Source organism: Candidatus Benthicola sp. (genome assembly GCF_058719085.1).
This window is the reverse complement of record NZ_JBZQEK010000198.1, coordinates 1-53,116: the sequence shown is the minus strand read 5'-3', so window position 1 is coordinate 53,116 and position 53,116 is coordinate 1. Positions and strand designations below refer to the sequence as shown.

At 65.8% G+C, this 53,116-nt stretch carries 45 protein-coding genes and 1 pseudogene; 25 read left to right on the top strand and 21 right to left on the bottom strand.

What is annotated here, in order from left to right; translation table 11 throughout:
- The 17 genes and pseudogenes from AC36XV_RS14180 to AC36XV_RS14100 all read left to right on the top strand — a co-directional run.
- Positions 1-306, top strand: a pseudogene (locus tag AC36XV_RS14180) (hypothetical protein); the annotation flags it as partial.
- On the top strand, positions 303-479 hold the full coding sequence (locus tag AC36XV_RS14175; RefSeq protein ID WP_492204340.1) for a hypothetical protein: 177 nt from the start codon (positions 303-305) through the stop codon (positions 477-479). The pseudogene AC36XV_RS14180 and the gene AC36XV_RS14175, both read left to right, overlap by 4 nt.
- A gap of 91 nt (positions 480-570) precedes the next feature.
- Positions 571-1,020, top strand: coding sequence for a hypothetical protein (locus AC36XV_RS14170; RefSeq protein WP_492204339.1), 450 nt, complete (start codon positions 571-573; stop codon positions 1,018-1,020).
- A 561-nt stretch (positions 1,021-1,581) separates the two neighbouring features.
- On the top strand, positions 1,582-1,755 hold the full coding sequence (locus AC36XV_RS14165; RefSeq protein WP_492204338.1) for a Flp family type IVb pilin: 174 nt from the start codon (positions 1,582-1,584) through the stop codon (positions 1,753-1,755).
- A gap of 75 nt (positions 1,756-1,830) precedes the next feature.
- Positions 1,831-2,001 (top strand): Flp family type IVb pilin, encoded by a 171-nt coding sequence (locus AC36XV_RS14160; RefSeq protein ID WP_492204337.1) that lies wholly within the window; start codon positions 1,831-1,833, stop codon positions 1,999-2,001.
- A gap of 82 nt (positions 2,002-2,083) precedes the next feature.
- Positions 2,084-2,602 carry an A24 family peptidase gene (locus AC36XV_RS14155; RefSeq protein WP_492204336.1) on the top strand — a complete coding sequence of 173 codons (519 nt, stop codon included), beginning with the start codon at positions 2,084-2,086 and terminating at the stop codon, positions 2,600-2,602.
- A gap of 51 nt (positions 2,603-2,653) precedes the next feature.
- Positions 2,654-3,496 carry a Flp pilus assembly protein CpaB gene (cpaB, locus tag AC36XV_RS14150; protein WP_492204335.1) on the top strand — a complete coding sequence of 281 codons (843 nt, stop codon included), beginning with the start codon at positions 2,654-2,656 and terminating at the stop codon, positions 3,494-3,496.
- Positions 3,496-4,887 carry a type II and III secretion system protein family protein gene (locus AC36XV_RS14145; RefSeq protein ID WP_492204334.1) on the top strand — a complete coding sequence of 464 codons (1,392 nt, stop codon included), beginning with the start codon at positions 3,496-3,498 and terminating at the stop codon, positions 4,885-4,887. The genes cpaB and AC36XV_RS14145 overlap by 1 nt, the downstream gene beginning before the upstream one ends.
- A 46-nt stretch (positions 4,888-4,933) precedes the next feature.
- Positions 4,934-6,175: a CpaE/TadZ family protein gene (locus AC36XV_RS14140; protein WP_492204333.1), complete on the top strand. Its 1,242-nt coding sequence runs from the start codon at positions 4,934-4,936 to the stop codon at positions 6,173-6,175.
- Complete coding sequence (locus AC36XV_RS14135) at positions 6,175-7,584, top strand: TadA family conjugal transfer-associated ATPase (RefSeq protein ID WP_492204332.1); 1,410 nt, start codon at positions 6,175-6,177, stop codon at positions 7,582-7,584. The genes AC36XV_RS14140 and AC36XV_RS14135 overlap by 1 nt, the downstream gene beginning before the upstream one ends.
- Positions 7,585-7,594: 10 nt before the next feature.
- On the top strand, positions 7,595-8,584 hold the full coding sequence (locus AC36XV_RS14130; RefSeq protein ID WP_492204331.1) for a type II secretion system F family protein: 990 nt from the start codon (positions 7,595-7,597) through the stop codon (positions 8,582-8,584).
- Entirely contained in the window at positions 8,584-9,504 is a 921-nt protein-coding gene (locus AC36XV_RS14125; RefSeq protein ID WP_492204330.1) for a type II secretion system F family protein, read from the top strand. The genes AC36XV_RS14130 and AC36XV_RS14125 overlap by 1 nt, the downstream gene beginning before the upstream one ends.
- A gap of 11 nt (positions 9,505-9,515) precedes the next feature.
- Positions 9,516-9,899 (top strand): DUF192 domain-containing protein, encoded by a 384-nt coding sequence (locus AC36XV_RS14120; RefSeq protein WP_492204329.1) that lies wholly within the window; start codon positions 9,516-9,518, stop codon positions 9,897-9,899.
- Positions 9,896-11,284: a DUF8689 domain-containing protein gene (locus AC36XV_RS14115; protein WP_492204328.1), complete on the top strand. Its 1,389-nt coding sequence runs from the start codon at positions 9,896-9,898 to the stop codon at positions 11,282-11,284. The genes AC36XV_RS14120 and AC36XV_RS14115 overlap by 4 nt, the downstream gene beginning before the upstream one ends.
- Before the next feature lie 16 nt (positions 11,285-11,300).
- A complete protein-coding gene (locus AC36XV_RS14110; RefSeq protein WP_492204327.1) occupies positions 11,301-12,827 on the top strand; it encodes a hypothetical protein in 1,527 nt (508 codons plus the stop codon).
- A complete protein-coding gene (locus AC36XV_RS14105) occupies positions 12,824-14,680 on the top strand; it encodes a glycosyltransferase family 39 protein (protein WP_492204326.1) in 1,857 nt (618 codons plus the stop codon). The genes AC36XV_RS14110 and AC36XV_RS14105 overlap by 4 nt, the downstream gene beginning before the upstream one ends.
- Positions 14,681-14,682: 2 nt before the next feature.
- Positions 14,683-15,390 carry a DUF4159 domain-containing protein gene (locus tag AC36XV_RS14100; protein WP_492204325.1) on the top strand — a complete coding sequence of 236 codons (708 nt, stop codon included), beginning with the start codon at positions 14,683-14,685 and terminating at the stop codon, positions 15,388-15,390.
- A 15-nt stretch (positions 15,391-15,405) separates the two neighbouring features.
- Here the strand turns inward: AC36XV_RS14100 and AC36XV_RS14095 are convergent, their stop codons facing one another.
- The 5 genes from AC36XV_RS14095 to coxB form a co-directional block, all read right to left on the bottom strand.
- The gene (locus AC36XV_RS14095) at positions 15,406-17,556 is read right to left on the bottom strand and encodes a heavy metal translocating P-type ATPase (protein ID WP_492204324.1); all 2,151 of its coding nucleotides are present in this window, start codon (positions 17,554-17,556) and stop codon (positions 15,406-15,408) included.
- Positions 17,557-17,757: 201 nt separating this feature from the next.
- A complete protein-coding gene (locus tag AC36XV_RS14090; protein ID WP_492204323.1) occupies positions 17,758-18,063 on the bottom strand; it encodes a cytochrome C oxidase subunit IV family protein in 306 nt (101 codons plus the stop codon).
- Between the two features lie 18 nt (positions 18,064-18,081).
- Entirely contained in the window at positions 18,082-18,675 is a 594-nt protein-coding gene (locus tag AC36XV_RS14085) for a cytochrome c oxidase subunit 3 (protein WP_492204322.1), read from the bottom strand.
- A 16-nt stretch (positions 18,676-18,691) separates the two neighbouring features.
- A complete protein-coding gene (ctaD, locus tag AC36XV_RS14080) occupies positions 18,692-20,521 on the bottom strand; it encodes a cytochrome c oxidase subunit I (RefSeq protein ID WP_492204321.1) in 1,830 nt (609 codons plus the stop codon).
- 50 nt (positions 20,522-20,571) lie between these two features.
- Positions 20,572-21,549: a cytochrome c oxidase subunit II gene (gene coxB, locus AC36XV_RS14075; RefSeq protein WP_492204342.1), complete on the bottom strand. Its 978-nt coding sequence runs from the start codon at positions 21,547-21,549 to the stop codon at positions 20,572-20,574.
- 235 nt (positions 21,550-21,784) lie between these two features.
- On the opposite strand from coxB, the gene AC36XV_RS14070 reads away from it, so the two are divergent.
- The 3 genes from AC36XV_RS14070 to AC36XV_RS14060 are packed head-to-tail and all read left to right on the top strand — an operon-like array spanning position 21,785 to position 25,357.
- Complete coding sequence (locus AC36XV_RS14070) at positions 21,785-23,020, top strand: glycosyltransferase family 2 protein (protein WP_492204320.1); 1,236 nt, start codon at positions 21,785-21,787, stop codon at positions 23,018-23,020.
- Between the two features lie 41 nt (positions 23,021-23,061).
- Positions 23,062-23,718: a class I SAM-dependent methyltransferase gene (locus AC36XV_RS14065; RefSeq protein ID WP_492204341.1), complete on the top strand. Its 657-nt coding sequence runs from the start codon at positions 23,062-23,064 to the stop codon at positions 23,716-23,718.
- A gap of 10 nt (positions 23,719-23,728) precedes the next feature.
- On the top strand, positions 23,729-25,357 hold the full coding sequence (locus AC36XV_RS14060) for a hypothetical protein (RefSeq protein WP_492204319.1): 1,629 nt from the start codon (positions 23,729-23,731) through the stop codon (positions 25,355-25,357).
- Here AC36XV_RS14060 and purH read toward each other — a convergent pair.
- The 13 genes from purH to trxA all read right to left on the bottom strand — a co-directional run bounded on the left by purH (position 25,351) and on the right by trxA (position 43,375).
- A complete protein-coding gene (purH, locus tag AC36XV_RS14055) occupies positions 25,351-26,943 on the bottom strand; it encodes a bifunctional phosphoribosylaminoimidazolecarboxamide formyltransferase/IMP cyclohydrolase (RefSeq protein WP_492204318.1) in 1,593 nt (530 codons plus the stop codon). The two genes, AC36XV_RS14060 and purH, sit on opposite strands and share 7 nt — an antisense overlap.
- Before the next feature lie 10 nt (positions 26,944-26,953).
- Positions 26,954-27,622: a phosphoribosylglycinamide formyltransferase gene (gene purN, locus AC36XV_RS14050; RefSeq protein ID WP_492204317.1), complete on the bottom strand. Its 669-nt coding sequence runs from the start codon at positions 27,620-27,622 to the stop codon at positions 26,954-26,956.
- Between the two features lie 24 nt (positions 27,623-27,646).
- Positions 27,647-28,198, bottom strand: coding sequence for a D-glycero-alpha-D-manno-heptose-1,7-bisphosphate 7-phosphatase (locus AC36XV_RS14045; protein WP_492204316.1), 552 nt, complete (start codon positions 28,196-28,198; stop codon positions 27,647-27,649).
- A gap of 8 nt (positions 28,199-28,206) precedes the next feature.
- Positions 28,207-29,595, bottom strand: coding sequence for an L-seryl-tRNA(Sec) selenium transferase (gene selA, locus AC36XV_RS14040; protein ID WP_492204315.1), 1,389 nt, complete (start codon positions 29,593-29,595; stop codon positions 28,207-28,209).
- On the bottom strand, positions 29,592-30,884 hold the full coding sequence (locus AC36XV_RS14035; RefSeq protein WP_492204314.1) for an Ig-like domain-containing domain: 1,293 nt from the start codon (positions 30,882-30,884) through the stop codon (positions 29,592-29,594). The genes selA and AC36XV_RS14035 overlap by 4 nt, the downstream gene beginning before the upstream one ends.
- A 1-nt stretch (position 30,885) precedes the next feature.
- Positions 30,886-33,573, bottom strand: a complete 2,688-nt coding sequence (locus tag AC36XV_RS14030; RefSeq protein ID WP_492204313.1) for a valine--tRNA ligase — start codon at positions 33,571-33,573, stop codon at positions 30,886-30,888.
- A 72-nt stretch (positions 33,574-33,645) separates the two neighbouring features.
- Entirely contained in the window at positions 33,646-34,530 is an 885-nt protein-coding gene (locus AC36XV_RS14025) for a hypothetical protein (RefSeq protein ID WP_492204312.1), read from the bottom strand.
- Complete coding sequence (locus AC36XV_RS14020; RefSeq protein ID WP_492204311.1) at positions 34,527-35,720, bottom strand: aminotransferase class I/II-fold pyridoxal phosphate-dependent enzyme; 1,194 nt, start codon at positions 35,718-35,720, stop codon at positions 34,527-34,529. Before AC36XV_RS14020 ends, AC36XV_RS14025 begins: the two co-directional genes overlap by 4 nt.
- A gap of 20 nt (positions 35,721-35,740) precedes the next feature.
- Complete coding sequence (locus AC36XV_RS14015) at positions 35,741-37,003, bottom strand: asparagine synthetase B (RefSeq protein WP_492204310.1); 1,263 nt, start codon at positions 37,001-37,003, stop codon at positions 35,741-35,743.
- On the bottom strand, positions 37,000-38,799 hold the full coding sequence (locus AC36XV_RS14010; protein WP_492204309.1) for a hypothetical protein: 1,800 nt from the start codon (positions 38,797-38,799) through the stop codon (positions 37,000-37,002). Before AC36XV_RS14010 ends, AC36XV_RS14015 begins: the two co-directional genes overlap by 4 nt.
- Positions 38,796-42,131: a coiled-coil domain-containing protein gene (locus AC36XV_RS14005; protein ID WP_492204308.1), complete on the bottom strand. Its 3,336-nt coding sequence runs from the start codon at positions 42,129-42,131 to the stop codon at positions 38,796-38,798. Before AC36XV_RS14005 ends, AC36XV_RS14010 begins: the two co-directional genes overlap by 4 nt.
- A complete protein-coding gene (gene rsmI, locus AC36XV_RS14000) occupies positions 42,128-42,976 on the bottom strand; it encodes a 16S rRNA (cytidine(1402)-2'-O)-methyltransferase (RefSeq protein WP_492204307.1) in 849 nt (282 codons plus the stop codon). Before rsmI ends, AC36XV_RS14005 begins: the two co-directional genes overlap by 4 nt.
- 69 nt (positions 42,977-43,045) lie before the next feature.
- Positions 43,046-43,375, bottom strand: coding sequence for a thioredoxin (gene trxA, locus AC36XV_RS13995; protein WP_492204306.1), 330 nt, complete (start codon positions 43,373-43,375; stop codon positions 43,046-43,048).
- A gap of 101 nt (positions 43,376-43,476) precedes the next feature.
- Here trxA and mce point away from each other — a divergent pair, with 101 nt between their 5' ends.
- On the top strand, positions 43,477-43,899 hold the full coding sequence (gene mce, locus AC36XV_RS13990) for a methylmalonyl-CoA epimerase (protein WP_492204305.1): 423 nt from the start codon (positions 43,477-43,479) through the stop codon (positions 43,897-43,899).
- Here mce and AC36XV_RS13985 read toward each other — a convergent pair.
- The 3 genes from AC36XV_RS13985 to AC36XV_RS13975 all read right to left on the bottom strand — a co-directional run bounded on the left by AC36XV_RS13985 (position 43,896) and on the right by AC36XV_RS13975 (position 49,787).
- On the bottom strand, positions 43,896-44,372 hold the full coding sequence (locus AC36XV_RS13985) for a hypothetical protein (RefSeq protein ID WP_492204304.1): 477 nt from the start codon (positions 44,370-44,372) through the stop codon (positions 43,896-43,898). The genes mce and AC36XV_RS13985 overlap by 4 nt on opposite strands.
- A 92-nt stretch (positions 44,373-44,464) precedes the next feature.
- Positions 44,465-47,065, bottom strand: coding sequence for an ATP-dependent chaperone ClpB (gene clpB, locus AC36XV_RS13980; protein ID WP_492204303.1), 2,601 nt, complete (start codon positions 47,063-47,065; stop codon positions 44,465-44,467).
- Positions 47,066-47,258: 193 nt separating this feature from the next.
- Positions 47,259-49,787, bottom strand: a complete 2,529-nt coding sequence (locus AC36XV_RS13975) for a M14 family metallopeptidase (protein ID WP_492204302.1) — start codon at positions 49,785-49,787, stop codon at positions 47,259-47,261.
- Positions 49,788-49,945: 158 nt separating this feature from the next.
- On the opposite strand from AC36XV_RS13975, the gene AC36XV_RS13970 reads away from it, so the two are divergent.
- The 4 genes from AC36XV_RS13970 to AC36XV_RS13955 form a co-directional block, all read left to right on the top strand.
- A complete protein-coding gene (locus tag AC36XV_RS13970; RefSeq protein WP_492204301.1) occupies positions 49,946-50,533 on the top strand; it encodes a hypothetical protein in 588 nt (195 codons plus the stop codon).
- A 105-nt stretch (positions 50,534-50,638) separates the two neighbouring features.
- Positions 50,639-51,448: an MlaE family ABC transporter permease gene (locus AC36XV_RS13965; RefSeq protein ID WP_492204300.1), complete on the top strand. Its 810-nt coding sequence runs from the start codon at positions 50,639-50,641 to the stop codon at positions 51,446-51,448.
- A complete protein-coding gene (locus tag AC36XV_RS13960) occupies positions 51,445-52,182 on the top strand; it encodes an ABC transporter ATP-binding protein (RefSeq protein WP_492204299.1) in 738 nt (245 codons plus the stop codon). The genes AC36XV_RS13965 and AC36XV_RS13960 overlap by 4 nt, the downstream gene beginning before the upstream one ends.
- Before the next feature lie 9 nt (positions 52,183-52,191).
- A partial coding sequence (locus AC36XV_RS13955; RefSeq protein WP_492204298.1) for an MlaD family protein occupies positions 52,192-53,116 on the top strand: 925 nt, incomplete at its 3' end.

Sequence of the window (53,116 nt, the reverse complement as noted above, 5' to 3'; positions counted from 1 at the left end):
CTCAGGGGTTTCGGAGTGATGGCGGAGTTCTGGGACGTGGTCACCCTTCACATCCTGCTGCAGTTCCTCCTCTACTTCATGCCGACACCGAGCGGCAGCGGAGTGGGTGAGATGCTGGCTCCGGCGCTGATGAGCCCCTTCCTGGCGGACAACCTCCTGGTCGCGTACACGGCGGTATGGCGCTTCTTCCTCAACTACATCACCATACTCGTGGGAGGGTCCTTCCTGGTCCGCTGGATCAGCGCGGACGCCGCTGGAGTATCTTCAGAAGAGGAAGCTGTCGACCCGGGGAAAGGGGTCTCATGAAGCAGTGCAACAAGTGCGAGGCGGTCATTCCGGATGACGCGCGTCTTTGCCCGCACTGCCGGGAAGCGCAGCGGCACGGGGATCGGCTGCCACAGGTGTTTCTCGTGGGAGTCAGCCTCGCGGCGGCCCTCGCGGTTCTGCTCGAGAGCTGCCCGGGGCTCGGATCGGGATGAACGCTGGCGTGCGACGGCGCATCGGCACATCTTCGTTCGGGAATGTCCGAGCAGAAGAGCCTGTCGTGAACGACCGGGAGCGTGCACAGCCATGAGAGACCTGAGACCGTTATTCGCAGGCCTCGCCCTGGCCGCCCTCTCCACCCAGGCCTGCGCCGGAAGGGCCTATCTGCCTGGCGAGCCCGGCGGCGCGAAGTCCGACCTCAGCGGCACGGACGTGCGCGAAGAATGGCTCACGGCTCATCCGGATACGCCGACGGACATCGCGGATGCCATCCGTGAAGGCGTCTTCATACCCGGAATGACGATCGAGGAGCGCGACATCCTCACCAATCCGAAGCGGAAGGGAGCCACCGGGAACGGCTTCTGGCGGTCGCGCACGACCGGGGACGAGACGCGGTACCAGTGGTTCGTGTCCGGTCAGAGGGAACCCTTCGTGGACGGGCGTGCCCGGGCGATCTGTGAGCTCGTCTTCGTCGGCGCCAACCTGAAGGAGGTGCGATATTGCAGTCCGCCAACCGAAGGTGACACCTCCGGCTGACGATGACCTCGTATCCGTGAATCCCGTCGTAACGTAGCCCTCCTCGATCCACGCTTTTCCTCCCCCCTTGCGCCGGCCACCCCCCGTGGGGTGATATTTGGTGTGGCGCGCGTGCAACAATCATCCGTTGTGGGTACGACCTTGAGAACAGGCAACCTGGCCCGCGACGAGAATCCGGAGGCGACACTGGCTTGCATGGACGTCAAAAGTTGCGGTCCGGCGCCGACCCGGGCCACAGACTCTCCGGATCCGGCAAGACAGTGCAGATTGCACGTTCTCGCAGCCACTGGCCGCCGACTTCGGCCCCGCCGGCAGCCCGCATGTCGATCGCTATATACCGTCATGTCAATGATTTATGGTCACAGGTATATGTTACGTCGGAATCAGGTACGGGGATTGCCCACCAGGTAGCGGAACGCCTTGCCTCCCATTCTCGAGTGGGACGGGGGCAGGACCGTGGCACGATTCGTTCAACGGATCGGCGTCGCGCTGAGTCCGCGGGGGAGCCACACCGGGTGGAGTCCCATGGATTCGAGGCCGCACGAACACGAGGAGAAACGGATGAGTCAGCAGCTTCGGCGTCTTTGGGTAGACGAGTCCGGCCAGGACCTGGTCGAGTACGCGCTGCTGCTCGTTCTTCTGACTCTCGTGGTCATCGCGGCTCTTCGGCTCCTGGGACCGACCATCTCGGGCTTCTTCAACGATGTGTCCGACAACCTGAACTCCGTCACCTGAACGGTCCGACGGAACTGATCGCGCGCGGGCGAGTCCGCGTACACGTGAACGGCAAACACTGCCGGGAGGATTGAAATGCTTGCACCCTTCAAAGCTCTGTGGGCGGACGAGTCTGGTCAGGATCTCGTCGAGTATGCGCTCCTCGTGGCTCTGATCGCGATTATCGTGATTGCGGCCCTTCGCATCCTCGGTCCGATCATCGCCGGTGTCTTCAACGACATCAGCGACAACCTGAACACGGTCTGACGGAAGCCTTCAGCCGGGCGGCCTCCTCGGAGGTCGCCCGGCCCACAAACCGAATTCAGTCGTTACAGACAGGGGACCACCCGTGGATCTCAGCGCAATCGGTCTGGTCCTGACCGTCGCACTCGGTGCGACCTTTGATGTCGGGACCCGACGCATACCCAACTTCATCACGGTGGGCGGCATCGCCGTCGCCCTCGTGCTGCGCCTTTCCATGGGCGGAGCCGGCAGCCTCGTGGATGGCCTGCTCGGCGCCCTTCTCGCGTTCCTGGTCACGTTTCCGCTGTTCATGCTGCGCAGCATGGGGGGCGGCGACGTCAAGCTTCTGACGGCCGTGGGTGCCTTTCTCGGGCCCTACGGAACGTTCATCGCGCTGCTCGCCACCGCTCTGGTCGGAGGCGTGCTCGCGATCCTGGTGTCACTTCGCCACCGCCGCCTCCGGACCAGCGTGACGGGCACGTGGACGGTGGTTCGAGGCCTCACGCTCAAAGCCATCAGTGGCGGCGAAATCGATGCCGTACCGACGCTCGAGACGGAAGGGGCCGTCACGGTTCCCTATGGTGTGGCGATTGCGGCGGGCGCCGTGATCGGACTTCTCTGGTAAGCCGCTCGAAAGTGAGCCTGACGATCATGACGAGAAACAGGAATAGTGGCCATGCGTAGTCGACGGTTGTTCATCGTGATGGCGCTGGCTCTCTTGTCGGGGCTGGCCGCCGCCTGGCTGGCTCTCAACTACCTGCGCCAGCCGGAGAGCCCGATCCGTACGGCCGAGCCCGTGGTGACCGAAGTCGTCGTGGCCGCCCGGGATCTTCCCTTGGGAACGGTCCTGACCGCTGAGGATGTCAAGCTCGTGGACTGGCCCGGCGGCGTGCTTCCGGAGGGATACTCCGCCTCGGTGGAGGAGGTTCTGGGACGCGGTGTGATCTCTAACGTCGCCCTCAACGAACCCCTCATCTCGAGGAAGATCGCGGTCAAGGAGGCCGGCGGCGGTCTTCCGATCGTGATCCCCGAAGGTATGCGCGGGGTCAGCGTGCGAGTCGACGACGTCATCAGCATCGCGGGATTCGTTCTTCCGGGTACCCGCGTCGACGTCCTCGTCACTCTGGACCAGGGGAACCAGCAGAACAACCCGGTTACGAAGCTGATCCTGCAGAATATCCCCGTCCTCACATCGGGCCAGGTGGTCGAACAGAATGTGAACGGGGAGCCCATACAGGTCACGGTCATTACCCTGCTCGTGGACCCCGAGCAGGCCGAGGAGCTGGTCCTGGCGGCCACGCGCGGGCGAATTCAGCTGGCCCTCCGAAACACGCTGGACATCGATTCGGTGACCACGGAGGGGGCGCGATTGAACAGCCTGGTTCCGGCCCAGCGGGTCGTGCAGCGATCGACCGCCCCGCGGCGTGCTGCACCGCCTCCGGCGACCCCCACCCGGCAGATCGAAGTCTGGCGGGGCAACCAGGTAGAAACAGAAACACTTGACGAGGGTGGCTCCTGATGAACGCTGTCAGCATACGGACCCGATTGCAGAGCCGCAGCGCGCGGGTCGGCGGACTTGCATTGGTCATTCTGGCCAGCCTCGCCATCGCTCGCACGGCTACGGGGCAGGAAGTGGTTTCGAGCAGTGTGACCCCCAGCGGCACCATCAACGTGCCTCTGGGCAACTCGCACGTGGTCTCACATCCCGTCGTGATCCGGCGCGTTTCGATTGCCGATCCGGAGGTCGCGGATGCCGTACCGATCTCGTCGCAGGAGATCGTGATCAACGGCAAGGCTCCCGGAACGACCACCTTCATTCTGTGGGACAACGCCGGCGGACGGCGGATGTACGCCGTGCGGGTCACCCCCGACGCGACCAGTCTGGAAGCCGACCTTCGGGAGCTGTTCCCGGAGGATAGCATTTCCGTCACGGCGACGGGAGGATCCGTGATCCTCTCGGGCCATGTCTCGCAGCAACTCACGGCCGACAGAGTGGTAGCGATTACAGCGGGCTTCCTGGGAGTGGAGGCCGAGGATCCCAGCATTGTCAATCACCTCAGTGTTCCGGACCCCGGTCAGGTGCTTCTGCAGGTCCGATTCGCCGAAGTCAGTCGCACCGCGCTTGAGAGAGCGGGCATCAACATCCTGCGAGTCGGAGACGACATCTCGGGCGGAGTGGGAACCGGTCGACCGACTCCGCCTTCCGGGGAGCTTGGGTTGACGGGAGACGCCGCCCAGGGAGTGACCCAGACGTTCTCGGACGCGCTCAACATCTTCCTGATCGATCACCGGAACGGCGTCGGGGCCTTCATCCAGGCGCTCAAGTCGAACGGGCTGTTCCGGAGCCTGGCCGAACCGAACCTGCTCGCCGTGCATGGTCAGGAAGCCTCTTTCCTCGCGGGCGGTGAGTTTCCGTATCCCGTCGTTCAGGGTGGAGCCGCGGCTGGAGCCGTCACGATCCAGTTCAGAGAGTATGGCGTACGTCTGAACTTCACACCGACGATCCAGCCCAGTGGGAATGTGCGCCTGCATGTGGCTCCCGAGGTGTCCACCCTCGACTTCGCGAACGGCCTTACGCTGCAGGGATTCAATATTCCGTCGATCCTGACCCGCAAGGCGGAGACGGAGATCGAGCTGGGGGACGGACAGACGTTCGCCATCGCGGGACTGATCGACAACTCGATCATCGAGGACGTCGACAAGATTCCCGTTCTCGGCGATATCCCGGTCCTGGGCAGCCTCTTCCGTTCGAAGGAGATGCGGCAGAACCGGAGCGAATTGCTCGTTCTGGTCACGCCTCGGCTCGTGCAGCCGATGGATCAGTCGCCGCCCGTGCCGACCGGGGAGCCGGACGCCTGGAATTGGGATGACAGTCTGATGGAGCCTCTGCCCGCGCTGGACGGCCAGTGAGCCGTCGAGCAGCGGCCGTGAACGTGAACCCACTCAGCGTCGAGCCATGAACGGAATCGAGATCAGAACCGCGGTCATCTCCACGGACGGAGACGTCCGAACCCTCCTCCGACAGGTTGTCGATGGGGACTCGGAAGCGTCCGGGATCCGGATCGGGCTCGAAATCCCGGTGCCGTTCACCGAGATCGACGACTCCCGGCTGGAGCAGCTCCGCCAGCTGAACCCGGAGCTCATCTTCCTCGACCTGGACGATGATCCGGTCATGGGCCTCAAGTTCGCGCAGTTCCTCGGAGAGGGAGCCCCCGGCCGGAAGATCATCGCCGTGGGGCCGACCCTGACGCCCGAGCAACTCCTTCAGGCAATGCAGGCGGGGGTTTCGGAATACCTGCAGAAGCCCCTGACGGAGGCCTCCGTACAGGAGGCGATCGACCGGTTGAGTCGAAAACTCGGCCGCAAGGTAGAAGATCGACGGAAGGAACCGGCCAAGCTTCTCGCCTTCTTCAGTCCGAAGGGAGGCACCGGATCGACGTGCGTCGCCACCAACGTGGCCGTGGCCCTGCACCTCACGACCCGAAAGAAGGTCCTTCTCGTCGACCTCGATCTCGAGCTGGGTGAGACGGCGCTGCTGCTCGGCGTCGAGCCCCGGTTCAGCTTCGTGGATCTCGTACGGAACTTCCACCGGGTCGACGCGGGCCTCCTGGCCTCCTACATCGAGCGCCACGAGTCCGGCGTCGAGCTTCTCTCCGCGCCGTTTCATCCCGCCAAGGCGGAGACGGTCACGGGAGACCAGATTCGGCAGATCCTGCATTTTCTCAAGCAGCACTACGACTACGTCATCGTGGACACGTCCAAGTCCTTCTCGCCGCCGACGCTGGCGACGTTCGAGCAGGCGGATCAGGTCTTCCTCATCACCAACGTCGATTTGCCTTCGCTGCGCAACATCACCCGCTGCCTACCGCTTCTCGAGCGCATGGGCGCGGTCAAAGGCGACGAGTGGCTGCGTCTGGTGGTCAACCGATACCAGACCAGCGACCCGATCTCGCTCAAGGAGATCGAGAAGACGCTCGGACTGTCGGTATACTGGACCCTCGGAAACGATTTCGAGGCGGTCATGAACTCGATCAACTCCGGCAAGCCCGTCGTGCTGACGGACAAATCGGCCTTCGCTCGGGACATGAAGGCGCTGGTGGCGAGCATGACGGGGGTGACCATGGATAGTCAGGACGGAGACGGTCTGCTCGGAGGCCTTCGAAAAATGTTCGGCGGTAGCAAGAGGAGCCAGGTCTGATGAACGAACCCAACCGCCCGGACACGGAAGCCACCGGGACCGGCGAGACTGCACAGGCGGGAGTGCCCCTCCCCTGGGGTGACGGCCAGGGCGCGCCCCAGCAGGCGACTCCGGCCCGTGCACAGGGCGAGGAACAGGATGCGGGCCTGATGCAGGAGATCAAGGTCCGGGTCCACCGGCAGCTGCTGGAGCGTCTCAATCTCTCCAACATCGACGCCCTGGACAAAGCCCAGGTCGTCGAGGAGATCCGGAAGGTCGTCCACGACCTTCTGGCGCGGGAAACCACCCCTCTGAATTACGACGAGAGGGAGGACCTGGTCACCCAGATCCTGGATGAGATCTTCGGGCTCGGTCCGATCGAACCGCTGCTCCAGGATCCCACCGTATCGGACATTCTCGTCAACACGTATCGGCGGGTGTACATCGAGCGAAACGGTCGCCTCGAAAAGACCGACGTGCGTTTCAAGGACGATCGCCATCTACTGCAGATCATCGATCGCATCGTCTCGGCCGTGGGGCGGCGAATCGACGACAGCTCCCCTATGGTCGATGCCCGGCTGGCCGATGGATCCCGGGTCAACGCCATCATTCAGCCGCTGGCACTGGATGGGCCGCATCTGTCGATCCGGAAGTTCAAGAAGGATGTGCTGTCTGCCCCTGACCTGCTGAGGACGCAGACCCTCACCCCGGCGATGCTCGAGCTATGCCAGGGGATCGTCAAGGCGCGTTTGAACATTCTGATTTCCGGAGGGACCGGCGCGGGTAAGACGACGCTGCTGAATATGCTTTCGGAGTCGATTCCGGCCTCGGAGCGAATCGTCACGATCGAGGACTCGGCGGAGCTTCAGCTGCGTCAGCCTCATGTCGTCCGCCTCGAGACGCGCACGGCCAACGTGGAGGGCGCCGGAGAGGTATCCCAGCGGATGCTCCTCATCAACGCTCTCCGGATGCGGCCCGATCGGATCATCATGGGTGAGGTACGAGGATCCGAGGCCGTAGACATGCTCCAGGCCATGAACACCGGTCACGATGGCTCGCTCACGACTCTCCACGCGAACAATGCCCGGGACGCACTGGCGCGACTGGAGACGATGATCTCGATGGCAGGCCTGAATCTTCCCGAAAAGGGAATGCGGCAGCAGATCGCCAGCGCGATCAACGTGCTGATTCAGGTCGGCCGTCTCTCCGACGGTCAACGCAAGATCGTATCGATCTCGGAGATCACGGGGATGGAGGGAGACATCATCACGATGCAGGACATCTTCATGTTCGAGCGGGAAGGTGTGGACGAAGCCGGCAACGTGGTAGGCAAGTTCCGCGCAACCGGCATCCGCCCGCGTTTCACGGACCGGATGCTGGCATACGGAATCGAGCTTCCGGTTTCCCTGTTCTCCAACATCGACGCCTGACGAGGTTCCCATGTTGGATTTCCTGCCCCCGAACTGGTTGCCGGCTCTCGTCGTCTTTCTCGCGGTGGGAATGGGCGTCGTGTCGCTGGCCTTCCTCGGGGAGAGTCTTCGAGAGGTCCGCCGCAGGCGCGATTTTCGGCGTCAGCTGGAATCCGTAACGGGCAAGGAGGGACCGGCGTCTTCTCCCCTGACGGCCTCGGTCCTGCGGGAAGATGAGTCCTCCTCCGCCCTCGACTCCCTGCTCACCTCCCTGCCCCAGGTGCGCGATCTCAAGGTGCTGCTGGAGCAGGCGGACCTGAACTGGACGCCGGGCACGTTCCTGACCATTTCCGCCGGACTCGCGGCTGCCCTCGCCGCCAGCGCGTACATCCTCTCGCAGAGCGCCATCCCGACCCTTCTCTCTGCGCTGGCCGGCCTGGTGTTCCCGCTGATGTACGCCAAGCGTCTGAAGAAGAGGCGCATTCGCAGGTTCGAGGAGCAGTTTCCCGAGGCGATCGATCTGCTGGGCCGGTCGATCAGGGCGGGACATGCGTTTCCCACGGGGCTCAAGGTCGTGGCCGAGGAATCGGAAGACCCGGTCGGGGCGGAGTTCCAGCAGATCTTCGACGAACAGAAGTTTGGACTTCCGCTCGAGGATTCCCTGCTCGGACTGGCCGACCGTATCGATCTCGTGGACGTGAGGATCTTCGTCACTGCGATCCTGATTCAGCGCGAGGTCGGTGGAAACCTGGCGGAGATTCTGGACAAGATCTCCTATACGATACGAGAGCGTTTCACTCTGCAGCGTCAGATCCGGGTCTTTACGGCCCAGGGACGCCTCACGGGATATATCCTCGCGGGGCTCCCGATCCTCCTGGGTCTGGCCATCACGGCACTCAATCCGGTGTACATGGCGATCCTGTTCGAGGAACCGATCGGAAAGGTGCTGCTTGCGGCGGCCGCCGTTCTGCAGTTCCTCGGCTTCATACTCATCCGCCGCATCATCGACATCGAGATCTGATGCTAGCCATCGTCGCGGTTCTGATTGCTGTCACGGCCATTCTCGGGGTCATCGCGATCGCCGAGCTCGTCCCCGCGCGCGACCGCTCCGTCGGAAGACGCCTTCAGGAGTTGCAGGACATCGCGTCCAACCGTGGAGTCGTTCAGCGACGTCGACGACAGGCCAACCGGGAACAGCTCGAGGTGTGGCTGCAGAACTTCGGGGAGCGCGTAGCCTCAGGCCGGAAGGATCTGTTCGAGACGCGCCAGAAGCTGATTCGAGCCGGTTACCGCAGTCAGGATGCCGTGCCGATCTTCTACGCCCTGCGCGTCCTCTCGCTGGTCGTCGGAGCCATCGTCATCCTCGCGCTGCTTCCGACGCTCCAGGGTCGTGACATGGTCCTCTGGGTCGTAGCGGGGGGTGCCGTCTTCTGGATGCTGCCGTCGGGATTCCTCCGGCGTAAGATCCGGCTCCGGCAGAAGGAGATCCAGAAGGCGCTGCCGGACGCGCTCGACATGCTGGTCATCTGCGTGGAGGCCGGGTTGGGCCTGAACCAGGCCCTGACCCGCGTCTCTGAAGAGGTCGAGACGATGAGCCCGGTTCTCGCCGAAGAGCTCCAGATCGTCAACCTCGAGATGCGAGCCGGGACGGCGAGAGAAGACGCTCTGCGCAATCTGGGCGAGCGCACGGATGTGGCCGACCTTCGTTCTCTCGCCACCATGCTGATCCAGACCGACCGGTTCGGGACCTCCATCGCTCAGGCGCTTCGCGTCCATTCCGACACGCTGCGCACGAAGCGCCGCCAGCGGGCCGAGGAAGCCGCGGCCAAGACGACAATCAAGCTCGTGCCCCCTCTCGTCTTCTTCATCTTTCCGGCGATCTTCGTCGTCGTCCTCGGGCCGGCGATGCTGCACCTGATCAACGAGCTCGGGGGCGTCTAGTGGAGCAGGTCGTGGTTCGCAACGCCTCCCGTGAGGATGTCACGCTCGGGAGCCGGATCCGTGTGGCTGACACGTTCTGGACCCGCCTCAAGGGCCTGCTCGGTGCCCCTGCGCTCGAGCCCGGTCAGGGCCTTCTGCTCCGGGACTGTCAGGCCGTGCACATGTTCGGCATGAAGCAGTCCCTCGACGTGGCCTTCCTGAGCGCCGAACAAAAGGTGATCGCCCTGTATCACGGCCTGCGCCCGGGGCAGCGATCCGGCTTTCACGCCAGGGCGCGAGGCGCTCTCGAGCTGCCACCCGGCACTCTTCAGAGAACAGAAACGAGCATTGGAGACCGACTTACCGTCCAGTCGAACGGCAGTGAGAGCCCATCGGGCGACGGAGACCGATCATGACTGACCAAGCGCTACAGGACGCCGCCCAGGCCTCACCCGGGCGACGGGAACAGCCGACGCCGCCCGTGCCCGTAACGACCGCCGATACGGGGCTCACACCCGGCCTGATTTCGGAGTTGATCCTCAAGGCGCTCTACAACCTGGGGGCCCGGACGGGCGAGCAGTTGAGGGCATTCGTTCGCCTGCCGTTCGGAATCCTCGACGAGCAGCTGGTCGATCTCCAGCAGCGACGTCTCATCGAGGTTCGTGAAGGGGGTCAGAGCCGGGTCACCTACACCTTCGACCTGACCGGAGAGGGTCGGAATCGGGCCCGAGACGCGCTCGAGGCGAATGGCTATGTCGGTCCGGCCCCGGTGCCGCTCGTACAGTACGGTCGTTGGGTCGAATCCCAGTCCGTCCGTGGGGTTCACGTCACCGAGGAGACGATTCGCAAGGGCTTCTCGCACCTCGTTTTCGAAGACTCGTTCCTCGATCAGCTCGGACCGGCCATCAACTCGGGGCTGTCCCTGTTCCTGTATGGGCATGCCGGGAACGGTAAGACCACGATCGCCGAGGCGATTTCTCACATGCTCGGCGGACACGTGTATCTCCCCTGGGCCCTCGAGGTCGAAGGCCAGATCATCGTTCTCTTTGACCCCGTGTATCACGACCTGGTCGAGGCGGAGGTCGACTCCTCCGCGGATCCGCTGGCGGACAGCCCACTCTTCCACGAGGGTCAGGCGCACGACGATCGATATGCGGTGATTCGCAGGCCGGTCGTGTTCGTGGGCGGTGAGCTCACCCTCGAACTGCTGGAGCTGCAGTACGATCCTCACACACGGGTTTATCAGGCGCCACCGCATGTGAAGGCCAGCGGTGGGGTCTTCATCATCGATGACTTCGGCCGACAGCTCGTCCGCCCCAGAGACCTGTTGAACCGGTGGATGGTGCCTCTGGAGAAGCGGGTCGACTACCTGGCGCTGAGAAACGGGTACAAGTTCCCGGTTCCGTTCGACTGCCTCGTGATCTTCTCGACGAACCTGAATCCGCTGGAGCTGGTGGACGAGGCCTTCCTGCGGCGCATTCGTTACAAGATCATGGTCGAGAGCCCCAATCGGGACCAGTACAACGAGATCTTCCGAAGGTGCTGCGAAGCCAACGGCATCCTCTATGAACCGAGCCGCGTCGACCACATCTACCGAACCTTCTACGAACGGTTGCGGATGGCTCCGAGAGGCTGCCATCCACGGGATATCGTGGACACCGTGTGCAACGTCGCGAAGTACGAAGATGTGCAACCGTCGCTGTCGATCGAGTTGCTCGACCGTGCCTGCCGCTCGTACTTCCTCGACATCCCGGGCGCGGGCTCCGTGGTAGGCCAGTACGCGCTCGGGGATGAGGAATAGCCGCGGGGCCTCAGAGGTGCAGCGAACTTCGGATCGCATTCTCCGTTGGCTTCTGCCGACCCTCGGTGGCCTGCTCTTCCTGCTCGCCTACGGATTCACCCTCTTCATCCGCGGTGGATCTCTCTTCGCCGGCGATGGCGATCCGGGCCGGCACATCGCTCTTGGGCGATACATCATCGAGCACCGCGCCATACCGCGCGTCGATCTGTTCTCGCATACGATGCAGGGGCAGCCCTTCATACCATTCGAGTGGCTGTCCGAGGTGGTCTTCGCGGCCGCGGATGCCTGGGCGGGACTGACCGGCGTGTCGATCCTGACCGGCCTGCTGTTCGCGGCCGCCGTGGGGTTGACGTACGTCGCGGTACATCGCTCGCGAATCGCTGCCCCGTTGGCCTTCGCATTCGGTGTTGCGGGACTTCTCCTGCAAGCCATACACCTTCATCCACGACCGCACATGTTCACCACGCTGTTTGCGGCCGTGTTCAGTCTCGTGTTGCTGGAAGTCCGCCGCGGGACGACCACGCGCTGGCTGCTGGCCCTTCCGGTGATCATGGCCGTGTGGGTCAACGTGCACGGTGGGTTCCTGATCGGTTTCATTGTCCTCGGCCTGTTCACGGCCGACGCATTCCTGTCCTGGACTCGCGATTCCGGCTCGGCAGAGGCACGAAGAAGCTTGACGTGGCTCGCCTCCATCCTGGGCGCCTGCCTCCTGGTTTCCCTCGCCAATCCGGCCGGTTGGGAGCTGTGGCCACACACGACAGGCTACCTGCGCGAGACCTATCTGGTGAACTTCACCCAGGAGTACAAGTCACCGAACTTCCATGACACGCTCGTCAAGTCGTTCATGATCGTGCTCCTGTTCGGCACGGCCGTCCTCGGCCTGCTTCGGGCAAGGGTCGAGTGGCTGGGGCTGGGACTGTGGCTCGTGTTCGCCGGCTTCGCCCTCCACTCGACGAGGAACATCCCGCTCTTCGCCGTGATCTGCATGCCGTGGCTCGCTCGATGGACCGATGCCCTCTTGAGGCAAGCCGAGCCGTCCGTGGCCCGAGTCCGAAGGTTCGTACGGTGGTCTGAGCGACTCGAACGCATCGACGCCATCCTGCCAGGGTGGGCCGTCACCGCGGTTGCGATCATCGGGCTGACGGCGGCCGGCCTGAATCGAGGAGATGGTGAGTTCGGGTTTGATCCGGATGTATTTCCCGTCCGTGCGGTCGCGGAGCTGAGGAGCAACGGATTCGTCCCGCCCGGTCCGATCTATAACGAATTCATCTGGGGCGGCTATCTGCTGTATGCCTGGCCCGACGTCCCCGTGTTCATCGATGGGCAGACGGACTTCTATGGAGAGGAGCTCACACGCGAGTATCGGGGTATTCGCTTCATCCAGCCCGGCTGGGAGGAGGATCTCCGTGGGAGAGGGATCGCCTGGATCATGGTACCGCCGGACGCGCCCGTCGCCACCGCTCTCCGACTCCTCGGAGGCTGGGAATCCGTCTACTCGGACGACACCGCCACCGTTCTCGTCGCCAGCCGGGAGCGAATGTGACCCCCACCTTCGGAGGCGCTCACGATCCGCCTCCGGATTCGGCCGCTCCCGCCGGAAGGCGATCGCCGGTTCCCCCACTACTGCCCACCGGCCTCTTCATCGGACTTTCGGTCGCGAGCTGGCGAAGAACCGGCGACATCCTGCGTGACTGGGGACGCGAGCTGTTCACCGCCTGGCGACTGTCCGAATCCGACTCACTCTACCGAGATGTGGAAAGCCTGTTTGGACCTCTGTCGCAGTCCCTCAACGGAGCGCTTTTCACGGCTTTCGGTCCCGGTCACTCGACGTTGGCGCTTGCGAATCTGGTGCTGGCCGCCGTCACGGCGTGGCTGCTGTGGGACATCTGCCTCAAGCTGACAGACCGTACGACCGCCACCGTGGCGACGACCGTATTCCTCACGGTCTTCGCATTCGGACATCTGACGCCCTTGGGCAACTACAACTTCGTCACTCCGTATTCTCACGAAGCCACGCACGGAACTCTCCTCTGCGTGGCTTCGGCCTGGGGCCTGGTGCGTTGGTTGCGCACCGGATCCTCCGTGGCACTGGCGATCAGCGGGGTGGCGACTGGAGCCGCGTGGTTCACGAAACCGGAGATCGCGTTGGCTGCCAGTGCAGCCCTCCTGACGGGCACCCTGCTCGGAGTACGGAGCGGACAGTGCGGAGGCAGGACGCTCCTGTACCGCCTGGCACCGGGCTTCGTCCTCCCGGCCTTGATCATCGGTGTCTCGGTCGCACTGAGCCAGGGCCCCGCATCGGTCCCGGAGGTCTTCGTCCACCCCTTCGCGTCGGCCGCCAGGTCAAACCCGCTGACGGAGACGTTCTACCGCGAAGGAATGGGTCTAGACCACCCCTACCAGAACGCCTCTTGGATCCTCCTCGCGGGAACGCTGTGCGTGGGCGCCTATGGAGGCCTGGCGGCGGCCGCCCGACGGATCGCGCCTGGTCTCAACTGGTGGCCAGCGGCCGTCGCTCTGGGACCGGTGGCAGGCTTGATCTCCGTGTTGTCCGGACAGTGGCGCGTCTGGCTGTGGTTCGGGTGGGCACTGCCCGGCGCTTGCCTGCTGGGACTCAGCTGGCTGTGGACGGACCGATCGTCCGGACCGGATGCCGTGGCCCGACGTTCGGGGCTCGCGGTGTGGATCGTCCTGTCCGTGGGATTCCTGCTCAAGCTCGGAATGCGACCCCGACTCTATCAGTACGGTTTCTATCTGGCTCTTCCTGCGACCATCCTCCTCGTGATGCTTGCCTTGCACCACGGACCTCGTCGGCTTGAGCAAGTCAGAGCGAGTCCGGTCTTCGGGCGGGGACTGGCCCTGGGGTTTGCCTACACGCTGTCCGCGGTTCTGGGCCTCGCCTCCCTGCAAGCCATGCATCGCCGCACGGCAGATCTCATGGCAGGACGCGACCTTCTGCGCGTTCGTCCGGCCGAAGTGGACCCTCGCACTGGCACCGTGCTCGAACTGCTGTCGGACCTTCGACGGAGAATCGCTGCTGACTCGAACCTGACTCTGACGGTTCTTCCCGAAGGCGCATCTCTGAACTACTGGATGCGTCTCGAGTCAGGAAGCCGCTATCCCGTCCTCTTGCCACCGGAGCTGAAGGTGTTTGGGGAGGAGACGGTCCTCGATGCCCTCCAGGATCGCCCGCCCGGGATCATCGTCGCGGTGAGACGGGACATGAGCGAGTACGGTCTCTTCGGCTCCGGACCGGTGCCCGGAGCCGCAAAGCTGTCCCGTTGGATCGAGCGTTCGTACTGTGAGGCCACTTCGATACAGACCGTATCGGCAGGGACGCGGCCCCACGGGGCCACCATTCTGACGAAGAGGATCGAGTCGTCTTGTCCCGATTAGTCATGGGTATCGCCCTTTGCGTCCTTGTGTCCGCCGCGTTCGGCGAAGGACTTCGAGAAGAAGGACACGGCAAGGGGACCGCCCTGACGATCGTTGCTCCTGTCCCCCTCCCCACCATCGCGAGGGTACACTACGACGGCGGCGGCGACTGGTACGCGGACCCGTCCAGCCTCCCCAACCTGCTGAGGGAAATCGCCCGGCGGACCGCACTGCCCGTCTCGGAGCGACCCGCCGAAGTACGCTTGACCGACCCGGAACTCGCGGACTACCCGTACCTGTACCTGACCGGTCACGGCAACGTCAGCCTGTCCGATCGCGAGGTCGAAGCCTTGCGAGAGCATCTGCAGAGAGGCGCGTTTCTGCACGTCGATGACAACTACGGACTCGACGCCTCCTTCCGACGCGAGATCGCCCGGGCCTTCCCCGAGGCACAACTCGTGGACGTGCCTCTCGATCACCCCGTGTACCACGTCATGTACGATTTCCCCGAGGGCCTGCCGAAGATCCACGAACACGATGGCCTTCCCGCCCGGGGGCTGGGGATCTTTCTGGACGGCCGGTTGGCCGTGTTCTACAGCTACCAGAGCGACCTGGGTGACGGCTGGGAAGACCCTGGAGTCCACGGCGATCCGCCCGAACTGCGCGAACAGGCGTTCCGGATGGGGGTGAACCTGTTCCTCTATGCGCTCGCTACTGGCCCCGTGATGTAGCGACCGGAGAAGCGCTCACCGAAGCGTCTGCTCGTCGACCCGGGCGAGCCGGAGCGCGTTCAGGGTCACCACGAGCGAGGCCCCCATGTCGCCCACCAGAACGGCCACGATCAGAGAGACCCAGCCCAATGGCACGCCGATGGCCAGCACCAGCTTCACCGCTAGCGCGGTCACGATGTTCTCCCGGATGACCCGTCGGCTGCGCCGGGAAAGCTGATACAGGTACGGCAGGCGCCTCAGGTCATCTCCCATCACGGCGATGTCGGCCGTTTCCAGCGCCACGTCCGAGGCCGCCGCTCCCATGGCGATGCCGACCGATGCCGCGGCGAGGGCCGGTGCGTCGTTCACCCCGTCGCCGACCATGGCCACGCGCCCGGAGACCCTCTCCAGCCTCTCGATCGCGTCGACCTTTTCCTCCGGCTTGAGCCGGGCCAGCACCTCGTCCGCTCCCGCCTCCCGGGCCGCCTCGGTCACCGCCTCCCTGAGGTCCCCACTCAAGACCACGAACCGACCGATGCCGAGTTGACGCAGTCGACGAATGACGACCGGAACGGCCGGCCGTAGGGGATCCCGCAGGCCGAGGACCCCGATCACGATCTGCTCGCCTTCCGTTCCCTCCTCGACCACCACCACCAGAGTCCTGCCCGTTTCGGCCAGCGCTCGAAGCCGATCCCCGGCCTCGCCGTCGGACAGCCGGCCCGGTCGGCCGACGGCGTACATCGTGCCGTCCACCCGGGCGCGGGCGCCCTGGCCCGGAAAGGACTCGAAGTCCTGAACGTCCCGCCCGGTCACGTCCGATCCGGCCGCTCGAACGATCGCCCGGGCGATCGGGTGCTCGGAGCGCGCCTCGACGGAGGCGGCGATGGAGAGCACGTCCGTCGGATCCCAACCGGCGAAGGACTCGATATCCGTCACCTCGGCACGCCCGTGCGTGAGGGTACCCGTCTTGTCGAACGCCAGGACACGAACCTCAGCCATCTGCTCGAGGCTCGCCCCTCCCTTGATCAGGACCCCATGTCGAGCCGCGCTCGTGATCGCGCTGACGACGGACACCGGCGTGGATATGACCAGCGCACAGGGACAGGCAATCACGAGCAGCGTGAGGCCACGCAGGAGCCACGTCTCGAAGGCGCCCCCGAAGAGGAGGACCGGAAGCACGACCACAAGGATGGCTCCGACCGTGACGACAGGTGTGTAATATCGGGCGAACCGCTCGACGAAGCGCTCGCTCGGGGACCGGCGGCGCTCGGCCTCCTCCACGAGACGGATCATCCGGGCGAGCGTGGTGTCGCCCGCGTCTCGATCGCTCCGCACTACGAGGTAGCCATCGTGAACGATCGAACCGGCGAAGACCGCGTCGCGCGGTGCCTTGTCGGCCGGCATCGACTCACCGGTGATCGCGGCCTCGTTGACCGCGGATCCCCCTTCGATCACTTCGCCGTCCACCGGGATGCGCTCGCCCGGGCGGACCACGACGAGGTCTCCCTCCATCACGTCCGCCGACCGGACGGTCACTTCCCGACCGTCGCGCCTCACCCGGGCCACGTCCGGCGACAGTTCCATGAGAGATCGCACCGATGCTTCGGCACGCTCCGATGCGAATCCTTCGAGCAGCTCGGCCACCGAGAACAGGAAGGCGATCGCGCCCGCCTCCATGAACTCCCCGATGGCCGCGGCCCCGATCACCGCGAGAAGCATCAGTACGTGCATGTCGAGCACGCGTCCCCGAAGGGCGCCGACGGCTCGCGGAACGAAGTTGACCGCGCCCACCGCGGCGGCGCCGAGGAACAGCAGGTCCTCCACTCCGGGCCATGCGAAAGCACCATGGGAGTCGACGATCGTTCCGTGCAGGACGAGCCGCAGGATCAGGCCTCCGAAGAACAGGGCGCCGGAGACATACGTGCGAAACGCCCTCGGGCTCGACCACACTCCGATGGGACCCGTGACTTCCGGGGACGGAACGAGTGCCTGATAGCCCAGGTCGGAGATTTCCCTGCGAATCGTCTCGGCACTGATCTGCGCCGGAACGAAATCGACTTCCAGGCGGCGCGTCACCGGGCTCCCCTCTACCTGGAGGATACCCTTGTGCTTGCCGATGCCCCGCCGGATCGTATCGAGGCAGCTGGCACAGTCCATGTTCTCGATTCGGAACTCTACCCGCTCCATGGGCGCCGAAACCGGGTCAACGGCCGGATCCTCCGGCCGCCCAACCGACGAGGAACTCGTTCCCGCATCGAGAGCGCGGTGGCGTCTCAGCGAATCGTTCATGTCGTCAGGATAGGGGCGAGCGCTGGGACGCGTAAAGACGCCGGGATCCTGCAGGCTGCGGAAGACGGGGACCAACGGGGACGCCGGGGGCGCCTCCGATCAGCGGCTGAACACCCCATACAGCAGGAACATCGCCACGACCACGGCGATGGCGACGAGGAGCGGTCCGACGAACAGCGCTCGATACAGCCGGGCGTCGAACTTGAGGTGCATGAAGAACCCGACCACCAGCACGAACTTTGCCGCGGACAGCGTGAGCAGGATCGGAACGAGCACGGGGTGGAGGATCTCGATGTAGAAGACGGCCACCTCGACCGCCGTGATGACCCCGAGGATCGCAGCCACGAGGACATACGTGCGGTTTCCCGGGTGAGCGTGCTGGGCCGGATCGTGCGACTGCGTCATTCCGGTCGGCTCCTTATCTCAGACCAGGAGGTAGATGAGCGTGAACAGGACGATCCACACCACGTCGACGAAATGCCAGTAGAGGCCGGCGATCTCCACCGTCTCCGCGTTCGCCCCGGTGAGTCTGCCGCGGAGCGCCATGAAGAACAGGCTGAGAAGCCAGATGACGCCGACCGCGACATGGGCACCGTGTGTACCGGTCAGGAGGAAGAAGCTACCCCCGAACAGATTGGTCTTCAGCGTCAGCCCTTCGTGAACGAAATGATTGAACTCGTAGACCTGGCCGCCGAGGAAGACCAGGCCGAGCAGGGCGGTCATGAACAGCCAGACCTTTCCCCATTTCATGTCTCCACGCTGCACCGCGGACAGGGCCAGCACCATCATCAGGCTGCTCATCAGAAGGACGAACGTCGTCACCGTGATGAAGGGAATGTTCAGCAGCTCCTCGGGGTACGGCCCGACCAGGCTCCTCCCCCGGTACACCATGTAGGTGATGATCAGCGACCCGAACAGCATGCACTCGGATCCGATGAACGCCCACATCAGGATCTTGCGACTCGACTGTCCCGTGGACGAATGCAGCTCCAGCGCTGCGGCCTCCGAATGACTCACACCCGCTCCTCGTCTCTCAATGCTCCAGGGGCTGGAATGCCCAGCCGTAGATACCGAACAGGATTCCTGCCACTCCGAGTCCGGTGATGGGCAGGCTGCCGATCAGCCCTCCCGTCGCCAGCACCACGATGCCCACCGCGGTGACGAACGGGAAGAACGAAGGTCCGGGCATGTGAGGCTCCGGCACGCTCGGATCATCCCCCGGCGCTGCGGCCCGCGTGTCCTCTGCCCACAGAGGATCCCGCCCGTGAACCTCGGGGAGGACGCGGAAGTTGTAATGCGGCGGCGGCGACGACATGGCCCACTCGAGCGTGGCGCCCTCCCATGGATTCGGACCGGCCGGCTCGCCCTTTCGGAGCATCCGGATCACGTTCCACAGGAAGATCAGCATGGAGGCACCGAGAAGTAGCGACCCGATGGTCGACATCAGGTTCATCGTCTCGAAACCGAGCCCCGATTCGTACGTGAACGTGCGGCGCGGCATTCCATGCAGGCCGAGGAAGTGCTGCGGGAAGAAGGTGACGTTGAACGCGATCAGCATGACCCAGAAGTGCAGCTTCCCGAGGCCTTCGCTCAGCATGCGTCCGGTAATCTTCGGAATCCAGTAGTACATGCCGGCGAACAGAGCGAACATCACGCCGCCGAACAGCACGTAGTGAATGTGGGCCACGACGAAGTACGTGTCCGTCTGCTGCAGGTCGGAAGGAGCGGAGGCATGCATCACTCCGCTGAGCCCGCCGATGATGAACATCGCGATGAAGCCGAGGGAGAAGTAGAGAGGCGTCTTCATCCGAAGGGAGCCCCCCCACAGCGTGGCGATCCAGTTGAAGATCTTCACCCCCGTCGGAATGGCGATCAGCATCGTGGTAGCCGCGAACACCGTGTTCGCCACCGGACCCAGACCGACTGCAAACATGTGGTGGGCCCACACACCGAAGCCGAGAAAGGCGATCAGAATGCCGGAGTAGACGACGAAGGCGTACCCGAAGAGCGGTTTCCTCGAGAATACGGGGATCACCTCGGAGATCATTCCCAGCGCCGGAAGGAGCAGGATGTAGACCTCGGGGTGACCGAAGATCCAGAAGAGGTGCTGCCACAAAAGCACGTCGCCGCCGGCCAGCGGGTTGAAGAACACCGTCCCGAACATGCGGTCGAACATCAGGAGGACCAGGCCCACCGTGATCGCCGGAAACGCCATGACGAGCAGAAACGACGTGATTAGCGTCATCCACGTGAAGAGCGGCATGCGCATGAACGTCATGCCTTCGCAACGCAGATTGATGATCGTCACGATGAAGTTCAGAGCCGCGGCGATCGAGGACACGCCCAGCACGAGAAGGCCGAGAACCCAGAAGTCCAGCCGCATGCCTGGCGAGTACTGGGTCGACGTCAGGTTCGCGTAGCCGAACCAACCCGCGTCGGGCGCCCCGCCGAACAGGAAGCTGGCGTTCATGAACAGGGCCCCGAGGAAGAACACCCAGAAGCTGAACGCGTTCAGGCGGGGAAATGCGACGTCTCTGGCCCCGATCTGGAGCGGTACGATGTAGTTGAAGAAGGCGGCGCTGAGCGGCATGATGGCGAGGAACACCATCGTCGTGCCGTGCATCGTGAAGAGCTGGTTGTACAGATCGGGGTCGATCAGCGTGTTCTCCGGCGACCCCAGCTGCAGCCGGATGAGCAGAGCCTCGAGGCCACCCACGAGGAAGAAGAAGAACGCGCTGACCCCGTACATGATGCCGATCCGCTTGTGATCGACAGTCGTGATCCAGCTCAGGATGCCACCCGAATAGGTGCCCTCGTGCGAGTGGGCCCCGCTCTCGAGAGTGCTGGCTTCCGTGACGGCCATGTATTCCCCTGTCCTCGTTCGTCCGCTGCTTATGCTCTGGTGCCCGAGCGCTACTTCAGGCTCTGGAGATACTCCACGATCAGGCGCACGGTCTCATCATCCATCTCCGGCACCACCATGAGCGCGCCGGGCTTGACCTGCTGCGGGTAGCGGATCCATCGCTCCATGTTCTCGGGCGTGTTGTCCAGAATTCCGGCCGCGATACGCCTGCGACTGCCCACGTGAGTGAGGTCCGGCCCGATCATCCCCTGCGCAATCGTTCCACGCACCGCGTGGCAGGCGATACATCCGCTCTGCATGAAGGCCTGGCTGCCGCGGGCGAAGGCGGCCGAATCGGCGACCACGGCCTCCGCCTTCTGCTGCTCGACCCATCGCTCGAAGTCCTCGGGCGCCTCGGCGACGAGCTCCATCTTCATCAGCGCGTGCGAGAGTCCGCAGAATTCCGCGCACTGGCCCAGGTAGATTCCCGCGGAATCGGCAGTGAACCATATCTGGTTCTCGTGTCCGGGGATCACGTCCCGCTTACCCCCCAGCCTCGGGAACCAGAAGCTGTGAATCACATCGTCCGAGGTGAGGCGCACGTCGATCTGTGTGCCGACCGGTATGTGCATCTCGTTGGCCGTCACCACACCGAGGTCCGGATAGCGGAACTCCCACCACCACTGGTGGCCGATGGCCTCGACAACCAGGGACTCTCCCCTCGGGGGACGGTCGACATCCCAGATGGTCTTGATCGTCGGAATGGCGATCAGCACCAGCACGATCGCCGGCGCCAGCGTCCAGGAGATCTCCAGGAGGGTATTCCCGTGCGTCCGCTTGGGAGCCGGCCCCCCGGGCCTCTCCCGGAACCGGACGATGGCCACGATCAGGGCGCCCTCGACCAGCACGAAGACCACCACGGCCCAGAAGAAGATGCCGGTGAAGAGATCCTGGAGCTTCCAGGCGAAATCGGACGCCGGATCGAGAGCCGACTGGGGAAACGGCCCGCCGCAGGCCGCCAGTCCAATTCCGGCCAGGGCCACGGCCATAACGATCAAGCTGTTTTTCGGGGTTGCCCCCGATCGCCTGCCACCTAACACAGGTGCCTTTCTCTGCGGGTCCGCTTCGCAGCCTTCGCCCGGCCGGATGGAACGCCCCTTAATAGACGGAAGCCCATGTCGAGTCAAGGGAAGCTGCCGGTGCCGGGGGCCTGATTTACTCTTCACCCCTCCCCGAGCAGACGTTAGACTATCTGATCGGCCACCTAAGTCTGGAGCTTTCCTCATGCAAACCGAACTCCCGGCTGCAGCGCCTCCCCAACCCGTTCTGACGATCGTACTGCCCGCGCTCAACGAGGAGGAGGCCATCGGGTCCACACTGGAGAGGTGCCTGGCCGCGACACCCATCATCAAGGCTCGGGGTGGGGTCGCGGACGTTGAATGGATCGTTGTATCGGACGGGTCGGAGGACAGCACGGCGGAAATTGCCCGTTCCTTTGGACCGGTTTCCGTCTATGAATTCGATGAGAACCGGGGCTATGGCGCAGCCATCAAGTTCGGTTTCGGCAAGGGGGGAGGAGATCTCGTGGGCTTCATCGACGCCGATGGAACCTGCGACCCAGAGTATTTTGCCGACTTGTGCGAGGAGGTGACGAGCGGCAGTGCGGATATCGCTTTAGGAGCTCGGCTCACGAAGGATAGCAGGATGCCCGGGATTCGTTCGCTGGGCAATCGGCTGTACGCCCTGTTGCTCAGCACGATGGCGAACCGGCCGATCACCGACACGGCCAGCGGCATGCGAGTCCTGCGAAGGAACATCCTTGCGGCTCTCGGACCGCTTCCCGATGGACTTCACTTCACCCCGGCCATGAGCGCCAGGGCCGTATTGAGCGGACTGCGGATCTCCGAAGTGCCGATGAGCTACGGGGAGCGCCTTGGCCGCAGCAAGCTCAGCATCGGAACCGATGGATGGAAGTTCCTGAACGCCATTCTGGATGGACTCCTTCTGTTTCGACCTGAAAAGGTGTTCTGGTTTCTGGCGCTGCCCTTGTTCTTGGGCGCCGCCCTCCTGTCCATCAATCCCATCGAGTACTATCTCACCCATGGTCGGGTGGACGAGTGGATGATCTACCGTTTCCTCGTCGCGTCCCTGCTCGCGGGAGCCGCCTGCCTGTCCGTCGGAGCGGGGGCCGTGGTGGCGTTCATGAGCGAACTGGTCCTCGGCAGCGACCGACGAACATTCTTCAGCCAGGTCTTCTCAAGGGTGTTTCGTGGCGTTCCGGCGACCCTCTTCTTCGCCTTCCTGATCTTGGCCTCGACGGCGCTCGTGTGGCCCGGTGTCACCGAGTATCTGACGACGGGACACGTGTCACTCCATTGGTCGAGAGTGATCGTTTCCGCTTTCGGCTACCTGGCCGCGTTCCAGCTGCTCATCACCTCCCTGCTTCTGCGGATCACCGGGCTGTGGTTGGATTATGACAAGCAGCGTCTTGGCGGCCGAAGCAGGGGTACCGCTCCGTGACGCGCGAATCCCTATTCGAGAGCGGGGGCGCCTACGCCGATATGCTCGGCCAGGGACTCCGACTCACGGGAGAATCAGCCGACTACTTTCGAAATGGCCGACTCAACCTGCTGACCGAGAGACTCGGACACAGAAAGGCCCCCACTCGGATCCTGGATTTCGGCTGCGGCACGGGAGCCACGTCGGTTGGCCTGGCCCTCCGGTTCCCGAACGCCCAGGTCGTGGGCGTGGATAGCGCGCCGGGAGCTCTCGCCACAGCTCGGGATCTCGCAACTCCGGATTCCGTCCGCTTCCTGCCTGCGGAAGAGTTGGGCGGGGCGGGCCCCTTCGACCTCTGTTACGTCAATGGGGTGTTCCACCACATCGCGGAAGATGCCCGGGACGAAGCTGTGCGAAGCATAGGATCCGTCCTCAGACCTGGCGGCATCCTGGCCCTGTTCGAGAATAATCCTTGGAATCTGGGGACGCGATGGGTAATGAGTCGGATTCCCTTCGATCGGGATGCCCGAATGTTGTCGCCGCGGCTAGCCCGGGAGTTGCTGGACCGGGGTCCATTCCAGGTGGAGTCAACGACCTTTCTGTTCTTCTTTCCGGGCTTTCTCCGAAATCTTCGCCCACTCGAGCGGCGCCTCCGCGGCGTTCCGTTGGGTGGACAGTACCTCGTGATGGCCCGGCGCTCAGCCCGCGAAACGGGATAACACGATCACCATGGCTCGAGACCAGATTCGGGGTTCGCTGACCATAAAGCGTCTTGGGAACCTCCTGCGGGTCGACTCTACTCCTGGTTCGGTCACGGCGGTCTTTCTGTTATCCCTCTCTTGCGCCGCACTGGTTGGACTCCTGTTCGGCATTCCCCTGCCGGTCACGCACGACGAATTCAGCTATCTCCTGGGCGCCGACACCTTTGCACACGGCCGCCTGACCAACCCACCACACCCGTTCTGGCAGCACTTCGAGACGATCCATGTCATTCAGCAGCCGACGTATGCGTCGAAGTATCTTCCGGCCCAAGCGATCGTCATGGCAACCGGTCAGATCCTGGGCGGCCACCCCATCGTCGGAGTCTGGCTTAGCGTTGCGGCCATGTCGGCAGCCGTGACCTGGATGCTGCACGGGTTCCTGCGGCCCCGCTGGGCACTTCTGGGCGGTATTCTGACGGTGCTCGAATTCGGCATCGTAGGTCTGTGGGCGCAGAGCTACTGGGGTGGAGCAGTCGCCGCCGCCGGCGGCTGTCTCGTACTCGGCTCCGTTCCCCGTCTGCTTCGGGCGGCACGATGGAGCACCGTCCTTGCCTTCGCATTCGGCCTCTGTATTCTGGTTGCCTCCCGTCCTTTTGAGGGAGCCGTAGTCGTCTTGTGCAGCGTGGCAGCTCTACTCAGATGGCGCCTTGCTCGTCAGCTGCCAACGCGATTCGTGGCGGCCGCAATGGCGATCGTCCTGCTCTGTCTTCTTTCCCTCGCAGGATACAACAGAGCGGTCACGGGACATTTCATGAAAACAGCGTACTCGGCTCACCACGAGCAGTACGATGCGACTCCCCTTTTCGTGTTTCAGCCGTTGCCCACCGAGCCCGACTACAGCGACGAGAGACTGCGGAGCTTTCACGTGGATTGGGAGCAGCGCTGGTACAGGGAGCAGCAAACGCTTTCCGGTTGGCTTCGATGGGCTCTCGCCCGCCCGGTGATCGCCAGCCTCGCGTATGGGTTCGGTCCGCCCCGAATCCTTCTCGCCGAGACTCTATGGCTCCCCGGCGCACTACTGCTGCCCATCTTGCTCATTCCGAACTGGATCCGCCGCCGACGTCACATCTTTCCTGTGGCCACGATCATCAGCCTCTTCGCGGCTCTGTCTCTGGTTACCTACTTCATGCCTCACTATCTCGCCGTTGCCTGCGGTCTCTGGATGTATCTGGTGGTGCAGTCCGTTCGCTCCTGCCGGGCAAGGTGCCGTCATACGCGCTACCGTGCGATCGTGGTTCCCGCGATCGTGGCTCTTGGTGTGGTTCACGTCGGGCTTGCGCTTCACAGACAGGAAACGGCGGTTGCACGATTCAGCTCATGGTCCCTGCAGAGAGAGCGCGTGGCAACCCGGATCGCCGGCGATGGGGGTCGGCATCTGGTGTTCGTAGAATACCGTCAGGATTACGGCTACGCGGAATGGGTCTTCAATTCGGCAGAACTGGATGAGCAGCAGGTAATCTGGGCCCGCTCTCTCGGAGAGGAACGCGACCAAGAACTCGTCGACTACTACAGCGATCGCACCGCCTGGCGCCTGTCCGTCCCTCCCGGGGACCGCCCTGTCCCGATTTCCCCGCGAGACCCATCCGCCGGTCAGTGACGGAAGGTCCGCCGTCCGGTGAAGATCATCGCCATTCCGTGCTCGTTGGCCGCATCGACCGCCTCGGCGTCACGCTTCGAACCGCCGGGCTGGACGATGGCCGTCACCCCGGCCTCCGCCGCGGCGTCCACCCCATCGCGGAATGGGAAGAAGGCGTCCGAGGCCAGAACCAGCCCTTCGAGCTCGAATCCCGCCTGCCGGGCCTTGTGCGCCGCGAGGTGAGCCGCATCCACTCGACTCATCTGTCCCGCCCCGATGCCCACGGAGGCTCCGTCGCGCGCCAGCAGGATCGCGTTCGACTTCACGGACTGCACGGCCGCCCATGCGAAGGCCAGGTCTTCCCACTCGGAATCGGTGGGAGATCGGTCGGTCGATACGCTCGCCTCCGAGCGGAGGTCGGAAGGCCGTGCCGGTCTGGGTGATCCCTGGAGCAGTACTCCACCCGTCACTCCGCGCAGGTCGAGACCCTGGGACAGGTGCCCGGTCTGGGCCCCGAAGCGGAGCTCTCCGTCCGGTTCGAGGATCCGGATGTTCTGCTTCCGCTGCAGAATCTGCAGGGCCGTCGCAGCGTAGCCCGGAGCCACCAGACATTCGACGAACAGGCCGGACAGCTCCTCCGCCACCGCCTCGGTCACGGGCTCACTGAACACCACGGTCGAGCCGAAGGCAGACACAGGATCACAGGCCAGCGCCTTCCGGTACGCGTCGGCCGGTGAGCGTCCCACGGCCACGCCGCAGGGGGTCGTGTGCTTCAGGATGGCGCAGGCCGGCTCGGCGCCGCCGAGAAACGGCGCGATCGCCAGGAGGGCTCCGTCGAGGTCCAGGATGTTGTTGTACGACAGCGCCTTGCCATGAAGCTGTCGGAGTCCCGGAATTCCGACGGGTGGGCCGGAAGAGCTGCGGTAGAAGGCCGCGGGCTGGTCGGGATTCTCTCCGTACCGAAGCGTCTGGACCCGGGTGAGGGAGAGCATCAGGTCGGCCGGAAGCTCTCCGGCGGTCTCCGGATCCTCGCGCGGGCTGCGAAGGTAGCCCGCCACCGCGGAGTCATACGCTGCCGTATGCGCGAACACCTTGGCCGCGAGCGTCCGGCGAAACTCCTCGCGCTCCTCCGACGAGTCGATGGCCTCGACCAGGTCGTCGTAATCCGCGGGATCGCACACGGGCCATACGAAGGGGTGGTTCTTCGCCGCGGCGCGCAGCATGGTCGGCCCACCGATGTCGATCTGTTCGAGAGCATCGGCCAGGGTTGTCTCGGGCCGTGCGACCGTTTCGCGGAACGGGTAGAGGTTCACGACCACGATCCCGATCGGGTGGAGATCGTGTCGCTCGAGGTCATGCACGTCGCCCTCGACCGAGAGGCGCGCGAGAAGACCGGCGTGGACCGCGGGATGAAGCGTCTTCACCCGGCCCCCGAGGATCTCCGGGAAGCCCGTGAAGTCCGATACGCCGGTCACCGGGACCGAGGCCTCGCGAATGGCCTGGGCCGTGCCCCCGGTGGAGAGCAGCGTCCAGCCACGCTCGTGCAGCGCACGCGCGAGCTCACCGATACCCGTCTTGTCCGACACACTCAGAATGGCGTACGGCATGGTCGACCTTTCAGTGGCCCGGGCTGCCGGGCATGGAGAACACATCTTCCGGGAACCACGGATCCGCCCAGATCGTCCTGCCCTCCGAACCGAGGCGAAACCGTTCTTCGGCATAGGCGCGAACGATCTCTGGAAGGAGGCGATGTTCCACTCTCAGGACCCTGGACGCAAGGGTCTCGCCATCGTCCGACTCGTGGACCGGGACCGGCCACTGCGCGATGATCGCCCCGTGATCGTACACCTCGTCGACGAAGTGAACGGTCACCCCGGATATGCGGGCTCCGCTCGATACCACGGCGTCGTGCACACGGCGACCATACATCCCGGGACCCCCGAAAGCGGGAAGCAAGGCGGGGTGGATGTTGATCATCCGTCCCCGGTACGCCTTGACGACCCCGGGCGGGATGAGCTTGAGCCAGCCCGCGAGCACCACGAGTTCCGATCCCGCCTCCTCGAGCGACCGGAGAAGCCACTCACCATCCTCGTCGCCCTGCGGCATCACCGCCGCGTTGATCCCGTGCCGGGAGGCACGCTCCAGCGCGCCGATTCCCGGACGGCTGCCGATTACGGTGACGACGCGGACGGGAGCTTCCGCGTCCTCGTGCAGGCGATCGAGCAGGGCCTGCAGGTTGGTCCCCGATCCGGATGCGAGAACGGCGACCGCGAGTGAATCAGACATAAGAGACGTTCCCTGCCCGGTCGGCTATCGCGCCGACTGCGGAAGGCCGAGGCATTCGCGAACGCCCGACAGGAGGTCCGGGACCCGGACCACTCCCGGGGGCACGTCGCCATCATAGGGCTCCCCTTCCCTTGTCACCAGCATGCCCTGCCCCTCCAGCGAAATGGCGGGCAGCACGTCGCGCAGTCGGTCGCCCGCGAACAGCGCCCCGGCCGTCTCGACCCCGAGCTCGGACGAGGCCCTCTCGTACAGCGCCAGCCCCGGTTTCCGGCAGTCACACCGTTCCTCTGGAGCGTGGGGGCAGAAATACGTCGCGTCCACTCTCGCGCCCTCGGCCGCGAGGAGCTCGTTCACCCGTGCTTCGACCGATCGATACGCTTCGAGGGTGAACAGGCCGCGACCGATACCCGATTGGTTCGTAATGACGACCACCGGAATCTCCGCCTCGTTGAGCAGGCGGACGGCAGCCGCCGCACCGGAAAGCAACTCGACGCTCTGCGGGCGGGAGACGTATCCCGTGTCCCGGATCAAGGTCCCGTCCCGGTCGAGAAAGGCCGTCGTCGGTCGTCGGAGCACGGGCCGCCTCACGGCTTCGAGCTCAGGCAGCGCTCCACGGCCTGAACCAGGAGCGGCTCCTCACCTTCGAGCACCGTGCGAAAGTCCAACAGCAGATGGCCGTCTTCGATTCGACCGATGACAGGGGGTTCGTGCGTGCGGAGCATCGCGGCCATGCCGGCCGCTTCTCCGCTGACTTCCCACCCCACGGACGGAATCTCCAGTCCGGGAGCCGAGCCTCCTCCCACCACGGACCGCATCGCTCGAATCGTGACGCGGGCGGCCGCCGGCCCGGACAGCTCTCGATAGGTGGTCCGCGCCCGTCCTTCGACTTGCTCGACTGGCTCGAGCAGCATCCGGAGGACCGGAATCTCGCGCACGGCCCGGTCTCGAGACGCATAGGTCAGCAGAGTCTCTTCCAGCGCCGCCAGCGTCATCTTGTCCACACGGAACGCCCGAATCAGCGGATTGGATCGCAGGCGATCGACCCATTCCGATCGACCGTGGATGATGCCCGATTGCGGACCCCCGAAGAGCTTGTCCCCGCTCCACGTGACCAGGTCCGCTCCCTCGGATACCGACTCCGTCACGCATGGATCGGTCAGCCCCACTCCGAGATCCGACAGCATCAGGCCGGATCCGAGATCGTGAACGACCGGGAGGCCCGTCTCGTGTCCCAGACCGACGAGCTCGGCCAGCGCCGCCTCCTCGACAAACCCCTCGACCCTGTAGTTGGATGGATGAACCTTGAGCAACAATCCCGTGGAGGGATTCATGGCGGATCGATAGTCGTCGATTCTCGTCCGATTCGTCGTCCCCACGGCCCGAAGGAAGGCGCCCGATCGCTCGATTACGTCGGGGACTCGAAACCCTCCTCCGATCTCGACCAGCTCCCCGCGCGACACGATCACCTCTCGGCCCCGGGCGAGCGAGTTGATCACGAGAGAGACGGCCGCCGCGTTGTTGTTGACCACGACCGCCGCTTCGGATCCGGTGAGGTCACTCACGAGAGACTCACAGTGCGCGTACCGATCCCCGCGCCCTCCCGAGTCCAGTTCGTATTCCAGGCTCGAATAGCCGGCAGCGATCTCTGAGGCGGCCCGGATCGCCGACGCCGGCAGCGGAGCTCGCCCCAGATTCGTGTGAAGAACGACTCCGGTCGCGTTCACCACGGGACGGAGCGATCGGCGATCCGTGGACAGGACCGCCCGGACCGATTGGAGGAGGGCGGAGACCTGGGGGGTCGAGGCCTCCCGGCTCACCCGGCTCCGTGCCTCCGAAAGCACCTGCCGGACGGCTCGGGTCACGGGTTCGACTCCCCACCGCTGGCTCAGGGCCCGACCCTCCGCCGACTCGAGCAGGGCGTGGACGGAGGGAAGCTTTCGGCGGGCGTCGGGTCCGACGTCGGCGGCGCTCACGATCCGTCGTCCGCGATGGCCGACTCCTCTTCCGACCCGGATGACGCCCCGGCCTCGCCCGACGGCTCCGATGCCCCATCCGGCGACTCCGTCGACGGAGTCTCGTTCCCCTCTCCAGACTCTTCCGGCACCGGCGGGGGCTCGTACACGAAGGTCGTGTCACCGCCTCCGGGCAGGCCGCGCAGGTTCACGAATCCGCGAGTACTGACCGCATACTCGCCTGCCTCCAGCGGGCGCTCGAGCCGGACGGTGACCAGACGATCGGGGCGAGACCGCTCCGGCTGCCCTAGCGAGTCCCCCGCCACCGAATCGGCCCCGACGGCCTGCGGCACCACGACGGGCGGCAAGGAATCCGCGGCGGCCGGTCCGGCTCGGGCCGAATCGGAGACCGTCTCCTCGGCGGTCGTGTCCTGGCCGATCGTCACACCGACCTCGAAGGTCCTAACCGGCCAAGCCACATCCCCCGAAAGGCTCGCGATGCGAACCGAAGCCGAGTCGAGCGGCGCCTCCGGCTCGAGAAGATCGTCGAACTCCAGCCTCACCGTCAGACTGTCCACGGCCTCGGCACCACCCAGCGCTGGAGGGGTGGAGTCGGGCGGGGTGAGCCACAGCTCCACCTCGACGATGCTGACCGAATCCGTGAGGTCCACCCGGGCGCTGTCGTACGGTTCGAACGCCCGGTCCAGCACGCGGTTCCGGTTCTGGTCCCGGTAGCCGAAAGCCCAGTAGGTCCCGACGGGAAGGCCGAGAAGCGAAAAGTCGCCCGCCGTGTCCGTGACGCTGGCATACGGTATGGAGTCCGCTCCTGTCACGAGAATCGAGATGTCTCTGGCCGGGCGAACCGATTCGCGATCCCAGACCTGCCCGAACGTTCGAGTATCCAGGAACCGGTCTCCCGTGGTGAACAGGAACTCGATCGGCTCGCGCGTCTGGTTTCGAACAAGGTCCCTCAGACCCGGGGGAATTCGGAACGTGTACACGACTCCCGGGCGCCACCCGTCCCGGGGGCGGATCTGCACCTTGGAGCGGCCCGCCTCGACTTCGTAGAGCCACGCAGGCGAGGTCTGGAGGACGCGCTCCACAGAACGCGGATCGGCGAGGGGCTCGTCGAAGCGCACGTACGCCTTGCCGTCCATGTCGGGGACCGCGGTCGCGGGCGCCGGATACATTTCGGTGACGCGCGGCGGCTCGAAGTCTGGACCGGTGCCCGGCGGCATCTCCTCCCGGGCGCATGCGACGACGGTCAGGACGAGCAGGACCGCCAGGCGGAGACGCGATCGGAGGCTCATGTCAGCCCGAGCCGAACGCCTCGCGCTTTTCTTCGAGCACGCGCAGACGATCCTGAAGAGAGAGGGACTTTTCCTTCTCCCTCTGAACGACTTCCGGCGGCGCCTGTTCCACGAATCGATCGTTGGCGAGTCGGTTCCGTGCCCCGTCGAGCAGACCCTGGAGGCGGTCGATTTCCGCCGCGATCCGCTGCCTTTCCCGGTCCAGGTCCACGATGCCCTTCAACGGGAGGAACACTTCGGCCCCCGACCGAAGCACGGCGTGTGCCCCGGGATCGCCGACCGGCAGCGACTCCACCTGCTCGAGTCGGGCGATACGGCCGAGCCGGAGCACTCCTTCACGCTCCGCCTCCAGGGCATCGGCGATCTCCTCCGGGGCTCCCGCCACGATGACATCCACGCTTCTCGAGGGATCGACGCCGTAGTCGGACCGGAGATTCCGAACCGTGCCCACGACCTCCCTCACCGCCTCGAAGGCCGCAAGGGCGGATTCCGCACCGGGAACGGCCTCCGGAGCCGGCCAAGGACCGTGGATGAGCGAGTCGTGCTCGGTGCGGCCCGGCAGGTGGCAGAAGACCTCTTCCGTGATGAAGGGCATGATGGGGTGCAGGAGCCGCAGCCAGCCCTCGAGGACGCTCGAGAAGGTAGCCGCGGCGGCGGCGCGGCTCGCCTCGCCCTTGTCCCCTCGCAGGCGCTGCTTGACGAGCTCGAGGTACCAGTCGCAAAACTCTCCCCAGACGAACTGATACGTGAGCTCCGAGGCATCATGGAGACGGAAGCGCTCCAGCGCATCCGTCACGGCCGCTGCGGTCTCGGCGAACCGCCCGAGGATCCAACGGTCCGCCAGCTCCAGATCGGTCTCCTCCGGTCGGGTGTTCACGTCCTCTTCCGTCAGGTAGCCGAGGCCGAAGCGCACCGCGTTCCACATCTTGTTCGCGAAGTTGCGGCCGACCCGGAACGAGGAGTCGAGATCCTCGTGGTCGAGCTGCAGGTCCGTTCCCAGGGCAGCCGAGTTGACCAGGGTGAAGCGCATCGCATCCGCGCCGAACCGTTGCACCACCTCGAGCGGATCCACGCCGTTGCCGAGTGATTTCGACATCCTTCGACCGCGAGCGTCCCTCACCGTACCGTGCAGCAGGACGTCCGAAAACGGCACCTCGCCAGCGAACTCGAGCCCCGCCATGACCATGCGGGCGACCCAGAAGAAGAGAATTTCAGGCGCCGTGCTCAGGGTATTCGTGGGGTAGAAGACTTTCAGGTCGTCGGTTTCGGCCGGCCAACCGAGAGTGCTGAACGGCCACAGCCATGAGCTGAACCAGGTGTCGAGCACGTCCGGATCCTGCTCGACGGCTCCGCCGCACTGCGGGCACGCCGACGGGTCCTCCCGGGCTACGATCACGTCCGAGCAGGTGTCACAGTACCAGACGGGAATGCGATGGCCCCACCAGAGCTGGCGACTGATGCACCAGTCCCGGACGTTCGTCATCCAGTGCTCGTAGGTGTTTCCGAACCGCTCGGGGTGAAACCGCACGCGGCCGTCCCGGTAGGCCGCGAGGGCCGGCTCCGCCAGCGGCTTCATGCGTACGAACCACTGCAGACTGAGTCTGGGCTCGACGACCGTGGAGCACCGGTAGCAGTGCCCCACGGCGTGCTCGTGATCTTCGACCTTCTCGAGAAGTCCGAGGGCCTCGAGATCGGCGACCACCTGCTCCCGGGCTTCGAAACGATCCAGCCCCCGATACGGCGCCGGGGCGTTCTCGCCGAGCGTCGCATCGTCGTTCATCACGTCGATCCGCGGCAGGTCGTGGCGCAGACCGATCTCGAAGTCGTTCGGATCGTGAGCGGGGGTGACTTTGACGAATCCGGAACCGAACTCCGGGTCGACGAAATCGTCCGAGATCACCGGAATTCGCCGACCCGTGAGCGGCAGGTCCACCTCACGGCCCACCAGGCCGCGGGTCCGCTCATCCCCGGGGTGAACCGCGACCGCCGTATCTCCCAGAAGCGTCTCGGGTCGAGTCGTCGCCACCACCACGTGGTCTCCCTCCGAATCGACGAGGGGATACCGGATGTGGTAGAGGTGTCCTCTCGCGTCCTCGTGTTCGGCCTCTTCGTTCGAGAGCGCCGTCAAGCAGCGCGGACACCAGTTGATGATGTAGTTTCCGCGATAGATCAGCCCCTTGTCGTACAGACGGACGAACACCTCTCGAACCGCGTCGGAGAGACCTTCGTCCAGGGTGAACCGCGTGCGCTCCCAATCGCATGAGCACCCGATCGTCTTCAGCTGCTCGATGATCGTCGAGCCGTACCGATCGACCCAGTCCCAGACCCTCTCCACGAACCGCTCGCGGCCGAGGTCGTGACGCGTGAGCCCCTCACTCGCCAGATCCCGTTCGACCACGTTCTGCGTCGCGATGCCGGCGTGATCCGTTCCCGGAATCCACATCGCGTCCCGTCCCCGCATGCGTTGAAACCGGATCAACACGTCCTGGATGGTGTTGTTGAGCCCGTGCCCCATGTGCAGGGCTGCGGTCACGTTCGGAGGTGGTATCGCGATGACGTACGGAGAGCTCGCGTCGGAGGCATCGACGTGGAAGTCGCCACGGTCGATCCAGCGCTGGTACAGCGGCCCTTCGATCCCGGTTGGATCGTAGCGCGGGCTCAGCTCGTGTCTGATGGCTTCGTCGTTCATGATGTCACGTGTGGTGGGTCGCTCCGCCTGGCGAGCGGTTCAACGAGGGGAACAGTTTAGCGGCCGCGAGTCTCAGTCGCGAGGCGCCCGGCCGCCCGCATCCGTCGTATCCGCCTCGACTGCCGTGGAGTCCTGTTCTCGCCGCGCCACTTCTTCGTCGCTTCGGCGTCGCATCTCCTCGAGGCGTTCCTGCTGCGTTCGCTGCACCTCGGTCTCGAAGTCCTGCCGCTGGATATCCGCCAGATCCCGGGCCTCCTGCCGGAGCTCCCGGCCGAGCGGTCCCTCGGCTGCGAAGAGCGCACCGACGTTCATCGGAATCACGACGCCGCCCAGGACCAGACCGTCCGGTGTCACCCCCCACTGCTGGTCGCCCTCCCCGTACAGCCACTCCACCGCCCGCCGTCTCTGCTCTTCCGTCAGCGAGAGACTGTCCAGCATCGCGGCGAGCCGCGACCGGATGATCCCCTCCGCCCGGGAGAACTGATCTTGGAGATACTCGGGTAAAGGCTGGTCCGAGAAGTCCTCCCACAGCCGCGGGTCTCCCTCCTGAGGGCGGAGCCGCTCCGCGTTCGTCAGGCCGGGGCCGGTATCCTCGCCCGCTCCGGCCGGCCGCTGCGCCGCCCCTGGCGTCGGAGGCTCGGGACGCTCGATCTCGTCCTGCTCCGCCGGCAGCTCGAGCACTTCCTCGGCGGGCTCCTCCGATTCGATCTCCGCGATGTCGATGACCTCGAGACCGACGACGGGTCGAGGAGGCAGCTGAACCGGGCTGAAGCTCCGCATGCCGATGTAGAACTGTCCCGAAAGGAGGAGCGCGACCAGCGCATGGAGCACGAGGGAGACCAGGAGGCCGGTGCGCACGGAGCGCCGGTAAGTCCGGGCGCGCGCGGCGGCCATCGTGGCCGGTGCTCCTCGGGAGGGAGCGACCTCCTGCCTCTCGACCCCGTGGCGATCACTCAAACGGCCTCCCGGATCCTCCGGCCGGCCTCTTTCCACTCCTCTTCCGGGACGGCGAGGGAGGCCCTGACGAATCCCTCTCCCCCTGCCCCCATGGCCGAACCCGGTAGCAGGACCACGCCACGCTCGAGAAGCAGGCGTCGGCAGAAGTCCTCGGACGTCTCACCAGTCGGGACGGGAAACCACAGGTACAGGGTGCCACGGGGCGCCTCCACCGTCAGCCCGGCCGCCCTGAACGCTTCCACCGCCGCGTGCCGGCGCCGATCCAGCTGATCCAGCGAGGCTCGGATGTACGGATCGGGATCGGACAGCACGGCGGCCCCTGCCGCCTGGAGCGCCATGAACGCTCCGGTGTCGAAGAAGGTCTTCACCCGGCGCAGCGCCGCGATCAGCTTGCGGTCGCCGGTGGCCCACCCCAGCCGCCAGCCCGTCATGTTGTACGTCTTGGACATGGAGTGAAACTCGAGTCCGACCTCCTTGCCACCCTCCATTTCGAGGAGCCCAGGGGCTCGAAATCCGTCGAACGTGATTTCCGAATAGGCGTTGTCGAAGAGCAGAACGGCGCCCCGCTCCCGGCACGCGTCGATGACTTCCTGGAGGTACGCCCGCTCGGCCACCGCGCTGGTCGGGTTGTTCGGGTAGTTGAGATACACCAGGCGCAATCGGCCGCGAGCGCCGAGAATCGTCTCCGGAGGGACCAGGAATCCCTCGTCGGCGCGCAGGGGAACGCGAATCACGTCGGCACCTGCGAAGTACGCACCGCCGAAGTACGGTGCGTAGCCGGGATCGGGAATGAGGACGGCATCTCCCGGATCGAGGACCGCGAAAGCCGTGAGGGCGATCGCCTCCTTACTCCCGATGACCGGAAGCACCTCGAGGTCCGGATCGATCTCCGCGCCGAAGCGTCGCGACAGCCAGGCGGCGATCGCCGCACGATACTCGGGCAGACCGCGCTGGAAGCCGTACTTGCTCAAAGCCGGATCTCCGGCTGCCTCCCGCAGCTTCTGAACGGCGATCTCCGGGATGGGCAGCCCCGGATCGCCGACCCCCAGGTCGATGATGTCCCGTCCCTCCGCCCTCAGGCGGGCCTTCAGATCGGGGACGTCCGCCAGGGGATACGGCGGCAGTCCGTCGAGTCGGTTCGGCGCGCGCCAGACGCCCTCCCTCGCCCGCGTCGATACGCGGGCGGTCATCCCTCCGTCTCGCGATGTGTTCACGTCTTCAGCGCCTTCTTCCGGGCGGCCGGATACAGAACGTTGTTCAGGATCAGGCGGTAGCCGGCCGAGTGTCTGTGCCGATCGAGATCCGTCGGTGGATCCCCCACCAGATGTTGCGGATCCTCCGGATCGTGCCCTCCGAGGAACGTGAAACTCCCTTCCCCGAGTGTGCCGTGCAAGTACTTGATGACCCCGTTCGCCGGATCCCGGGCGAGGACCGTGATCCCCGGCTTCACCCGCTCGGGATTGAAGCTGGTCGTGAGCCCGTAGTAGTCGGGCAGGACGCGTTCGTGCGACTGGGTCAGCATCGCGGGCACGGGATCGATCCCGGCGCTGAAATCGAACAGCTCGAAGCTGGCGAGAGGCAGCCTCCAGGGGGTGTTGACCTGGTGGCCATCGATGTCGCTGAACGCGCTGATCGAACCGTCCAGGACCAGTCGAGCTCCGCTGAAGGCGAGCGCCGCCTCCCAGACCATGGCCTCGCCGGCCCCCGGATCCGGCGGAGTCCCGTCCGCGAACGCGGCGGCCATGTCCACGTCTCGTCCGGCCAGAGCCAGGTCCAGCGTCTCGGTTGCCGTGCACATGGCGAAGAGCAAACCCCCGTTCTCGACGTACCGCCGAATCTCTCCGGCAACCGCCTTCTTCAATTCGGGAACGTCCGTGTACCCGAACTCCGCCGCGACCGCTTCGTTCCGCTCGACTTCCTCGCGGAGCCACTCGGATCCCGCGTAGCCGAGGTAGAACTTCGAGTACTGTCCCGTGAAATCCTCGTGGTGGAGATGAAGCCAGTCGAAACGTCCGAGGCCCTCCGAGAGCACCTCGCGGTCCCACACCCGGGTGTATGGGATGTCGGCGTACTCGAGAGCCAGCGTGACCGCGTCATCCCACGGGGACGAGTTGGGGGGGGTGTACACGGCCACCTCGGGAGCTTTCTCGAGCGGCACCGATTCCATGTTCGACTGCTCGACCCGCTCCCGGATCGCCGCGATCTCGCGCCCGGTCTGCGGCTCTACGGTCACACCCATCAGCGCAGCTCGCCGGCGCACGCTCTCCGAGGCCGGGAGCAGGAAGGCCCCTCCCCGATAGTTCAGGAGCCACTCGGCCCGCAGCCCCCCGGCGATGGAACGGTAGACGAGCCCGTACGCCCGCAGGTGGTTGGACTGCCGACCGTCCATGGGAACCAGCAGCGTCTGGGCCGAGAGAACCCGGGGAGATCCCAGAACGAGCAGGACGAGAAGGCAAGCGTCCCTCCATTTCATGCGCCGGCCTCTTCCGACCCGGCGGCGGCCAGCATCCGGCGAGCGACCGGCGCGAGGACGCTTTCCGGGTATTCGACGATCAGGCGCTCCAGCCATTCCCGGGCCTGCGCCGGGTCGGTCGCCCGCACGGAGCGGGCCAGCTCCAGCATCGCCCGGGGAGCAGCTGAAGATTCAGGCCAGCCCCTCACGATCTCCATGCGAATCGCGGCCGCCGCGTAGTCTTCGCCGGAGGCTTCCGCTTCCTCGGCCGCGAAGGCGGCCAGCTGGTCCCCACCGTAGACTCCCGTCGATGCCCACTCGCTCGCGGCCGAGACGAGCGTCCTGAAGTCACCGGTGCTCCGGCAGCGCGACAGGACCTCCGCCATCGATCGAAGGAGCTCGGGATCGGCTCGGTCGAGCAGGGCAAGACGTCGGAGCGCCTCCACTCGAACCTCGGGCGGATCCGTAGGAACGGCCGCTGCGAGCTCGAGATTCGACCGAGCCCCGTCGGGCTCGCCGGCCAGGATATCCAGGCGGCCCCGCGTGTTCCCCTGGAGGGCCGCTTCAGGAGGATTGGCGGGCGAAATGCCGTCGAGGACCGCGGCAGCTGCCTTCAGATTCCCCTGGTCGAGCCAGCTGTCGGCCGTTCTCACGCTCATCCGGGCGAATTCCAGTCCGGCGGCTGGATACAACGAACGGTACTCCTGCAGGATCTCGCCGGCCCTGGCCGGTGAACGGTCGACGGTCAGATCGTGCAGACGCCGAAGGGAGAGCTGGTGCAGATCGGATCCAGGCGCCACCGAAGCCCGGAGTCTCTCGAACGCAGCCCGGGCACGATCCGCCGCCCCGGCATCCGCAGCGTACGTCGCAGAGACAGCCAGCCAGTACTGCTCATCCGACGCGCTGCGACTCTGCTCCGCCAAGATCTCCGCCGCCCACCCCGCACCCGACGGGTCCCCCGCGTCCGCCGATCGCTGCACGTAGTCACGCAGCATCTCCTGCGCGGCTGCTTCCGGGAGGTCGCGCGACAACGCCGCCACCAGTTCCCGGGCCCATTGGTATTCTCCTACTGACAGCGCGAGGTCGACCGCCCCGCGGCGTTCGAGCACGCTCGCCGCTTCCGAGCTCACCTCGGTCCGAAGCGCGGCTACGGCCTCGGCGCCCCCACCCTCGAGCGAAACGATGCCACGCTCCACGGCCTGTACCCCCGGATGGCCCCAGGCCAGCATCGCACGCCACTCCCGGGCCAGCCTCTCGTACCGGCCGAGCTCCGCCTCGAGCGCCGCCAGCTCCTGCACGAACAGCCGGCTCGAGCCGAGCCGGTCTCGACCCTCCCGGAGCACGGAAGCCGCCGCTTCCGTGTCCCCCGCACTCGCCTCGAGCGCCGAGAGCTCCAGCCATGCCTGGGCCTGCTCCGGCGCTTCGTCGATCCACGCCCGGGCCACGCGGCGCGCGCTGTCCGGCAGCCCGGCGGCCGCGAGCGTTCGAATCCAGAGTTGCCTCACGGCCACCAGCCCCGACTCGTCCGAGCGGACGGCTTCCTCCACTCGCACGAGAGCACGGCCGGGATCGTCCGCCCTCTCGGCCATCTGAGACAGGAGCAGCAGAGCGGACACGGATCCGGGCTCGCGGTCCAGCAAGGCCTCCAGTGCGAGCATCGCTCCGGCCCGGTCCCCGGCGCGCTCCAGCCGGCTCGCCTGCTCGAGGACCCTCCTCTCCCGAAGGGCCGGGTCCGCCGGCTCCTGCCCCGATGCCGTCCCGACGGCCCCGCCGACCCCGAGCAGGCAGACCGCCGCGATCCACCGCGCGCTCCTCACGGAATCGTCTCCGTCGAGGCGCGGTTCAGCCGGTCGAAGTAGTCGTACACGAGGCGTCGCTGCAGAGCATCCAGGGCCCTCATGCTCTCCTCCGCCGGATACGGATACCGCGGACCGGCGGGGATCACCTCCCCGTCCGCGGGCACGAAGGCGAAACCGGCCTCCGCGGTCCTCGCCTCACGGCGGCTCGAATCTTCGTCGTCGCGCTCGAGCGAGCGTCCCGCGTCCAACAATCGGCGAAACAGTCGTTCCTGCCGAGCCACGGTCTCAGGCGTCAGAACCCCGGATCCGAGCTGGCCGGCCAGGATCTCCGCCTCCGTGGCCAGCTCACCGGGACGTCCGGTCAGTCCCTCCGCAGTCGGGTCCTCCGCGAGCCTCTGCAACCCTTCCGCCACCTCCGCCTGCCCCGCCGCCAGTCCGGGCAGTTCGTCCTCCATCGGTTGTCCGCCGCGCATCCTCAGCAGCAGGTCTCCCGCGGCCTCGTTGAGTCCCGCCTGTTGACGACCGAGCCGCGAGAGCCTCTCCAGCGCCTCCTCCATCCCGGTAGCCGAGGAGGCCTGCTCCATGGCGCGTCGACTGCGGATCAGAGCACCCGCCAGATCCGAAAGCGCCTCCACGGATGACTCCGCTTGACCCAGCGCCTGCGTCCTGCTCCCACCTCCTCCGGAGAGCGTCCGCTCCAGTGCATCCATTTCCCGGCCGGCCCGAGCCGCCGCCGGACCCGAGCGCCGATCGAGGAGGGCCGTCTTGCGCCCGGCCTCCGCAAGTGAGCGAGTGAGGTTGTCCAGCCCTTCCCGGAGACCGGCCTGTGTGGACTCCAGCTCCTCCTCGGGGTCTCCCCGCCGCAACGCGTCCGCCACCCGGCTCTGCTGCTCCGCCAGGTCGAGGGCCTCGGCAGCCGCTCTCTCCACGACCTGACGGGAGTCCGCGCCCCATTCCTGGGCGAGCTGCCGTGCGGCGGCGTCCAGCCGGTCCCGCGCCCGATCGAGCGCCTCCGCAGCCGACCGGGACCCATCCTCGCTGGCCGGGTCGGTTCCGGCGGCATCTGCACTTCGTCGCAGGTCCCGGGCGGCGGACCGAGTGCTCTCGCCAGCCTCCCGACCGCTTCGGGCCGCCCGCGAAGCCTCCTGTTCTTCCAGCCCCTCCACCAGCGCTTCCAGTCGATCCGACAGGGCTTCGGCCTCAGCGGCCGCGGTCTCCTGCCGTTCCGCCCACGCCGCGTCTCTCGCCGTGGCCTCCAACTCCCTTCGCTGGCGTGTCGCCAGCTCGGCAGCCGCTTCACGGGCCGCCTCGAGAGACTGCTCGAGGGCCACGCGTTCCATCAGGCCGAGCGCCTGCTCCAACCGCTCGGACACATCCGTGCTTCGCCCGGAGAGATCCGAGAGCGCTTCGCGAAGCTCGTCACGGTCCAGTCGACCCAGCGCCTCGTTCAGCGCCTCGATTTCGTCGGCGAGACCGGAGGTGCGAAGCTCGTCCAGCAGGCGGGTCAACTCGCTCAGCTGGCGCTGTAGCTTCGGGTCGGGCCACGGGGAGCCTGCGACCTGTTCTCGCAGCGCCTCGAGGCGCTCGCTGTTCCTGGCCAACTCCTCCTGTACCCGCTCGGCCTCCCGAAGAAGATCCCTCGACTCCTCGGCCGAGGTGAAATCCGGGCGTGAAGGAGAGTCCGGAGTCTCCCGGGCCAGGGGACTCTCTCGCTGCGTTCGGCGCTCGGCCTCCCGGGCGGCCCTTGCGAGCTCTGAGGCCCGACTCGAGAGAGAACGGATCTCCCCGGTGAGGCCCTCCGCCTCCTGCACGCTCCGGGCGCGTCGCTCGGCCAGGCTGGCCATCCGGACACGCAGGGTGTCCGTGATGGTGGCCCTCGTGGAGGGGTTTCGATCCGCCGCACGGGCGTACATCGCGACCCGATCCCCGGGGAGCAGATCTTCGGCGCTCAGGTTCAGAAGGGGCCGGGCAACGAGGCGCCGTGAACCCTCGACCCCGGCGAGGGCTTCTCGGCGGCTGGCTCCGCGCCGGTTCGCCGTGGTCTCCCGCCACCACACCAGCTCCACCGAAGCGAGCCCCTGATCGTCCGCGGCCTCAACCAGAAGGGGCAGCTCCGCATCGGGCTCCGGAGCGGCTTCGGAGACCAGCGAGAGTCGAAGCTCCGGCGGCGCATCCGCCAGGACGGACAGCTGGACCTCGGTTGCAGCCCGTGCCCGGGGCACCTCACGGAGCGGGACGGGAAGCCACGACAGGAGGGCGCTGCGTTGGGCCACGAAGCCTCCGTCGGCCCGCTCGCCGTCCACGGTGAGCCACAGGGTGTCCGTTCCGGCCTCCCCGGCGCGGATCATGCCGAGACGCCGCAGTCCGTGGTTCGCACGGGCCGAGAAATCCAGGCGCGTCCCCCGGGGTACGCGGACGAGGGGCGGGAAGCCCCGCAACTTCTCATCCGGTCGGTCCAGGTAGCCTGGAAATCGCAGGGACACCTCCAGGTCTACGATCGTCACCGGGTCGACCGGGACCACGGTGAAGGTATCCGTCACGCTTCCTTCCCCGTCCGTCACCCAGAATCGGATCTCTTCATCGACCGGATCGAGTCGCGCCGCGGCCACACCGCCTCCCACCCGCAGCGTGTCCTGTCGAATGGGCCTCCCGGGACGCCTCGAACGCACGTACACGTGCTCCCGCCCCACGGCAGAGATCCGGTAGGAAAACGACGCTCCACGCAGCACCTCTCCGCCGGGCGGCGTCACCTCGATGGGAGGCGGGGGCGGAGGAAAAGCCACGGCCCAGGGCCGAAGAAGCGTCGCTGCCATGCGCCCCGCACCATCCGGCTGGCCACGAACGCCCAGAGCACCGGCGATGAACGCGAGCCCGAGGATCGGGATCGTGATGCGCAGAGACGCGTGGAGCTCAGCACGGGCATGGGGAAGCAGCTCGGCCGTTCGGCAGCCCCGCAGCGCTGCGGCGACCCGATCCCGCTGGTGGACGGAGAGTTCCCGAGAGCCAAACGACTCCCCACCCAGTTCCAGGGCCCCCACCACCTCGCCGCGCCCGAGACCTCGCGCACGCTCCACCTCTTCCGACCGCCGGGGCGTGCGGAACTCCCGCAGGGTCACCCCGGCGCTGAGTCCGGCCAGGAAGATCATCGCGAGCTCGAAGCCGACGAGCAGGATGGGCAAGACCGAGCCGGATCGCTCGAACGGCCGCGGGAAGACCCAAATCAGCAGAGCCGCGATCAACGCCGCGGCCGCCATCACCCCCACCGCCCGCGTCGCCGCGACCCTTCTCCCCTGTCTGCGGATAGCCGCCACGACCCGGGCAAACTCGAGGCTCGCCTCGGAAGACGTCACTTCCCTTCCGCCACCCGCAGAGCCAGCTCGTAGGCCTCGTTCCGCGTCATCCCGAACTCCACCCGTACGCGTCGCACGATCTCCTGCGTGGTTCGTCCTTCAGCGATCATCTCCCGGGCGAGCCGGACTGCCTTCTCGGGGTCAGGCAATTCCGATCGGTCCGTACCCGGCCGACCACGCAGGACGAGCGTGATTTCCCCTCGCACCCTGTCCTGGCTGTAGTAGTCCAAGAGGGTCTTCACCGTTCCGTGCCGCACTTCCTCGTGAAGCTTGGTCAGCTCACGACACACGACGCAGGGACGATCGCCGCTGTCAGCTTCGACCCACTCGGCAAGGAGGCTTTCGAGACGCCCCGGAGCCTCGAAGACCACGACGGTGTCCGGCGACTGCAGAACCTGCCTCATCCACTCGGCCCGAAGCCGGCCCTTGCGCGGCGCGAATCCCATGAACAGGAAACGGGAAGCGGACATTCCGGAGGCGGCCAGGGCGGCCGTAACGGCGGATGGACCGGGAATCGGCTCGATCCGATGCCCTGCCTGCGCTACCGCTCCCACCAGCCTGGACCCCGGGTCCGACACCGTCGGTGTTCCGGCATCGGAGATCAGTACGCACCGATCCCCCTGGTCGAGCCGGTCGAGAATCTCCTCCACGCGTGCTACCTCGTTGTGCTCGTGCAGCGAGCGGAGCGTGGCCTTGAAGCCGTAGTGGCGCAGGAGGGTCGCGCTGTGCCGGGTGTCCTCCGCATAGACGACGTCGGCCGTCTCCAGGGTCTGGAGAGCACGCGTCGAGAGATCGGCCAGGTTGCCGATCGGTGTGCTTACGATCGAAAGAGTTCCCGTCCCCATGTGAAGCAGGCGCCCTCCTCCCGAAGCCCGGAAGGAGGGCGCGACCTCCATTCTGGCTGTGTGCGCGATTCAGATGTGTTGCTTGATCTTCTCTTCCAGGTGGGACTTGGGCACGGCGCCGACCACCATGTCCACCAGTTCCCCGTCCTTGAAGTACAGGATCGTCGGAATCGAGCGGATGCCGTAGCGCTGCGAGGTAACCCGGTTCGAATCGACGTCCAGCTTGCCGACCTTCACCTGGCCGGCGTACTCCCCGGCGAGCTCGGCCACCACAGGGCCCACGAGCCGACAGGGACCGCACCACTCGGCCCAGAAATCCACCATCGCGAGTCCTTCGCTGGACTCGATCTCCTGCTCGAAGTTGCCGTCTGTCAATTCGACGAGTTGTGCCGTTGCCACGTCCTTGCCTCTTTCCAGTGGAAATGCTTCGTTCGCGATTCTAGTTTCGGGGCACACGCCCCCGTTCCCGAGCGGGGGCCTCACCGGCCCCGGAGCACGGAATGTTCAAGATCGATCACATCGGTATCGCGGTCAATTCCATCGAATCCGCAATTCCCCTGTTCCGCGCCCTGCTTGGGGAAAACCCGGCCGGGCGGGAGTCGGTTCCCACCGAGGGGGTCGATGTCGTCTTCTTCGGCCAGGGGGACGGGCGCGTGGAACTGCTGGAAGGCCATGACGCTACCTCGCCCATCTCCCGTTTCCTGGAACGACACGGACCGGGACTGCACCACGTGTGCTTCAGGGTTCCCGTCCTGGAGGACGCCATAGCCCGTCTCGCGGAAGCGGGCATTCGACCCATCCCGCCCGGCATCCGCCATGGGTCGGGCCACACCGAGGTCGCGTTCTTCCACCCCAGGGACTGCGGGGGTCTCCTCGTCGAGCTCTCCGCTCCGGCGAGGACCGCCGAAGGCGAACCTGCCTAGCCCGTGACCGAGGCCGTCAGTGCGTCCAGGTTCAATCTCTCCACGAACCACCTGCCGGATCCATCCTGAACGGTCACGACCGGAATGGCCACGGCCCCCTTCCGCGTCCCGCTCATGCGGGCTACCCAACGGACCCGATCGGGCCCGAGCTGCGCCAGATTGGCCTGCTCGAGTTCGTAGCCCTCGTGTTTCAGGACCCCCGACAGGAAGATCATTCGCTGCTCGACGTTCGTGACCCCGAACTCTTTCACGGCCGGGCCCGACCCGGTCCCGAACAGGTTCATCATCCGGGTATAGTCTCCGGCGTTCGCCCCGTCGAGGAAGCCTCGCACGGCGAGCTCGGAGGTGGACGCACCGTACGGGCCATCCGACGGTCCCGCGGACTTCGACGAACAACCAGCCAACGCCGCGACCCATAGCCCGGCGACCACGAGACCGATCCGTACCCGGCTCCCTGCTGTCCTTTGAATCAAGAGAATCTCCGCGGCTGGGTGGCGTTTCCTCAATGCGCGTAATGTGACGGCGGGGAGAGGGCCGTCAAGACCGACCCTCTCCCCTCGAAGCATCAACCCACGTTCTCGCCGACCTTGCGAAACGTCAGCCCGTCGCCCTCGCCTGCGTCGATCTCGATGACATCGCCGTCGGCGAAGCGACCCTCCAGAAAGGCCATCGCGAGCGGATCCGACACGAGATGCTGGATCGCCCTCTTGATCGGGCGCGCCCCGAACGCAGGGTCGAAGCCCGCTTCGGCGATGCGCTCGCGTGCGGGCTCGGTGACCACGAGGCTCACCCGACGCTCGCCGGCGAGGCTCGCGAGCCGCTCCAGCTGCAGTCCCACCACGGCGGACAGCTGCTCCCGACCCAGCGGCTTGAACACCAGGATCTCGTCGATCCGGTTGATGAACTCGGGGCGGAAGTTCTGGAACAGCGCCTCCCTGACCCGACCTTCCACGTTCTCCCAATCGTCCGCCTGCCGATCCAATATGTACGCGCTGCCGAGATTGCTCGTCATGATCAGAACCGAGTTCCGGAAGTCCACCGTCCGGCCCTGCCCATCCGTCAGACGACCGTCGTCGAGGATCTGCAGGAGCACGTTGAACACCTCCGGGTGGGCCTTCTCGATCTCGTCGAACAGCACGACGCTGTAGGGGCGCCGACGAACCGACTCCGTCAACTGCCCGCCTTCATCGTAGCCCACGTATCCCGGAGGGGCCCCGATCAGCCGCGATACCGCATGCCGCTCCATGTACTCGGACATGTCGATGCGGACCATCGCGTCCTCGTCGTCGAACAGGAATTCGGCCAGCGCCCGCGCCGTCTCCGTCTTTCCGACCCCGGTGGGCCCGAGGAAGATGAAGCTCCCCACCGGCCGATCGGGATCCTGCAGGCCGGCCCGGCTTCGACGCACGGCGTTGGCCACTGCCGTGATCGCCTCGTTCTGGTTCACCACGCGGCGATGCAGGTGGTCCTCCAGGTGCGTGAGGCGATCCTGTTCCGTTTCCATCATCCGGGAAACCGGGATGCCCGTCCACGAAGCCACCACCTCGGCGATGTCCTCCGGACCGACCTCCTCCTTGAGCAGGCTGTCTTCCGCCTGCAGTCGCTCCAGCTCCGCCTCCGCCTCCTCGAGCTCGTTTCTGAGGCGAGGGATCTCACCGTACGAAATCTCGGCTGCCCTCTGCAGATCTCCGGCACGCGTGGCCTGCTCGGCACGAACCGAGGCTTCTTCTGACTGCCGCTTGAGGGCGCGGACTCGCTCGATCGCTTCCTTCTCGAGGCCCCACCGGGCCTTGAGACCCGCCAGTTGCTCCCGGATGCCGGCAAGCTCGGTCTCCAGATCGGCCAGCCGCTCGGCGCTTCGCGCGTCTCCCTCTTCCCGCAGGGCCTCGCGCTCGATCTCCAGCTGCGTGGCCCGGCGCTCGAGCACGTCGATCTCCTCGGGCATCGAATCGATTTCGATCCGGAGCCTGGACGCAGCTTCGTCCATGAGGTCGATGGCCTTGTCCGGCAGGAAGCGGTCACCGATGTAGCGGTCCGAAAGCCGCGCAGCGGCAACCAGCGCCGGATCGGTAATCCGGACCCCGTGATGAACCTCGTACTTTTCCTTGAGGCCGCGCAGGATACCGATCGTCTCCGCCGGTCCCGGCTCTCCCACGAACACGGGCTGGAACCGACGTTCCAGCGCCGGGTCCTTCTCGATGTGCTTTCGATACTCGTCGAGGGTAGTGGCCCCGACCATCCGGAGCTCTCCTCGCGCGAGAGGCGGCTTGAGCATGTTCCCCGCATCCACTGCGCCCTCAGCCGCCCCGGCCCCGACGATCGTGTGAAGCTCGTCGAGGAACAGGATGTATCGGCCCCTGGCTTCAGTGATCTCCTTGAGGGCCGATTTGAGCCTCTCCTCGAACTCGCCCCGGTACTTGGCCCCCGCCAGCATGGCGCCGATGTCGAGCTGGATGAGGCGCTTGTCCTTGAGGCTCTCCGGGATGTCGCCGGCCACGATGCGCTGGGCGAGACCCTCGGCAATGGCGGTCTTACCGACGCCGGGCTCCCCGATCAGAACGGGGTTGTTCTTGGTTCGCCGCGAAAGCACCTGAACCACACGCCGGATCTCCGCGTCACGGCCGATCACCGGATCGAGGTCACCGGCTCTCGCCCGCTCGGTCAGGTCCACTCCGAAACGCTCGAGCGCCTGATACTTGTCCTCCGCCTCCGGGTCCGTCACCCGGTGCGGCCCCCGGACCTCGCCGATGGCCTCTCTGAGCATCTCCTGCGTGGCGCCCTCCGCTGAGAGGATGTCCCTCGTGCTGCTGGCCCTGGAACCAGCCAGCGCCACCAGAAGGTGCTCGGTGGACACGTACTGGTCCCCCATCGCCCGTGCCTCTCCGTCCGCATCGTCCAGCACCCGTCCGAATTCCCGGCTCGCGCTGGGGGCGGCATCCGTCTGACGCGGCAACCTCGCCTTCCGTTCGTCTACGGCTGCCCGTACGGCCTCCGGTTCCGCTCCCACCTTGCGAAGGACCGGCACCACGATTCCCCCCTCCTCCTCGAGAAGAGCATCCAGGAGGTGCACGTCTTCGACGGTCGGGTTTCCTTCTCTACGCGCATCCTCGGCAGCCGCCTGCAGAGCGCGCCCCGCTCTCACGGTCAATCGATCGGCTGGTATCATGTATGTTCCTTCCGTCTCGCCTCGTTTCTTTGTTGCCTGAAACCCGGGCATGGCTCGGGCTTCCGTACGGCCGGATCAGAGGGGCAAGAGCCATGCCCGGGAAGACCCTCCGCGGTGTGCCGCGATGGCACGGAAAGCCGCCACGGAGGCGCGATTCCAGACTGCCGGCAACGCCTTCTGCCCTTACGGCAGGTCAGCGGAGGAGTGGACCGTACAGCACCGCGTTGGTCACGAGCACGAAGTTCGCAGGCCACATGAGACGAAACAGCGGATCGTCAGCGAATAGAATCACTTTACCTCTTCCATGCCTGACGACAGACAGCCAGGCGGAGGAGGCGATTTCCTCGAGCTTGGCCGGGCTCACCGCCCCGCTGATCGCCGAGACGGCCGGACCGAAGGCCGCCACGGTCTCGAGTGGCGACACGGGCTCGAGCCGCAGGTCATCCAGGTGCAGCGCGAACGACCGGCCATCGGCGTTGCCCGACGTCGCACCCCAGGCCAGAGGATGGCCCTCGTCGAGCCGAAGCGGGAGGATGATGCCCGTGATCTCATCGTCCCACGCGTCGGAGGTCCGTTCCGCGATCGTGCGGAGACCCTGCCGGCGCCGATCCTCTTCCGTTTCCGGGCCCCCTCCTGAACGAAGCTCGAGTTCCAGCTCCGATGCGGCCCAGCGGGCGGCCGCACCGAAAGCGATGAGGGTGCCGCCTCGACTCGCCCAGTCGGTGAGGGTCTCGACGACTTCGTCCCCGGCCCGACGTGGACTGCCCGCCGGGAGCACGACGACGTCGTAGCCATCCAGATCGCCGACCTGAAGAGATGCCGCCTCCAGCGCATCGAACTGGATTCCCGAAAGTGCCTCGAGCAAGTACCACGTCGATCCGACGCTCGTGGGATAGAACCCCCTTCCGGACAACAGGGCGATCCGAACGTCGCGGAGCGACAGAGATGAGCCGGTACCGAGATCGCGTCCTCGACTCGTGATGCCGCTTCGAACCGGCGTCGCCAGAGGAGCGACATCGGCTGCACTCAGCTTCTCGACCGCCCCGTCATCACCGGGCAGAAAGACGGTGCCGGCCGGCCACTCCTCGCCCCCCTGCTCGAACCCGGCCGTCAGGGCAAAGGCTCTTCCACCGGCTTGCACATAGCGGAACAGCGGCCCGGCTGCCTCGAAATCGGGACGAACCAGCCAGCCGTAGGCCGGCTCCGCGGGGGTGGTCACGGACTCGCCCCGGTAGGCCGGCACCTCTGAGAAGCTCCCCACCTCCGATGGATCCGTGGTGTGCGTCTCGACCCCGAAGGCGTACGGGAGGGACCAGGCCGTGATGTCATAGGTGCGTCGCACGTCCTCATCGAGGACGGTCTCGGACTGAAGCAGGGTAATCGCGAGCCGCCCCCGCGCCTGAGCGGATCGCACTCGATAGGTCCCGGTCGGAAAGTCCGTCCGGGCTTCGAACCCCGGGTACGGCACGGCCGTCGCCCGAAACGCATCGCTGGCCTGATCCACCCGGATTCCCTGTTGCTGCAGCGCGGCCACGAGCCGCCGAGCCGGCCGGGGATCCGGTCCGGGCACGAGAAGGAAATCGACGGGCGCATCCGCCTGCGACCTGTGAAATCCGACGAACTCCCGCAACAGATCGGTCTTGCGGGCAGCAGCGGCCTCGAGGGTCGTCCAGCCGGCCACCCGGTGATGCGTGGCTCTCTCCTCCAGGGTAAGGATCCTTCCGTCCGGCCTCTCCACCGCCAGACCCGCTCTTCCGCCTCCAGCCTGCTCGTACGTCATTCCGATCGCTCCGACGAGGCTCGGCCACGAGTCTCCGAAGCCGGGGTAGAACAGATCGAACGTCTCGGCCGTGTAGTACAGCCAGCGCCTGCGATCGAACGCCGCCGCGTTCGCGCGGCCGAAATACTCCGCCCACCGGGCCGTGTAATCCGGATAGATCGGATTGACCGGCTCATCCGAAGGAAAGAAGAAGTAGCTGCTGGAGTAGCCCATTTCGTGGAAGTCCACATGAACCTGAGGATTCCAGAGCTGCCAGGCCGCCAGCCGGTCCCGAGTCTCCTGCTGCGTCGCCCAGGTCCAATCACGATTCAGGTCGAACAGGTAGTGGTTGTATCGGCCGCCGGGCCACGGCGGGTGGTGCTCCCGGCTGTCGGGACTCGGGTTCGGGACGGCGCCCCTCGTGCCTCGATACCATTGAACGTAGCGGTCGCGTCCGTCCGGATTGGCCATCGGATCGATGACCACGACGAGCGAGTCGAGCAGGACCCGCCCGTTCTCGCCTGCCACGGCCAGGTCCCAGGCCGTCCACAGGGCCGCCTCGGTCGACGCGGCTTCATCGCCGTGCACCCCGTACGTGAACCAGACGATGGCCGGTTGGGTGCGCGCGATCTCCGACGCCTCGGCGGCGTCGAGGTCCGGCAGGGTGAGTCGCGCGTTCGATCTCTGAATGTCCTCGAGGCGCGCGAGGTTGGCTTCCGAGGACAGGACGACCAGGAGCAACGGACGCCCCTCCGAGGTCGTTCCGTAGCGGCGCAGGGTGACGCGATCGGATGCTCGTGCCAGCGCCTCCACGTACTGGACGACGGACGCCGCATCGGTGAACCGGTCTCCGAGGCCGTGCCCCAGTACATCCTCAGGCGAAGGAGGTACCTGAGTGGCCCCGACGGAGGGCCGTAGCATCAGAAGCAACAGGAGCATCCAACGGCGTGGGAGTCGCCGCATCGAACCACCTCGTTTCCCTTGATTGCGCCGGCACGCGGAAAGGAACCGTGCGGATGGTAGCCGCCGGCTCGCGTGCGGAAACCTATTCCGGACGCCGACGGCCATCAACGCTGCCCGGCCGACTGGCCGCCACGGGCGTTCGGTGGAAGATTGGGCGCATGAAGATCCATCGCCCGTACCCGCTCCGACTGGTCCTCCTGGTGCTCTCGGTCGCCGCTGCCTCCTGCGAGCCGGGTTCCGAGGTCGTGGAGGTACCGGGCCTCATTCGAGACAGCACCTACGTCCGGGTCATGGCGGATCTGATGTTCCTCGACGCCGAGCCTCCGGAGCTCGATTCTGCGGTGGACCGGGAGGTCGCGCTCGATTCCCTCCGGCGGGAGATCCTCACCGACTACGGGGTGACCCCTGAGCAGGTGCTCGAGTTCGCCCGGGTGACGGGGAGTGAGGCGGGCCGCATGGAAGCACTGTGGCAGGCCGTCACGCAGAGGTACGACTCCATGCGCATCGCCCGGCTGCGGGGGGAAACGGAAGCGGAGAGCGAGCCCCGGACGTCCAGGACCGCCGGCAGCACCGTCATGGACAGTGCGGAAACGACGGCGCGCCGGGACACGAGCGGTCGGCGGGCAAGCGAGGCCGCGGACTCCTCGGGAACGGATGGAGCGTCGAGACCACCCGGACTCAAGCCTGGAACACGCCTCCCCGGCCGCAGACCTGTGCCTCCCGATTCGGCGAAAGGATCGGGTTGATCGTCCACCGCCCGGCTCTTGGTTGGAACGACGATCCGTGGTACAATGCCGGATCGAACGCGACCCTTACCTCCACTCGATGACCATCGAAAGGCAGATCCGCCCGTGGCTCCCGAGCCCAAACCCGTCCTGAGCGCTCGCACCGCATGGGTGCGGCAGGTGGGCCGGGCCGGCCTCACGGTCACCCGACACATCGGACGGGCCGGAGTGCTGTGGGTCGCCACCATGCTCGCCCTTCGCCACCCGCGGGATCATATCCGGGAAACGTTCCGGCAGGCCAAGGCGATCGGAGTAGACAGCCTCCCGCTCGTGCTCCTCGTTGCCACGTTGAGCGGATCGATCCTCGCCCAGCAGAGCGGCTACCAGTTCACGGACCTGCCCCTCTGGATCGTGGGCAACGCGGTCGCTGCCGGAATGCTGACGGAGCTGGCGCCGCTTCTGTCGGCCATCATCATGGCCGGGCGCGTGGGCGCCGGTATCGGCGCGGAACTCGGCACCATGAAGGTGACCGACCAGCTGGATGCGCTTCGCACTCTGGGGCGGGATCCGGTCGAGGAACTGATCACGCCCCGGGTCGTCGCTGGAGCCGTGATGATGATCCCGATCGTGATCCTGGCCAATATCGCCGGAATCTGGAGCGGCTGGATTACCGGCCTCGTGATGCTGGACATGACGACCCACGAGTACGTGTACGGCGTTCAGAGCTACTATCACTCGGCTGCGCTGATCTTCTCCCTCGTGAAGGGGGTGTTCTTCGGTGTGACGATCACCTTCATCGGCTGCTATGTGGGGCTGCAGGCCGAAGGAGGGGCGGCGGGAGTGGGACGGACCGCTCGAAACACCGTCGTTGCGATCATCGTCGCCCTCATGGTGCTGGACGTGGTGCTCGCGCCACTCTACAAGGCGGTCGGATGATCCAGATCCGCGGCCTGCGAAAGAGCCTCAACGACCGGTGGGTCCTGGATGGGCTGGACCTCGACATCCACGAAGGCATGAGCCTGGTGATCATGGGTCCCTCGGGAACAGGCAAGAGCGTGCTCCTGAAGCACATCGTGGGCCTGTTCGATCCCGACGAGGGAGAGGTGCTTGTCGAGGGAATGTCCGTCCCGCGGGCCAACGGCAGGCAGATCCGGGAAATCCGATCGCGCATCAGTTACGTGTTCCAGAACGCCGCGTTGTTCGACTCACTGACCACGGGACAGAACATCCAGCTCGGTCTCTCGCCCGTCGAGTGCCGACGGTACGATGCCCATGTAGACCCGCGCGTCATCGAAGCCGTGGAGCATGTGAACCTCGATCACGACGTCCTCACTCTTCTGCCCTCCGAACTGTCGGGTGGAATGCAGAAGCGCGTCGCCATCGCGAGAGCGATCGTGGGCAAACAGAAGTACATCCTGTACGACGAGCCCACGACCGGTCTCGACCCGGTGAACGCGAACGTGATCAACCGGCTCATCGCGCGACTTCAGGGCGAGATCGGTGCCACCAGCATCATCGTCACCCACGATGTGGAATCTGCTTTCTACCTCGGCGATCGCATCGTCCTGCTGGCGGACGGCAAGCTGCAGGCGCAGGGGACGCCGACCGAGCTCCGCGAATCCTCGGATCCGGTGGTTCAGGACTTCCTTCACCCCAAACTCACATCATAGGTGTCGTTCATGCGAGATCCGGGTCTGCGGAACCAGTACAAGACCGAGATGCAGGTGGGGCTCCTGCTCATCGTCAGCTTCATAGCGCTGGTCCTGGGCATCGCCTGGATCAGCGGACGGCAGCCGGGCGGCGACCGCCTGGTCGTCTACGCGGTGGCGCCCGAGTCGGGAGCGGTGACTTCGGGTACGCCGATCACGCTTCTCGGGGTCGAAGTAGGATCGGTCCGCGAGGTGATTCTCGAAACGGATCACGTGACGTTGGAGCTCGTCGTGGCATTCGACGGGCGTCTGCCCCGCGACACTCGAGGAGAGATTCGCACGGCCGGATTCCTCGGGGCGAACGTCATCGCACTGATTCCCGGTGCCTCCCGGGAGCCGCTGGCGACCGGGGATACGATCGCCGCCAGCCCTTCGCCGGGCCTGAACGAGCTCGCCGGCACCCTCGGCGACCGGGCCGGCCGCGTGCTGGAGCAGACCGAGCGTCTCCTGTCCGACAGCATGATCGCCGACGTGCACACCGCAGCGGGGTCCATGGCGTCGGGACTCGAGGACGTTCAGCAGCTCCTCGAACGGGAGTCGGCGGCACTCGAGGAGCTCATCGAGGCGCTGAACACCGCCTCGCAGGAACTGGCCACGGCGGCCTCCAGCCCCGAGCTCGACCGGACGCTGGCCAACATCGACTCGCTCACGGCGCGTCTCGCGGCGGCATCGGATGATCTGGATTCGTCCAGCCAGTCGCTGGCCTCGATCCTGCGCAAGGTGGACGAAGGCGACGGTACGCTCGGAAAGATGGTGAACGACGGGGCGTTGTACGACCGGCTGACCGCGGCGACCGAGAACATCCAGGCGGCCACCGAAGAGATCGCCCTGCTTACCCGGGACGTGCGTGCCGATCCCGAGAAGTATCTGGGCAGCATGAAGTTCTCGGTGTTCT

Excerpts from the sequence above, each read along its gene's own strand:
- AC36XV_RS14175 (WP_492204340.1), top strand. The coding sequence starts at position 303 with ATGAAGCAGTGCAACAAGTGCGAGGCGGTCATTCCGGATGACGCGCGT.
- AC36XV_RS14170 (WP_492204339.1), top strand. The coding sequence starts at position 571 with ATGAGAGACCTGAGACCGTTATTCGCAGGCCTCGCCCTGGCCGCCCTC.
- AC36XV_RS14165 (WP_492204338.1), top strand. The coding sequence starts at position 1,582 with ATGAGTCAGCAGCTTCGGCGTCTTTGGGTAGACGAGTCCGGCCAGGAC.
- AC36XV_RS14160 (WP_492204337.1), top strand. The coding sequence starts at position 1,831 with ATGCTTGCACCCTTCAAAGCTCTGTGGGCGGACGAGTCTGGTCAGGAT.
- cpaB (WP_492204335.1), top strand. The coding sequence starts at position 2,654 with ATGCGTAGTCGACGGTTGTTCATCGTGATGGCGCTGGCTCTCTTGTCG.
- AC36XV_RS14145 (WP_492204334.1), top strand. The coding sequence starts at position 3,496 with ATGAACGCTGTCAGCATACGGACCCGATTGCAGAGCCGCAGCGCGCGG.
- AC36XV_RS14140 (WP_492204333.1), top strand. The coding sequence starts at position 4,934 with ATGAACGGAATCGAGATCAGAACCGCGGTCATCTCCACGGACGGAGAC.
- AC36XV_RS14135 (WP_492204332.1), top strand. The coding sequence starts at position 6,175 with ATGAACGAACCCAACCGCCCGGACACGGAAGCCACCGGGACCGGCGAG.
- AC36XV_RS14130 (WP_492204331.1), top strand. The coding sequence starts at position 7,595 with ATGTTGGATTTCCTGCCCCCGAACTGGTTGCCGGCTCTCGTCGTCTTT.
- AC36XV_RS14125 (WP_492204330.1), top strand. The coding sequence starts at position 8,584 with ATGCTAGCCATCGTCGCGGTTCTGATTGCTGTCACGGCCATTCTCGGG.
- AC36XV_RS14115 (WP_492204328.1), top strand. The coding sequence starts at position 9,896 with ATGACTGACCAAGCGCTACAGGACGCCGCCCAGGCCTCACCCGGGCGA.
- AC36XV_RS14100 (WP_492204325.1), top strand. The coding sequence starts at position 14,683 with ATGGGTATCGCCCTTTGCGTCCTTGTGTCCGCCGCGTTCGGCGAAGGA.
- AC36XV_RS14095 (WP_492204324.1), bottom strand. The coding sequence starts at position 17,556 with ATGGAGCGGGTAGAGTTCCGAATCGAGAACATGGACTGTGCCAGCTGC.
- AC36XV_RS14090 (WP_492204323.1), bottom strand. The coding sequence starts at position 18,063 with ATGACGCAGTCGCACGATCCGGCCCAGCACGCTCACCCGGGAAACCGC.
- ctaD (WP_492204321.1), bottom strand. The coding sequence starts at position 20,521 with ATGGCCGTCACGGAAGCCAGCACTCTCGAGAGCGGGGCCCACTCGCAC.
- coxB (WP_492204342.1), bottom strand. The coding sequence starts at position 21,549 with ATGGCCGTGGCCCTGGCCGGAATTGGACTGGCGGCCTGCGGCGGGCCG.
- AC36XV_RS14070 (WP_492204320.1), top strand. The coding sequence starts at position 21,785 with ATGCAAACCGAACTCCCGGCTGCAGCGCCTCCCCAACCCGTTCTGACG.
- AC36XV_RS14065 (WP_492204341.1), top strand. The coding sequence starts at position 23,062 with ATGCTCGGCCAGGGACTCCGACTCACGGGAGAATCAGCCGACTACTTT.
- AC36XV_RS14060 (WP_492204319.1), top strand. The coding sequence starts at position 23,729 with ATGGCTCGAGACCAGATTCGGGGTTCGCTGACCATAAAGCGTCTTGGG.
- purH (WP_492204318.1), bottom strand. The coding sequence starts at position 26,943 with ATGCCGTACGCCATTCTGAGTGTGTCGGACAAGACGGGTATCGGTGAG.
- purN (WP_492204317.1), bottom strand. The coding sequence starts at position 27,622 with ATGTCTGATTCACTCGCGGTCGCCGTTCTCGCATCCGGATCGGGGACC.
- AC36XV_RS14035 (WP_492204314.1), bottom strand. The coding sequence starts at position 30,884 with ATGAGCCTCCGATCGCGTCTCCGCCTGGCGGTCCTGCTCGTCCTGACC.
- AC36XV_RS14030 (WP_492204313.1), bottom strand. The coding sequence starts at position 33,573 with ATGAACGACGAAGCCATCAGACACGAGCTGAGCCCGCGCTACGATCCA.
- AC36XV_RS14020 (WP_492204311.1), bottom strand. The coding sequence starts at position 35,720 with ATGACCGCCCGCGTATCGACGCGGGCGAGGGAGGGCGTCTGGCGCGCG.
- AC36XV_RS14015 (WP_492204310.1), bottom strand. The coding sequence starts at position 37,003 with ATGAAATGGAGGGACGCTTGCCTTCTCGTCCTGCTCGTTCTGGGATCT.
- rsmI (WP_492204307.1), bottom strand. The coding sequence starts at position 42,976 with ATGGGGACGGGAACTCTTTCGATCGTAAGCACACCGATCGGCAACCTG.
- mce (WP_492204305.1), top strand. The coding sequence starts at position 43,477 with ATGTTCAAGATCGATCACATCGGTATCGCGGTCAATTCCATCGAATCC.
- clpB (WP_492204303.1), bottom strand. The coding sequence starts at position 47,065 with ATGATACCAGCCGATCGATTGACCGTGAGAGCGGGGCGCGCTCTGCAG.
- AC36XV_RS13975 (WP_492204302.1), bottom strand. The coding sequence starts at position 49,787 with ATGCGGCGACTCCCACGCCGTTGGATGCTCCTGTTGCTTCTGATGCTA.
- AC36XV_RS13970 (WP_492204301.1), top strand. The coding sequence starts at position 49,946 with ATGAAGATCCATCGCCCGTACCCGCTCCGACTGGTCCTCCTGGTGCTC.
- AC36XV_RS13960 (WP_492204299.1), top strand. The coding sequence starts at position 51,445 with ATGATCCAGATCCGCGGCCTGCGAAAGAGCCTCAACGACCGGTGGGTC.